The organism is Zobellia sp. 1_MG-2023 (assembly GCF_030549125.1).
GTDB classification, from domain to species: Bacteria; Bacteroidota; Bacteroidia; order Flavobacteriales; family Flavobacteriaceae; genus Zobellia; species Zobellia russellii.
In genome coordinates, this window is the sequence record NZ_JAUOSY010000001.1 from 922,742 (window position 1) to 968,371 (window position 45,630).

General features: G+C 39.0%; 42 protein-coding genes and 1 pseudogene (1 of these 43 running past the window's edge). 28 read left to right on the forward strand and 15 right to left on the reverse strand.

Features of this window, described 5'->3' with window-relative positions; all coding sequences use genetic code 11:
• Positions 1-2,607, forward strand: the 3' portion of a protein-coding gene (locus Q4597_RS03785) for a ThuA domain-containing protein (protein ID WP_303404775.1). 204 nt of this gene lie to the left of the window's left edge; only the last 2,607 of its 2,811 coding nucleotides appear in the window; its start codon lies beyond the left edge, outside the window; it ends in the stop codon at positions 2,605-2,607.
• 189 nt (positions 2,608-2,796) lie between these two features.
• On the opposite strand, the gene Q4597_RS03790 is transcribed toward Q4597_RS03785, so the two are convergent.
• From Q4597_RS03790 to Q4597_RS03800, 3 genes are all read right to left on the reverse strand, one after another.
• Positions 2,797-3,642, reverse strand: a complete 846-nt coding sequence (locus Q4597_RS03790) for an N-acetylmuramoyl-L-alanine amidase-like domain-containing protein (protein WP_215436438.1) — start codon at positions 3,640-3,642, stop codon at positions 2,797-2,799.
• Between the two features lie 28 nt (positions 3,643-3,670).
• Positions 3,671-7,195: a TraB/GumN family protein gene (locus Q4597_RS03795; RefSeq protein WP_303404776.1), complete on the reverse strand. Its 3,525-nt coding sequence runs from the start codon at positions 7,193-7,195 to the stop codon at positions 3,671-3,673.
• 126 nt (positions 7,196-7,321) lie between these two features.
• Positions 7,322-8,398: a mechanosensitive ion channel family protein gene (locus Q4597_RS03800; protein WP_303404777.1), complete on the reverse strand. Its 1,077-nt coding sequence runs from the start codon at positions 8,396-8,398 to the stop codon at positions 7,322-7,324.
• Positions 8,399-8,660: 262 nt separating this feature from the next.
• Between Q4597_RS03800 and hemH the strand changes: the two genes are divergently transcribed.
• A complete protein-coding gene (gene hemH, locus Q4597_RS03805) occupies positions 8,661-9,692 on the forward strand; it encodes a ferrochelatase (RefSeq protein ID WP_303404778.1) in 1,032 nt (343 codons plus the stop codon).
• A gap of 42 nt (positions 9,693-9,734) precedes the next feature.
• Positions 9,735-11,123 carry an MATE family efflux transporter gene (locus tag Q4597_RS03810; protein WP_289038008.1) on the forward strand — a complete coding sequence of 463 codons (1,389 nt, stop codon included), beginning with the start codon at positions 9,735-9,737 and terminating at the stop codon, positions 11,121-11,123.
• 36 nt (positions 11,124-11,159) lie between these two features.
• Here Q4597_RS03810 and Q4597_RS03815 read toward each other — a convergent pair whose 3' ends face one another.
• Together Q4597_RS03815 and Q4597_RS03820 are read right to left on the reverse strand one after the other, a co-directional pair.
• On the reverse strand, positions 11,160-12,488 hold the full coding sequence (locus tag Q4597_RS03815) for a dienelactone hydrolase family protein (protein ID WP_303404779.1): 1,329 nt from the start codon (positions 12,486-12,488) through the stop codon (positions 11,160-11,162).
• Between the two features lie 59 nt (positions 12,489-12,547).
• Positions 12,548-13,351 (reverse strand): EcsC family protein, encoded by an 804-nt coding sequence (locus tag Q4597_RS03820; RefSeq protein WP_303404816.1) that lies wholly within the window; start codon positions 13,349-13,351, stop codon positions 12,548-12,550.
• Between the two features lie 171 nt (positions 13,352-13,522).
• Between Q4597_RS03820 and Q4597_RS03825 the strand changes: the two genes are divergently transcribed.
• From Q4597_RS03825 to Q4597_RS03855, 7 genes are all read left to right on the forward strand, one after another.
• On the forward strand, positions 13,523-14,065 hold the full coding sequence (locus Q4597_RS03825) for a CopD family protein (RefSeq protein WP_303404780.1): 543 nt from the start codon (positions 13,523-13,525) through the stop codon (positions 14,063-14,065).
• 115 nt (positions 14,066-14,180) lie between these two features.
• Positions 14,181-15,590 (forward strand): PAS domain-containing sensor histidine kinase, encoded by a 1,410-nt coding sequence (locus tag Q4597_RS03830; protein ID WP_303404781.1) that lies wholly within the window; start codon positions 14,181-14,183, stop codon positions 15,588-15,590.
• 41 nt (positions 15,591-15,631) lie between these two features.
• A complete protein-coding gene (locus Q4597_RS03835; RefSeq protein WP_303404782.1) occupies positions 15,632-16,411 on the forward strand; it encodes an enoyl-CoA hydratase/isomerase family protein in 780 nt (259 codons plus the stop codon).
• Positions 16,412-16,433: 22 nt separating this feature from the next.
• Positions 16,434-17,984: a hypothetical protein gene (locus tag Q4597_RS03840; RefSeq protein WP_303404783.1), complete on the forward strand. Its 1,551-nt coding sequence runs from the start codon at positions 16,434-16,436 to the stop codon at positions 17,982-17,984.
• Positions 17,985-18,042: 58 nt separating this feature from the next.
• Complete coding sequence (locus tag Q4597_RS03845; protein WP_303404784.1) at positions 18,043-19,116, forward strand: PA0069 family radical SAM protein; 1,074 nt, start codon at positions 18,043-18,045, stop codon at positions 19,114-19,116.
• 228 nt (positions 19,117-19,344) lie between these two features.
• The gene (locus Q4597_RS03850; protein WP_303404785.1) at positions 19,345-20,751 is read left to right on the forward strand and encodes a glycosyltransferase family 2 protein; all 1,407 of its coding nucleotides are present in this window, start codon (positions 19,345-19,347) and stop codon (positions 20,749-20,751) included.
• A gap of 223 nt (positions 20,752-20,974) precedes the next feature.
• Entirely contained in the window at positions 20,975-21,535 is a 561-nt protein-coding gene (locus tag Q4597_RS03855; protein ID WP_215436418.1) for a porin family protein, read from the forward strand.
• 59 nt (positions 21,536-21,594) lie between these two features.
• Here Q4597_RS03855 and Q4597_RS03860 read toward each other — a convergent pair whose 3' ends face one another.
• The 4 genes from Q4597_RS03860 to Q4597_RS03875 form a co-directional block, all read right to left on the reverse strand.
• A complete protein-coding gene (locus Q4597_RS03860) occupies positions 21,595-23,019 on the reverse strand; it encodes a Gfo/Idh/MocA family protein (RefSeq protein WP_215436416.1) in 1,425 nt (474 codons plus the stop codon).
• Positions 23,020-23,097: 78 nt separating this feature from the next.
• On the reverse strand, positions 23,098-23,781 hold the full coding sequence (locus Q4597_RS03865; protein WP_303404786.1) for an HD domain-containing protein: 684 nt from the start codon (positions 23,779-23,781) through the stop codon (positions 23,098-23,100).
• Between the two features lies 1 nt (position 23,782).
• Entirely contained in the window at positions 23,783-24,523 is a 741-nt protein-coding gene (locus Q4597_RS03870) for a 1-acyl-sn-glycerol-3-phosphate acyltransferase (RefSeq protein WP_215436410.1), read from the reverse strand.
• 86 nt (positions 24,524-24,609) lie between these two features.
• The gene (locus tag Q4597_RS03875) at positions 24,610-25,020 is read right to left on the reverse strand and encodes a BrxA/BrxB family bacilliredoxin (RefSeq protein ID WP_215436407.1); all 411 of its coding nucleotides are present in this window, start codon (positions 25,018-25,020) and stop codon (positions 24,610-24,612) included.
• Positions 25,021-25,224: 204 nt separating this feature from the next.
• Here Q4597_RS03875 and Q4597_RS03880 point away from each other — a divergent pair, with 204 nt between their 5' ends.
• From Q4597_RS03880 to Q4597_RS03895, 4 genes are all read left to right on the forward strand, one after another.
• Entirely contained in the window at positions 25,225-25,962 is a 738-nt protein-coding gene (locus Q4597_RS03880; RefSeq protein WP_215436404.1) for a TerB family tellurite resistance protein, read from the forward strand.
• Between the two features lie 59 nt (positions 25,963-26,021).
• Positions 26,022-26,606, forward strand: coding sequence for a HupE/UreJ family protein (locus tag Q4597_RS03885; RefSeq protein WP_303404787.1), 585 nt, complete (start codon positions 26,022-26,024; stop codon positions 26,604-26,606).
• 125 nt (positions 26,607-26,731) lie between these two features.
• Positions 26,732-27,181 (forward strand): dCMP deaminase family protein, encoded by a 450-nt coding sequence (locus tag Q4597_RS03890; RefSeq protein ID WP_215913319.1) that lies wholly within the window; start codon positions 26,732-26,734, stop codon positions 27,179-27,181.
• A gap of 1 nt (position 27,182) precedes the next feature.
• Positions 27,183-28,808, forward strand: a complete 1,626-nt coding sequence (locus tag Q4597_RS03895) for a S41 family peptidase (RefSeq protein WP_303404788.1) — start codon at positions 27,183-27,185, stop codon at positions 28,806-28,808.
• A gap of 1 nt (position 28,809) precedes the next feature.
• Here Q4597_RS03895 and Q4597_RS03900 read toward each other — a convergent pair whose 3' ends face one another.
• Both Q4597_RS03900 and Q4597_RS03905 read right to left on the reverse strand, forming a co-directional pair.
• A complete protein-coding gene (locus Q4597_RS03900; RefSeq protein WP_215436397.1) occupies positions 28,810-29,016 on the reverse strand; it encodes a hypothetical protein in 207 nt (68 codons plus the stop codon).
• Positions 29,017-29,044: 28 nt separating this feature from the next.
• Positions 29,045-29,623, reverse strand: coding sequence for a MarC family protein (locus Q4597_RS03905; protein WP_215436395.1), 579 nt, complete (start codon positions 29,621-29,623; stop codon positions 29,045-29,047).
• Positions 29,624-29,739: 116 nt separating this feature from the next.
• On the opposite strand from Q4597_RS03905, the gene Q4597_RS03910 reads away from it, so the two are divergent.
• Positions 29,740-30,312 carry a DUF3109 family protein gene (locus Q4597_RS03910; RefSeq protein ID WP_303404789.1) on the forward strand — a complete coding sequence of 191 codons (573 nt, stop codon included), beginning with the start codon at positions 29,740-29,742 and terminating at the stop codon, positions 30,310-30,312.
• Here the strand turns inward: Q4597_RS03910 and Q4597_RS03915 are convergent.
• On the reverse strand, positions 30,302-32,284 hold the full coding sequence (locus Q4597_RS03915; RefSeq protein ID WP_303404790.1) for a tetratricopeptide repeat protein: 1,983 nt from the start codon (positions 32,282-32,284) through the stop codon (positions 30,302-30,304). The two genes, Q4597_RS03910 and Q4597_RS03915, sit on opposite strands and share 11 nt — an antisense overlap.
• A gap of 8 nt (positions 32,285-32,292) precedes the next feature.
• A complete protein-coding gene (locus Q4597_RS03920) occupies positions 32,293-33,027 on the reverse strand; it encodes a LytTR family DNA-binding domain-containing protein (protein WP_215913315.1) in 735 nt (244 codons plus the stop codon).
• A gap of 378 nt (positions 33,028-33,405) precedes the next feature.
• Here Q4597_RS03920 and Q4597_RS03925 point away from each other — a divergent pair, with 378 nt between their 5' ends.
• The 4 genes from Q4597_RS03925 (at position 33,406) to Q4597_RS03940 (ending at position 38,406) form a co-directional block, all read left to right on the forward strand.
• On the forward strand, positions 33,406-33,558 hold the full coding sequence (locus tag Q4597_RS03925) for a hypothetical protein (RefSeq protein WP_303404791.1): 153 nt from the start codon (positions 33,406-33,408) through the stop codon (positions 33,556-33,558).
• A gap of 7 nt (positions 33,559-33,565) precedes the next feature.
• Complete coding sequence (locus tag Q4597_RS03930; RefSeq protein ID WP_303404792.1) at positions 33,566-34,135, forward strand: hypothetical protein; 570 nt, start codon at positions 33,566-33,568, stop codon at positions 34,133-34,135.
• A 723-nt stretch (positions 34,136-34,858) separates the two neighbouring features.
• Entirely contained in the window at positions 34,859-35,506 is a 648-nt protein-coding gene (locus tag Q4597_RS03935; RefSeq protein WP_303404793.1) for a hypothetical protein, read from the forward strand.
• Between the two features lie 59 nt (positions 35,507-35,565).
• A complete protein-coding gene (locus Q4597_RS03940) occupies positions 35,566-38,406 on the forward strand; it encodes a CHAT domain-containing protein (RefSeq protein ID WP_303404794.1) in 2,841 nt (946 codons plus the stop codon).
• Here the strand turns inward: Q4597_RS03940 and Q4597_RS03945 are convergent.
• Both Q4597_RS03945 and Q4597_RS03950 read right to left on the reverse strand, forming a co-directional pair.
• Complete coding sequence (locus Q4597_RS03945; RefSeq protein ID WP_303404795.1) at positions 38,403-39,140, reverse strand: tol-pal system YbgF family protein; 738 nt, start codon at positions 39,138-39,140, stop codon at positions 38,403-38,405. The two genes, Q4597_RS03940 and Q4597_RS03945, sit on opposite strands and share 4 nt — an antisense overlap.
• Positions 39,124-39,678, reverse strand: coding sequence for an RNA polymerase sigma factor (locus Q4597_RS03950; protein WP_215913309.1), 555 nt, complete (start codon positions 39,676-39,678; stop codon positions 39,124-39,126). The genes Q4597_RS03945 and Q4597_RS03950 overlap by 17 nt, the downstream gene beginning before the upstream one ends.
• A gap of 117 nt (positions 39,679-39,795) precedes the next feature.
• Here Q4597_RS03950 and Q4597_RS03955 point away from each other — a divergent pair, with 117 nt between their 5' ends.
• The 9 genes and pseudogenes from Q4597_RS03955 to Q4597_RS03995 all read left to right on the forward strand — a co-directional run.
• The gene (locus Q4597_RS03955; protein WP_303404796.1) at positions 39,796-41,343 is read left to right on the forward strand and encodes a hypothetical protein; all 1,548 of its coding nucleotides are present in this window, start codon (positions 39,796-39,798) and stop codon (positions 41,341-41,343) included.
• A gap of 197 nt (positions 41,344-41,540) precedes the next feature.
• Positions 41,541-41,888, forward strand: a complete 348-nt coding sequence (locus tag Q4597_RS03960; protein ID WP_215913307.1) for a hypothetical protein — start codon at positions 41,541-41,543, stop codon at positions 41,886-41,888.
• A 7-nt stretch (positions 41,889-41,895) separates the two neighbouring features.
• Positions 41,896-42,513: a hypothetical protein gene (locus Q4597_RS03965; RefSeq protein WP_303404797.1), complete on the forward strand. Its 618-nt coding sequence runs from the start codon at positions 41,896-41,898 to the stop codon at positions 42,511-42,513.
• Positions 42,514-42,533: 20 nt separating this feature from the next.
• On the forward strand, positions 42,534-42,905 hold the full coding sequence (locus tag Q4597_RS03970) for a DUF4870 domain-containing protein (RefSeq protein WP_215436364.1): 372 nt from the start codon (positions 42,534-42,536) through the stop codon (positions 42,903-42,905).
• Positions 42,906-42,950: 45 nt separating this feature from the next.
• Positions 42,951-43,418 carry a hypothetical protein gene (locus Q4597_RS03975; RefSeq protein ID WP_303404798.1) on the forward strand — a complete coding sequence of 156 codons (468 nt, stop codon included), beginning with the start codon at positions 42,951-42,953 and terminating at the stop codon, positions 43,416-43,418.
• A gap of 261 nt (positions 43,419-43,679) precedes the next feature.
• Positions 43,680-43,865: a hypothetical protein gene (locus Q4597_RS03980; protein ID WP_303404799.1), complete on the forward strand. Its 186-nt coding sequence runs from the start codon at positions 43,680-43,682 to the stop codon at positions 43,863-43,865.
• 10 nt (positions 43,866-43,875) lie between these two features.
• Entirely contained in the window at positions 43,876-44,106 is a 231-nt protein-coding gene (locus Q4597_RS03985; RefSeq protein WP_303404800.1) for a hypothetical protein, read from the forward strand.
• 81 nt (positions 44,107-44,187) lie between these two features.
• Positions 44,188-44,670 carry a T9SS type A sorting domain-containing protein gene (locus tag Q4597_RS03990; RefSeq protein WP_303404801.1) on the forward strand — a complete coding sequence of 161 codons (483 nt, stop codon included), beginning with the start codon at positions 44,188-44,190 and terminating at the stop codon, positions 44,668-44,670.
• A gap of 4 nt (positions 44,671-44,674) precedes the next feature.
• A pseudogene (locus tag Q4597_RS03995) lies at positions 44,675-45,630 on the forward strand (hypothetical protein); the annotation flags it as partial.

A 45,630-nucleotide genomic window follows, 5' to 3' on the forward strand; every position in this document is an offset into this window, starting at 1 on the left:
GTTAAGGTATTGCATTATATGGTCTACCAAGATAGTGTAGAAGTGGCGCGGGATACACTAACTACTTATCATGCTGAAAACCTAAAACCAAATACGGAATATGTTTTTGCCGTAAAAGCTACAGATGCTGCCGGGAACAACTCTGAATTCAGTGAAAATATAAAGGTACTTACAGATGCTCTTGTAGCAGAAGATACTCTAGTTGAGAATGATAGCACAGCAGTTTTCAGTTCAATTTTAAGAGCACCACTATTGTCCGTTGGCAAGGTGTTGAAGAATTCCGTAGAGTTAAAATGGGAATTGGAAATCAATCCTTCTGCAGTTAAGGAATATCGCATATTTCAAGATACGGTCCAGATTGGTAATGTAAACAATAAGTCTTACAGCGTAACAGGCCTGGAGGCTGGAGTAGGGTACAATTTTAGTGTGACGGCCATTGATTTACTGGGCAAGACCTCAAAACATAGTAATAGGGTTGAAGTAGAAACTCCACTTGAAAATATACCTGAAAAAGATACTATTGCACCTACGGTCCCAACTGATTTAAGAGCTTTGGATATTCTTGAAAATAGTATGAGACTGGTTTGGAATAGCGCCAAGGATAGTGTTGGCGTTGCAATATATACAGTTTATAACGATAGTACCCTTTTGGCAGAGGTTACGGATACTTTGTACGTGGTTGAGGGGTTGGAGGCCAACACCAGATATAGCTTTCAAGTGAGCGCTTCCGATGAATCAAAAAACGAATCGTTGCGCAGTGAACCTATTTTGGTTAGTACTATTAAAGAGGTTAAAGAGGACAGTGTTGTTCTTGGTGCGCCAATAAATTTACAAGTAGTTGATTTAAGCGCTACCATGGCCAGTTTTTCTTGGTCACCTGAAAATGATAGTACAGCAGTTGCAGAGTATTCTGTTTATTTGGATGAAATTTTAGTAGCAAAAACCGAAAAGCCAGAACATGTGGTTGAAGGATTAACCTCTGGAACGGAATACACTTTGTCAGTGGGGGCGATAGATGAATCTGGAAACCAATCGGAAAAAAGTAGCACATTAAGCTTTACGACTTTAAGCGAAAGGGTGGTATTCAAGGATTCCATTGCGCCTACGATTCCACAAAGTCTAAAAATTGAAGACCTTACCAAATCGTCTTTAAGATTAACATGGAATGCTTCTACAGATAGCATAGGTGTAGCTAATTATAGGGTTTTTCAAAATGAAGATTTTCTGGCTACCACAACGGAAACGAGCTTTTTGGTTGAAAAACTTTCACCAGAGACCCAATATACTTTTTCTGTTTCAGCTTTAGATGAAGCCCAAAACGAATCGGAGCAAAGCGAGCTGGTTTCTATTACTACGGAAAAAGAGGTAGAAGAGCAAAAAATCAGTGATACTACGGCTCCTACCGTTCCGGAAGGTTTGGTCGCTAGTGAAATTACACAGTCTACGGTAGATTTGTCATGGAAAGCGTCACAGGATAGTGTTGGTGTGTCTGGGTATAGCGTGTTTCTGAATGGAAAATTTTTGGCTTCGGCCACAAAAACGGCATATCGTGTAGAAAGCTTGTCACCCAATACCCAATATACATTTTCTGTAGCGGCTTATGATGCGGCGGAAAATGAATCTCAGCAAAGTGCCGCTTTGCAGTTAACTACCGAACCGGAAGTATATGTAGATGATGTTGCGCCTTCTGCACCAACTGGATTAAGGACGGAAGAAATTACGGATACCCAAATAGATTTACGCTGGAATACGGCAACGGATAATCTTGGCGTGACCCAATATATCATTTACCAGAATGGAGAAAGGGTTAAGACCGCTACTGGCACAGGCTCTACTATGACCGGGTTAACCTCTAATGCATCATACAGTTTTAATGTTTCGGCAGTAGATGCAGCTCAAAATGAATCGGAACAAAGCGAGACATTTTCTGCTTCTACTATTGAAGAAGTACAAACAGTAGATAAAATCTTGGTTTTTACAAAAACGGCCGCTTTCCGGCATGGATCTATTGAAAAGGGAGTGGCTACGATAAGGGCTTTGGGCCAAGCCAACAATTTTGAAGTGGAGCAGACGGAGAACGCAAGCAATTTCACCTTTACTAATTTGAGCCGATATAAAACGGTGGTTTTCTTAAACACAACGGGAGATGTTTTGGATACTGATCAGCAAAGGGCTTTTGAGAGTTACATTCAATCTGGGGGTAGTTATATGGGTGTGCATGCCGCAACGGATACGGAATATGATTGGCCTTGGTATGGAAAATTAGTAGGTGCTTATTTTAATGGTCACCCAAGCATACAAGAAGCTACACTCAATGTAGTAGATCGTAACCATAGTGCAACTTCTCACTTATCCAGTAATTGGGTGCGAACGGAAGAGTGGTATAATTTTAAAGAAATCTATAGCGGCATAAATCCATTAATACTTTTAGATGAGTCTACGTACAACGGAGGTACGAACGGAGCCAACCATCCATTTTCTTGGTATCATAGTTATGATGGTGGAAGAGCTTTCTATACTGCGGGAGGACATTCCAATGCATCTTATGATGAAGCGGATTTTAGGGCTCATTTGTTAGGCGGATTGCTCTATTGTTTGGGGCGATAATTTGATGAAAGGCATTTATAGGAAAACCAACTCATTGGTCGGTTGTATGGGTTTAAGCCGGCAGCTCCCTTGTTCAGGAGGCGGATTTACGATGCAAAACTTTCGGTGAAAGGGTAAAAGTGCTTATTTCGTTAGGTACAATTTTTTAAAACAAACTAAGGAGTCGGTTCTGAAGGAGGTATTCCAGACTTAATTAACGGGTCTTGCAACCATAATTCCCGTATTTTTCTTGATGCCTTTTAGATATTCTGCAAGTGGCTTTTTTGATACTTCAACTTTCATAGAACCTGTTGAAGCATGTAGCAAATGAATACGCCCATCCTTCTCTCTTGTGGCAATTCCCGTATGTGTAATGTCCAGTCCGTTTATAGATGTTGTTAAAGCAATGATATCTCCGGTTTGTATGAGGTGTTCATTGGCTGCGATTTCATCCTGTGCCAAAATACAAATAGGTTGGTTGTTGAGGTAATTTTCTGAAGCCTTTACTTTTTCAAAATTTTCATCATCGCTTAGAAATGGATAAAGGTCACGATGTGTACTCATAAAATTAATAGGCTTGGTTATTTCTTTTCCTCCAATTTCAGAAGTAATGTCTTTGATCAATCCTTTCTTTTCGTTGTTGGCGATCCATTCTGAAAAGTAATGTAGACGAGAAGCGTAACCGTCTAATTGGCCATCTTTATAACGAATGATTTCTAGAGCCTTTGTGAAATCATCAAAACTAGATGTTCCGTTTTTTAGCGTTAGGGCAAAAGCCAATACGTTTTCAACATAGGTAGTACAGTCTAAACCTTGAAGATTAACAACCAGGGTTTCCGTTTTTCCAATTTCCAAGGTTTTGGCCACGTAAGGTGTACCCATAAACGTTTTTCCAATGGCTACAATGGTTTTTCCAAAATCTTTCTCCAGAAACCCATCAATGGCAATAAACTTGTTCTCTATGGCTTGTTTGTCTATAGGTGAGCAAGTAATTTGCTGAGAAAACGATAGGGTAATTGTTAGAAAAAGCAACAAAAAAGCGGCAAATTTGGACATAGTGGGAGTTTAAAGTAAAAATACAAATTTATAGCCCATGATGGCCAAACATACCATACCCATGAGGTCTGTAAATATCTGCGCGCCTTCTGTCCTTAAGTTCAAAGGCTTCGGAGAGGTATTCTATTACATCTTTGTCCCTGTCCGTATCTTCAATACGCATGGCATCACTTTCGTAGAAAGGCTTGGTTTGGAGTCCGTTTTCGTTTTCAAACATCAGTAGGTACATAGAGAAATTCTTATCGTAATCCTCATTGTCGCGCTTTTTGAAAAAATACCCGGTATATTGTTTTTCTTGGAACGAGAAGGTTTTTTGGGCGACAAAAGCAACAGAATCTTTAATGCGGTTATAGGTTGAACCCTCAAAGAGAAGTGCTTCTGCCAAATGTTGTTGTGATTTATAAGTAGATGGAAAATGGCCTAACATATTTACCTCTTTTAGTTTATTGAATAGGGGCAACCTTCCGTTAAGGTCAGCGGCTAAATCCGTTAACTGTTTTTGCGATACTTGTACTCCGTTTTGTAATAATTGAGCAAAGTAAGTAGCCTGAACGCCAGGGTCTTCAACTTGCGAAATTTGGGTAAAAAAGTGCGATACCTGTTTGTCCGAACGAAAAGGGTAGAGCAGTGTAACGTAGTTTTCTAACAACGTTGTGTTGGTCTTGCTAGTTCTTGGGTTGTAAAAGTCATTATGTGAGTTGGCCAAATCTTTGCCAAGTTGTCTTTTAATGAGGGTCTTGGCATCATTTAAAATCTGGGTTCTATACTTTTTGTATAGTTTGGGTTTTATGGTGTTGCTCGTTAGTAATTTAGATAGTAACGAAAAAATAGGTTCTTTATATTCTGGGATGGAACTATAATTTAATAGTTCTGGGTATAGCTTTTTGGCCAATTGCAAATTTTCCCGATACGGTTTAAAAATAAGGCTAATGTTGAACGTGTTTGATAACAGGGGTAAATCAGTTTCCATTAATTCTAACAACAGCTTTGTTGAGGCCTCATTGGATTTTTTTGCAATTTCTTGGAGCAAAACTGCCTGTGCCGTAGAATTGTTATATGATTTGGTGTAAAAACTTCTATAGAATTCGGTGAGGTCTACGTCTTTTAAATCTGCTAATTTTCGAATTAGATGCAGTTGGATCTGTCTTTCCCCATTGACTAGGTCAAATTCCGAAATGTGCTTTTTTAGTGCGTTGGCGTGCTTGGTTTCAAACTTTATAAAACGGTATCCGTCAAGTGCGATACTATCGTTGGCGCTCAATGCCTTAAAAAATTCAGGTGCTTTGTCCTCAAAGAGGTCACGACCTATTGTAGTATCATTGGGCACAAAATTATTGAAGAATTCATTTATGAATACACTGGGTTTTTCAATTGTGTCCACTACGGCCTTTAGTTCGTACAGAAGTCCATCTTTCAAAATATTTTTTACTAGAATACCTCTTGTACTGGCCGTATCGGCAAGTATCATCTGTAGTTCATGGTATCCCTTGGAAGAGGTTTTTTTCTCCTCTTTTATTATATTATATTTTTTATGTGCGTATAGTTTTTTACGTAGGCCCCAAGCCGAATCTAAATTTCTGAACATTAAAAAATCATGTGATTTGTTCAGTTCTACGGATACCGCTTCGCCATTTTCATTCCTATAGATGGTTTTCTTGTGAAAGGCGTCGTACGGTTTTGTTTTGGGAGCGCCATGATAATAGTTGGTGCTGCTTTCTACGAATTTGGGAGGTTTAACAGTACTCTTTGTGGTAAAGAACAGGGCGGTGTCTACCACGGTTTCGTAGGGTTTCTGGGCTTCACTATTTTTTAGTTTGAAGGAATCAAAGAATTGTGCAGCCTCTTTTTCATTTTTCCCTACCATACCCAAAAGGTAATATTCCCCTTTTCGCAAAGTGGTCATTAGGTATAGTCGCTTTTGGGTCTTGGCATCCATTTGTGCCGATGAGGTGAGTCTTCTTCCCTCAAAAGAACCGTATTCAGGTTTTAGTTTTAAATCCTGATAAAAACGTTTTTGTATCTGCTTGAGTTCAAAAGTATCGACCTCAATAAAATTAAAATCATTTAAAACCGATTTACGGAGAAAGTAATAATTATCAGTAATGGAGTCATAACCTTCTATCCAACGATTGCCGTTTCTACTGCGGTTGGTAAAGCTGTATAGGGATGGCATTTGGACCTCAAAATCCTTGTATACTGAGGAAACCGTTGTTGGTCTACGGAGAGAATCGTTCCTGAACTTTAGGCTATTAAAAATAGAATCTGAAAATGAGGTAACGTAATCTCCTTCTCCACCCATTTTTATGATAACCAATTCTAAAGGGGTTTCAAAAATTTGGTACCGTTGGTGGTCACCGTTCTTAAGCTTATTTCTAATGTCCAACCCTGAAAATTGGCCATTGGTAATGGGCTTTTTATACACTATTTTTCCTGGGATGTTCTCAAAAAGCAATTTGTCTATTTCTTCTAAGGTAAATACGTTGTCTTTCTTAAGATGCGAATAAGTAGGTATGCGATTAATGACCACAAAACTGCCGTTGGCAAGGTCCGGGGAAACATATGTGGTTTTCCCTATATCAGAAACTGGATATAATTTGTTGGGAAGGTCAATAGTGAAAAAATTGTCTTCCGGGCCATAGCTATGATATTCGTTTTCGCGTTTCTTTTGCTCGAACTTCAATTTTAGTTTTCTTCCCTTTGATGTGGCTTTGGAAAGCAATGGTCTTACGGTATATCCCTTTTTTCTTAAGAGCGAAATAACACCTTGCTCTCCTGGCAAATGCGCTGCGCCAATACCCGAAAAGACCTTTCCTTTTCGCATGATGGAATCCATCCGATCCACCATATTGGCATTGCGTATGTACAGCATGTTTTTCATGTAAAAGGGCGTGTACATAGCTCGGTCAATAGAGTCCAACAAGGCTATGTTCCTTTCTCTATAGGCATCTTGAAGTAAGAACATTGGGTCTGACTGTTGCATCTTTTTTTGCAGCCACTCGTCCGGTTTTTGTTTAATGGGGTTTAGACTGGCCCTCCCCACAAGAGCGGCGGACTCCTCCATATCTTCTAAGGCAATGATAGGTTTGTTGAATTTTTTTCCTGCCTGATATATGAACATATCAAGATAGGTTTCTTCCTCAAAATTTTGGGAGTATTCATTGGTGCGGTACAGAATGTTGTTTACAATGCGATCCTCATAGGCTAGATATGCCCCCAGAACTTCTTTACGCGGATTATCTACCTTAAAAGACCTAGCGTAAAAACCTTTGGTAACAAAACCGGCTTCTGCACCATAGGGACTAGAGCCCATGAGATTTTCTTTTTCCAGCCAAAGTCCGGGATCTGATTCTAGGGCAACCATGTCACTTTGATCCAACGCATCAAAAAAAACATCATCTAACCTAAAAGCAATTTTTTTGCTCACGTGCATAGTGCCATACAGGTAAGATGTTTTCTCTAAGCCATTTCCCGAAATTTCCCAGAGAAGACTATTTTTTTCTTGGGCCGTTACCGAAAGAGAAATAAGCAAAAGAAAAACTGATACAAGTCGCATAAATGCTTTTTTGGTATAGGGGTTCATGTGCCGGAAACGAGCGCTTTTCACAAAATTAGAAAAGAGCTTGCTGCAGTATATCCCTATAAACCGTTAAAATAAACAATTGGTTTTATGGTATAACGGCTATTCCCTAGTTGTATTTTCTGGAGCTTCCATATTTTCTAAACGTAGTCGGGTGCGGGGTAGACTTTCAGGATAATTCTCCTGTAAAAATGTAATTAATTTTTCACGTACATGCACGCGTAAATCCCATGCGGTAGACGAATCTACGGCGCTCATCAATGCCCGGATTTCTATGTGGTTGGCTTTGGAATCCGTTACTTGAATATTATTTACTTCTCCGTCCCACAAGTCCGTGTTTTTTAGAATACGGGTGAGTTCTTTTCGCAAGGCCTCAAACGGTACGGAATAATCTGTATACAAAAAGACGGTACCTAAAATATCAGCAGAGGATTTTGTCCAGTTTTGAAATGGTTTTTCAATAAAGTAGGTGGTGGGCAATATCAACCGTCTTTTATCCCAAATCTTCACCACCACATAGGTAAGCATAATTTCTTCAATGCGCCCCCATTCACCTTCAACTACCACAACATCGTCTAATTTTATAGGTTGCGCCAAGGCAATTTGTATTCCCGCCAAAATGGTTCCTATCATTTTCTGGGCAGAAAACCCAATGATAATTCCCGCGACTCCTGCAGAGGCAAAAATACTGACCCCTATTTCCCTTATGCCGTCAAAACTCATAAGGGCAATACCCACCGCCAGGATGATTATGATAAAAATTACAATGCGTTCCAGAATATTGAATTGCGTAGCTACCTTACGGGCCCTAAGATTATCGGAAGTGTTCATGTCATAGGTGTGCATGACATGCTGTTTAACAATTTTAATAGCTTTTATAATCAACCAGGTAAAGGCAAAAATAAAGAGTAGAGTGCTCGTTTTTCTAAAGTAGAATTCTAGATGAGATAGTCCTAGTATCTGCCTTAAGGAGGCCATTCGTAACAAAATGGAAACCAGTATGAGAAAAATAGGTGTGCTAACCGTTTTTACGGTAGAAGACGGAATAAGATACTTAGGGTTTTTGCCTAATTTTCTAAGGACTTGTAGCAACATAAAATAGGCAATCAGCAAAACTATAAATGTTCCTAAGAGCCATAAAAGAGATTGATAGTTGGTGTTGAAAAAGTTATTCAGCATAGCAAATCATTAAAGAGGATAATTATACTCTGTTTTTTCCCGTCAACATATCTTAATCGGTCATATAATTGATGTAATCTATAGTAGCATCAAAAAGTATTTTAATAACATTCGCTCTAGATACGTTTCAAGGTGTATTTTTGTCAAAATTATTGGTTTGACCTGTTCAAAACGGGCACTTGAAGATAGTTATATTACCTTAAAGATTCACTGTGCTTTAAGATGAATAAACATTTTTAAACCAAGAAAATATTGCTACGCTATGAAAGGAGTTTTATTGGTCAATTTGGGTTCTCCGGACAGTCCAACATCAAAGGATGTGAAACCGTACCTAGATGAGTTTTTAATGGATGAACGCGTGATAGACGTGCCCAACTGGCTACGGAACATCATAGTTCGCGGTATTATTCTTCAGACCCGACCTAAAAAATCTGCTGAAGCATATTCTAAAATTTGGTGGGAAGAAGGTTCTCCACTGATTGTAATTTCGGAAAGGTTTACGGAAAAGTTAAAAGAGCAGTCGGACATGCCTATAGCATTGGGTATGCGGTATGGTAGTATGACCATAAAGAACGCTTTGCAAGAATTGAACAGTAAATGTGTGGATGAGGTACTTTTGGTGCCCATGTACCCCCATTATGCCATGTCTTCTTATGAGACCGTTGTGGTAAAAGTAATGGAAGAGCAAGAGCAGTTGTTTCCTAAAATGAAAATCACCACCCTTCCTCCTTTTTATAAAAATCCAGAGTATATACGTGTTCTTTCGGAGCGAATTTCGGAAAGTTTGGAAGGCTTTGATTATGACCATATTTTGTTTTCGTACCATGGCATTCCCGAAAGGCACATACGAAAATCCGACCCGACCAATTTTCACTGTAAAATAGATGGTATATGTTGTCAGACCAATTCTGTGGCCCATCATACTTGCTATCGCCACCAGTGTTTTGACACTACAGAATCCGTAAAGGCGTATTTAAACCTGCCGGCGGAGAAGGTCAGTAACTCGTTTCAATCACGGCTACCTAACGATCCTTGGTTAAAGCCTTATACCGATTTTGAATTTGAACGTTTTCCTAAAGAGGGAATAAAAAATCTTGCTGTTATTACACCGGCCTTTGTTGCTGATTGTTTGGAGACTCTAGAAGAGATAGCCATGGAAGGGCAACACCAATTTCAGGAAGCAGGTGGTAAGGGGTATAAGCACATACCCTGTTTAAATGAAAGTGATTCTTGGGTAAGTGTAGTAGCAAAATGGGTAAAGGATTGGCAAGAAACGGGTGCATTACCGGCATAGATTTCTACCAGCCTCTTGTATGAAGTAGATAACTGATATAAAATGGCTAAAGTATCATCGGAACAGTTAGGGTCGGAACCAATTGGTAAGCTTTTGGTAAAACAGGCCTTGCCTGCCTCTATTGGTATTTTGGTGATGTCACTTAACGTACTGGTAGATTCCATTTTTGTTGGTAATTGGATAGGCTCTATTGCCATAGCCGCAATCAATGTAGTACTTCCGGTATCCTTTTTTATTGGAGCTTTAGGAATGGCTATAGGTATTGGAGGGTCCAGTATTATTTCAAGGGCTCTTGGGGCGGATAATTACGAAAAGGCTATAAAGACTTTTGGTAATCAAATTACCTTAACCCTTTTGATTACCACCGTAATGGTTGCTTTGGGGCTTTATTACATAGATGTACTTATACCTGCTTTTGGTGGCAAGGGAACCATTTTTGAACCTGCAAAGATTTACTACACCATTGTACTGTACGGAGTGCCGTTTTTGGCCCTTTGTATGATGGGTAATACCGTAATTAGGGCTGAGGGAAAGCCTAAATTTGCGATGATAGCCATGATTATACCCTCCGTAGGGAACCTTCTTATGGACTATATATTCATTTATGTTTTTGATTGGGGCATGGAAGGTGCAGCCTGGGCAACTACTGTTGGATACGTGCTATGTGCGGCATATGTTTTTTACTTTTTTCTGTCTAAAAAATCGGAACTAAAACTTAGTCCGGCATGTTTTAGGCTTGATTTACCCATTATTAAAGAAATTGGTTCCTTGGGTTTTGTAACCTTGTCAAGACAAGCTACTACAAGTGTAGTCTACTTACTAATGAACAACATTCTTTTTGGTCTTGGTGGAGAGGCTATGGTAGCGGTTTATGCTATTATTGGCCGTATGTTAATGTTTGCGCTGTTTCCTGTATTTGGGGTAACCCAAGGTTTCTTGCCTATTGCGGGATTTAATTATGGTGCAAAAAAATACCAAAGGGTACGAGAGTCCATTAATACCGCCATAAAATATGCGTCCTTATTAGCAGCAGTTGTTTTTATTGGGCTTATGAGTTTTCCGCAAGAAATAGCCTCTTTGTTTTTAAGTGATAGGGCAGGGCAATCTGCTCATGATTTGGCCGCTAATGCGTATGTTCTAGATCATATATCCCTAGCTATGCGGTTGGTGTTTGCTGCAACCCCTATTATTGCTTTACAACTGATAGGTGCCGCTTATTTTCAAGCTATTGGTAAGGCGGTGCCAGCATTACTTTTAACCTTGTCCAGACAAGGCTTCTTTTTTATTCCGCTTATATTGATCTTGCCCAATTACCTAGGCGAACTGGGTGTGTGGCTTTCCTTTCCCATAGCAGATGTGCTGGCCACTATTGTAACGGGTTTCTACTTGAGAAAGGAAATCAAGAACACTTTAGTCGCAAAAGAAGCGTAAACTAAATCTCTTCTTTGACCTTGAATTTCAATTTTCTTACTGCTTCATATTCGTTAATGCCGCTTTTGAGTGCAATAGTTCCATACCTGTTGAAGATCTAGGTTTAAAACCGTGCCAATCCTGTTCGTTGGATTCTTTAGGGATGTTCAAGTATGCGTCAAAATTCGCACCTTTTAAGTGGGTTCCCAGAAATGCGGTTAGAAAATGTTGGTTGATGTTGTTGATCTTTCTTTGGTCCCATGAAGGTTCGGCATATCTGTAATATTCGTCAATATGTAAACCGGGTTGAAGCGCTTCTGCTGGTGGAGGGTTCGGAGCTACGTTATGTCTCGCATTTTTATAGGTGAGTAAGTATCGGTCCGCATTAACAGCGCCCTCATAAATGGCCTTTATTCCTTTGTCGTAACCGGATATGTCATCTTGGTCACCTGCAATAAAGAGTGTTGGTTTTTTCAACCCTGCCAACCCGTTGGCATCCCAAACCCCACGTTCCATTCCCCATGGGGCAAAGGCAACTACTGCTTTAATTCTGGGGTCAATCTGTTTTTGGTATTCAGCATTACTGGCCGCTAAAGTTGAGATTGCTGTGCTACCTCCTGTTATTTGCCCAAAGAAAGCTGTAAGACCATCGCTATAACCGGCACCTCCAACATTTAAAACACCATAGCCACCCATAGAATAGCCAACGATACCAATGTTCTCTGAATCTACCATTCCAGCGAGAGGGCCTTTTGATGAGGAGTTTCCTTTTTCGGCAATCGTATCGACAACAAATTGGATGTCTTTAGCTCTGTTCAACAAAGTGCTTTGAAAAGCATTGGCATCTTTAAAAGTAGAATCCGTATGGTCTATTGAAACCACAACATACCCTTTAGAAGCAAGGTTTTCAGTTAAATAGGTCATTAAATATCTAGAACCTACATACCCATGCGATACTACTATTAAGGGGTATCCGCCAGAAGTTGTTTTGGGTGCGGCATCGCGATAAGCCCTGCCTTTAAAGGTAAATGGGACCAAGGGACGTAAAGAATCGCCACGGGTGCCCATTACTTCTTCATAAACTACGGTAGTATTTTTTTCCATAGGAGCTTCGGACGGGTACCAAACCTCTATGGTAAGCGGCCTGTCATACGTAGGGTCCGAGCCCCCTTTTGAATTTAAAATATCTACTTGGTTCTTATGGGTTAGCTGAAGCGTGCGCACGCCAACGGTATAATCGCCTCTGGCGGCAAGTTGAGGTGCATCGGGCAATTCATCTCCATAAAGAAATTCCTGTGCTTGAAGAGTAAGTGAAGTGGATAGAAAGAGTAGCAGTGCTGCTACTAAAGAGCGTTTTTTTGAGGGGGATTTTAATCTTGTTTTCATAATGTTTGAGTTGAGTTATTGCTAAATGTAATGAAATTAAGCAAGATGAGGATTTTACACTAGGCTTTTGTAATGGAAAGTTGCTCGTATTCCTGCTTTATAAGGGCCGCACCATATTTACGTTCTAATCGTCTAATACTAAAATGGGCATGTGCCATATTCTGAAAGTGGTCTATAAACGCCAGATTGATTGTAGCCCCTCCCGCAGCACCAACAATTGGTATGGCCTGCGCAACGAATTTCTCGGAGACTTGAACACTAAATTTTGAAGCTACTTGGGCAATTAATTGTAAAATGGGGTTTCCGGTGGTGTTCAATATGGTGGTGAGGGTCTTTCCCGAAATACCGCTTGCCCCTTTCACTGCTGAACTTATAGCAAGTCTGGTAGCGTAGTATCCAGTGTCCAGATTATCATCATGCTTACTTTTTCCTCCAAGGGCGAAAACCTGCAAACATGCCAGTTGCGAATCAAGGGTGTCTAAATCTTCACCTTCGCTACGCGCAATATCCATAATGGAACGCATCATTAGTTTAGTTGTCAAAGTAAGGTCTACCGCAAATGCCGTAGCTCCCAAAGCACCTCCAATGGCACCGGATGAGGTTACTAGGGCCTTATAAAGATTGTTGGACGGTATAGCGGTTTTTTTTCGCATTGAGATTAAATTACTTTTCACCACAGTGTGCAATACTTTGTAGGTTATTTGCTGTAACCAATTGCGTTGTTTCTGAGGTAAAAGTTGAATGCGACTTTCTATAATATTGCCCATTTTGTTAAGACCTTGCATGGCCCAACCTATCTGCTCCATCTTTTGTTTGGCGTTGCTAAGTGTCTGGAAATCTTCCGGTGTCATTTCTTTTTTCACAATTTTCAAAAGATGATTGTTTAAAATATGGGTTGCCCTAAATTAAACATTCTTCTAAATATATAAGGGCTTAATGGCGTAAAGGATTGTATCATAAAATTCATTTTGGGTTATGTAAAAGGAGTTTGTGGTTTTTCCTAACTTTGAGCAGCAATTCTAAAGCCTGTTCCATTGTACGAATACATAAAAGCGTTACACCTTATTTTTGTGATTACATGGTTTGCAGGGCTGTTCTATATACCGCGCCTATTTATTTATCATATTGAGGCTTCTGAAAAAGCATCGCCTGAAAGGGAGATCCTTACCAAACAATTGCAGTTAATGGCAAAGCGCCTCTGGTATATCATTACTTGGCCGTCTGCGGTTCTGGCCATTGGTTTTGCCGTTTGGTTATTGGTTTTAGTTCCTGCATGGCTACAACAACCGTGGATGCACGTAAAACTTGTTTTTGTTTTGTTGTTGGTTCTGTATCATTTAAAAACACATCAAATTTTTAAGCAATTACAGCGGGATGAAGTCAATTACAGTTCCAAATTTATGCGCATTTTTAATGAGGGTGCCACGCTTATTTTGTTCGCTGTAGTGTTTTTGGTGATTCTTAAAAGTGCCTTTAATTGGGTGTTTGGTGTGGTTGGAATTATCGTTCTTGGAATTCTATTAATGCTCGGCATTAAATTGTACAAGCGCATAAGGTCCAAAAACCCCGAGGCATAAACCATTTTAATGCACTGTAGGCCGTATTAAAAATGGCGTGATATTTGCTACCTTTGGTGTAAACTCCAGTCCTTTGTTTACAAAACTTTCCTTAAGGTCGCGCATCTTCCTATCTATGATTCTGCTGGTAGTCATAGCCTCTATTCTCATTGCGGGAGTTACCGTGTACCAGTATAAAGAGCAATCAGAAGATTACCACTCCGAACGTTTAGAACGAAAAGAAGAGCAGGTAAAGCAAAGCGTAGAGTATGTTTTAAAAAAGACAACCTACCCTGTTACGACAGAGAATTTGGGACTTATTTTTAATGAGGAAATATACCAGATTGCCAATGTGCAAAATCAGAGGCTTAATATCTATGACCTAGAAGGGCAGCTTATAAAAAGTTCCAGGGCCAAATTTGAGGTAGATTCTATCGCAAATTGTTTGAGTCCGTCTATTCTGCGATTGTTGGAAACAAGCCCCACTAAGCGCTTTGTGGACCAAAAAGCATTGGCTGGGGATAATTATAAGGCGTCTTATACGTATATCAACGATAAGCGATTTAAACCAATTGGTATTTTAAATTTGCCCTATTACGAAGATGATTCGTTCAACAATATGGAGCTTAAGGAGTTTCTTATGCGCTTGGGCGGGGTTTATTTTCTAATGTTGTTGATAGCTATTGGTTTGGCTTATTTTATTTCTACTTATATCACCCGGTCGCTTCAGACCATTTCCGACATGTTGGGCAAGACCGATTTAAGGAAAAGCAATCAAAAAATATTGATAGACAACCCAAGTGAGGAAATTGAAAAGCTGGTGACATCGTACAATGCCATGATTGACGAACTTGAAGACAGTGCCGTAAAATTAGCCCGTAGTGAAAGGGAACAGGCTTGGCGGGAGATGGCAAAGCAGGTTGCGCATGAAATCAAGAATCCCCTAACCCCAATGCGGCTCACCGTTCAAAGTTTTGAGCGTAAATTTGACCCGCAGGATCCCAACATCGATATAAAAATAGGCGAGTTTTCAAAAACACTCATCCAGCAAATTGATACCATGAGCAGCATTGCTTCTGCGTTTTCCAATTTTGCCGAAATGCCCGCCCAGCAGAACGAAACCCTGAACATCGTGGAAATCGTAAGGTTGGCACTGGATATCTTTAATGAAGATTACATTCACTTTATTTCTGAAGAAAAAGAAATTATTACGAAATTAGATCGTACACAACTCATACGTGTGGTTACTAACTTGGTAAAGAATGCCATTCAGGCCGTTCCGGAAGTAGATGCTCCAAGAATTGTAGTATCGGTAGGAACAGAAGGTGATTTTGCTAAAATCTGCGTAGCGGATAATGGTATTGGTATTGGGGAAGGCTTCAAAGAAAAAATATTTGAGCCCAAGTTTACCACAAAATCAAGCGGAATGGGGTTGGGTCTAGGCATGGTAAAGAACATAGTGGAGACCTATAAAGGAGCTATTACGTTTACGTCAAAACCGGATAAAGGAACGGTGTTCTCCGTTAAGTTCCCACTTGTAAAGTAGATGAACGCCAACAAAAAATAGAATACTAAAAAAATAGCTATATGAAATTCAATAATGTTCTTGTGGATGATAATCAGCCTACGGCAATCGTTACTATTAACCGTCCCACAAAGTTGAACGCCCTAAACCGTGAAACCATTCAAGAACTACATGAAGCGCTTAAGGCATTGGAAGCGGATAAAAAAATTAAGGTCATTATCTTAACCGGTAGTGGGGAAAAAGCTTTTGTTGCCGGTGCCGATATTTCCGAGTTCGCAGATTTTTCCGAAAAGCAAGGTGGAAAATTATCAGCCAAAGGGCATAAAATTCTTTTTGATTTTGTTGAGCACCTTTCCAAACCCGTAATTGCCGCTGTTAACGGATTTGCACTTGGCGGTGGGCTAGAGCTTGCCATGGCATGTCATTTTAGAGTAGCGAGCCATAATGCTAGAATGGGTCTTCCTGAGGTATCGCTTGGGGTTATTCCCGGTTACGGTGGTACCCAACGTTTGCCACAATTAGTAGGCAAGGGCAGAGCTATGGAATTGATTATGACTGCAGGTATGATAGATGTTGATCGCGCATTGAATTATGGATTGGTAAATCATGTGGTTTCCCAAGAGCAATTGATTGAGTTTTGCCAGAAGTTGGCAAGCAAGATATCGAATAACTCTCCGGTCGCGCTCAGTTATGCAATAAAAGCAGTAAATGCGGGTTTTAAGAATAGTAATGGATATGACGAAGAAATAAAGGCTTTTGGAGCTTGTTTTGGCACCGAAGACTTTAAGGAAGGTACCTCTGCTTTTTTGGAAAAGCGAAAGGCCAACTTTCCTGGTGAGTAGCATGTCCGCTTAAAACCTACTTATGCGAACCCGAAAGAGCCTAACAGCGTTACTGTTTTTAGCTGCCCTAACGTTTACGAATGCCCAAGAAATCCCCGTGGATTATAAGCTTGGAGAGAATTATTCCGATAGGTATAAATATTCTACCATGTTGACCATAGATCGCTCTGTCCAAGAACAGACGGTTCTTGTTCGTACCTATTACGGAGGAATGCCTCTACGGCCCAAAGGTCATTTTATTGAGGTATACGATGCCGAACTTAACTTGGTAGCTGACCATAATTATAAATATGCTGGCAGGCATATGGTTGATGGTTTTGTAAAGAACGGTCAACTTTATTTATTGGAACTGGTTTATGACCATAAAGACGAGGCGTACAATTATGTGGTACACCAGAGTCCGCTGGACGAGTTCAATTTTACGGAAAGAAAGTTGCTATCCATTCCTTCCAAAGAGGTTTTGAATCCATTGGCGGTTAACAAGTACAACCGCAATTTTGGCAATGGCTTTTCAACGGCTACCCATTTTAATGATGATAGAACGGCTTTTGCCGTAACTGTACACCATAGGGAAGGAAAGAAAGAGAAGTATCACATCTATCTTTATGGCACGGATTTAAAGCTTCAATTGGACTATGATTTTAGCGCCAATATTGAGGAAAAGAACTATGCCTTTGAAAACATTGAGGTCTCAAAAGATTTAAAGGAGTTGTATTTAATGGGAAAGGCCTTTTTCAAAAAAAGAAGGTTTGATGTAAAGGAAAGACGCTTTCAATATGAGTTGGTCAGGATTACCCAAAACGGATTTAAAACCCAAGAATTTGCGGATGCGGGAAGGTTTCCAGAATCTTTAAAACCAGTATTATTGGGTAATGATCTAAAAGCAGTTGGTTTTTACGCAGATCGAAAAGATAATAGGTACAATGGCTTGGTGTATTTTAATCTAGACGCCAATTCCTTGGCTATTAAAGCAAAGAAATACAATCCGTTTTCGGATCAGTTCATGTTGGATAAATTTGGGCGTGAGGTAGATGCAGAAATCAAGAATCTTATTTTTAAGAGTGTGCACATAACCCCAAATAAGGATATTCTTTTTAGTGCCGAAGAGTATTTTGTAACCGCAGGACAAGATATAGGAACAGGGGCTACCAAAAAAGTAGACCGTTTTCATTACAATGATATAGTATTGGCAAAGCTGAACGCTTCCGGTACTATGGAATGGGCCCGTAACATCAATAAGGCCGAAGTTACCCAAGGCGATGCTTCGTATGCTTCCTATACGGCATATGGTGAGGGAGAAAACATGTACTTCTTCATCAATTCTGGAGAAAATCCACAGAAAATGAGCAAAGAAAGAATTTTGTTCAAACAAGGGTTTAGCAGAAACCCAAATATGTTCGTTATTAAAGTAGACGGGTCAGGTGATCTATCGTATAAAAAACTTGTAGACGACAAGGAGGTAAGGTTGCCTATTATGGTTTCAAGGCCGTTTATTGATGAGGCATCCGATCATCTTTTGTTTTACGCTAAGCGGGGTACTAAAAAGCAATTAGTTGAGGTAACTGTTAAATAGTTATTGAAACTATCTGTAATTGGATTTATTCCATAAATTTGGAATAAATCCAATAGTGTTGAAAAATGAATCTTACATTAAGGGCCGTGGAGCCCAGCAGAACGTTCACAACAAATTTCTACAGAACGTTTATGAAACCCGCGATGATTTTTTGGAATTTTGCCGAATAGAAGGTGAAGAAGCCGACAGAAACAAGACGCAGTACATCCCCATCTTTCCAAAAACCATTGTAAACAAAGTTACTAGCCCAGATGTGGGTATGCAGTACTCCATGAATCCTTACCAAGGTTGTGAGCATGGTTGTATTTACTGCTATGCGCGCAATACACATGAGTTTTGGGGCTATAGTGCCGGACTGGATTTTGAACGGAAAATTTTAATAAAGAAGGATGCGCCAAAACTGCTCGAGGAAAAAATAAAGAGTAAACGGTGGGAAGCCAGAACCATTGTGCTTTCTGGGAATACAGATTGCTACCAACCTGCCGAGCAGAAGTTTAAAATTACCCGTGCCTGTTTGGAAATATTCTTAAAGTACAAGCACCCCGTGGGTATCATTACTAAAAATGCTTTGGTACTCCGTGATCTGGATATTTTAAAGGAGTTGGCAAAAGATAGATTGATAGGAGTGAATGTTTCGGTTACCTCATTATCCGAAGACACAAGGCGCGTTTTGGAACCAAGAACTACAACCATTAAAAAACGCCTGGAAACCATTCGTGTTCTGTCCCAAAATAATATCCCGGTCAACGCCATGCTCGCTCCCATTATTCCCGGTATCAATAGTCACGAAATCATGAATTTGGCGAAAGCGGTATCTGAAAACGGTGCCAAATCTTTTGCTTTTACCGTAGTCAGACTTAATGGGGCGATAGGACAAGTTTTTACGGATTGGATTCATAAAACCCTACCCGATAAGGCGGATAAAGTTTTGCATCAGATTGAAGAATGTCATGGCGGTACTTTAAATGACAGTCGTTTTGGTGTTCGGAGCAGAGGAGAGGGGAAAATAGCCACCCAAATTCATGATTTGGTACGTCTTTCGCGTCACACTTATTTTAAAGACAAATCCTTTCCTCCACTCAATCATGATTTGCATGAGCAATTCAAGGACGGTCAGCTAAAATTATTCTAATAAAACGGTAAAATTTGTTTTTAGTACAATCACACTAAAAACCGTTCAATTGCTTAGCATTCATAAATTGTATAGGCAGCTTTTATCAATTATAGTTTAGAAGGGTCAAATTGTTAGTATACCTATAATATTCTGTATCTCTTGGGGTGTTAAAATAGTGTAAAGGAAAAATCCGAACCGCAATCCGGTATCGTATAAGCTACTCAGAACATCATTGAGATACATTTTATGAAAATGGAAAATACAGTAGAAAAGACAACTTCAAAAGCTAGCTTGTTACAAAAGATCAAGATTTTTATTGAGACAGCTAATGCTTGGGGCATTTTTGTAATGGGAAGCACCTTTGTTTTAATGATAGGGGCAGCCTATATGTCCTATATTTTACGAAGCGACTTAAATCAGTTCAACATAGAGCGTGCAAGCTCTAGTTTTGGTCAAGGTTTTATGTATTTGGCACTTGGGCTGTTGGTTTTTAAAGCGTTATTCTTTCTTTTTGTTATCTACAAGTACTTTAAATACAAGGCAATAAGTTCCGTATCTAATGAAAAACTGCCTACGGTTACGGTTATAGTGCCCGCTTACAACGAGGGAAAACAAGTATATGATACTTTAATGAGCTTGGCGGAAAGTGATTTTCCGCATGAAAAATTACAGCTGTTGTCTATAGATGATGGTAGTAAAGATGATACATGGCACTGGATGAAAGAAGCCAAAAAGGTTTTAGGTGATCGTGTAACTATTTTTCAGCAACCTAAGAACATGGGTAAACGTCATGGTCTTTACAGAGGTTTTAACGAGGGTACTGGCGAAATTTTTGTTACGGTAGATAGTGATTCTATAGTTGATAAGGATACCCTTCGTAATTTGGTTAGTCCATTTGTGGTAAATGAAAACTGTGGCGCCGTTGCAGGAAACATACGTGTATTGAACAATAAAAGAGCATTACTTCCAAAAATGCTTGATGTTAGCTTTGTAATGAGTTTTGAATTTGTTCGTTCTGCAGAGAGTGCGTTAAACTCAGTGCTTTGTACTCCCGGTGCTTTAGCGGCATACCGTAGAACGGCTGTTTTTAACTGTTTGGATGCATGGATCAACCAAACTTTTATGGGGCAACCTTCAGATATTGGTGAAGATCGCGCAATGACCAACATGATTTTAAAGCAGGGTTACCACGTGTTGTTCCAAAGAAACGCTTATGCTTATACCAATGTACCTGAAAAATACAAAGGTCTTTATAAGATGTTCATTAGATGGGGTAGAAGTAATGTTCGTGAAAATATTGAAATGTCTAAATACGTTTTTACCAACTTTAGAGAAGGTTCCAAATTTGGTTCGCGCTTGTTGTTCATTAGCCAATCCATAAAGATATTGATGAGCTACCCATTCTTATTTTTCATGTTCTTCTTTATTTTAACCCACCCACTTTTATTTTTGAGCTCTACGCTTGTGAGTATTTTGGTGTTGTCTACGTTCCCAGTTCTTTTTTATGCGAAGCGATATGATTTAAAAGAGTCGGTTTGGGCATATTCGTACAGCATCCTATTTACATTTGGATTGTTCTGGATAACCCCATATGCCATTGCTACAGCAAACAAAAGAGGATGGTTAACCCGTGAATTGCCAACTAAGAAATAAGTAATTACCAAATATAATCTTACTACAAATGCCCAAGCGATAATCTTCGTTTGGGCATTTGCTTTTCTTAATGATGTAAGATGTAAAAAGTATGTATAAAAACCGATAGGTTCTTTCAAAGTGGGCTTTCTGCATTAAGTCATGTATGGTTTTATATTTTTATGTTAACCTTTTTATGTGTTTGACACTAACTGATGAAACAGTTAAACAAAACATGTAGATTATGAAAAAACTAGTATTCTTTTTAACCACGCTTTTATCGATTACTGCTATTCAGGCCCAAGATTTTGGTTTTGGGGTAAAAGGAGGCATAAATGTAGCCTCAATTGGCGGCAGTGCCTATTCGGGCTTAGGAAGTTTAGGGACAAAGGTGGGCTTTCATTTAGGTGGAGTGGCGGAATTTTCCATTTCGGATAAAATAGCGGTACAACCAGAGTTGTTATACTCATCGCAAGGCACAAATTGGGATTATGGTACTAATGACAATAACCTGAAGTTGGACTATGTAAATCTGCCATTACTTGGAAAATATTATTTTTTGGAAGGACTTAGTGCCGAAGCAGGTCCATTGGTAGGCTTTTTAATATCCACAAATGAAGATGATGATGACCGTTTTAAGAAGTTAGACGTTGCTTTTGCTATTGGAGCCTCGTACAAATTGAACGATAACATCTTTTTTAGCCTTAGGTATAATAAGGGTATTGCCAATATAAACGGAGATTCTTATTCAGGAGGAAACAGTCAAAATAACGTATTTCAACTATCCGCGGGATACGCTTTCTAAATCAAAATAAAAAAAGCGCAATAGGAACGTTTTTCCCTATTGCGCTTTACTATTGCTTACTATTTTAATTCCCAGCCTTTGCGGTATTTTCCTTTTACCCATTCGTTGGCAAGGTCCCAATTGGTGACTTTCATGTTGGCACCGTCCCAAAGGATTTTTCTTCTTCCAGGATACTCAAATGGATCCCAATCCCCTAGTTTTTTGCCTTCTTTCAGTTTTTTATATTGAAATGCTTTAATGGCCAAGTTGCCCATAAGAACGGCTTCCGTTAGCGGTCCTGATTTTTTGAAGTCCGATGAGGTTTCTGTACCGTTTAAGCAACCTTCCACAAAGTTTCTTTGGTGTCCTTCTACATCACCTTCCACTCGCTTTAAATAAGGAGCGGGAGCGTTAAACAGGCTCATGTTTTTGCTTGGGAGCAACCGGGCATTACGTGAGTAGGTATCCGTAACAAGAATACCTTTGGTACCGTAGAAAACGGAACCTCCACCTCCATCACCAATGGTTTCTCCATCTGCCAATTCATCGGGCAGGTCTGGCATTAATCCACCGTCGTACCAGTTCAGAGCAATGTCGCCATGTTCTTCCGTATTGAATTTCAAACGTACAATGGAAGAAGCAGGGCAAGATTCACTATAATCCGCTTCAACAAAATCGCCTACCCAGTTGGTGGTACAACTAGCTTCGGCTTCCGTGGGATATCCAAGGTCCAAAACACCAAACGGAGTTTCCATAATGTGGCATCCCATATCCCCTAGGGCACCTGTTCCAAAATCCCAAAAACCTCGCCATTTAAAAGGTAGGTATGCCGCATTGTAATCACGTTTTGCAGCTACGCCAAGCCAAAGGTCCCAATCAAGGCCTTTTGGTACGGGTTGTTTTTCGGTAGGTACAGGAACGCCTTGTGGCCATACCGGACGATTGGTCCAACAATCTACTTTGTAGACTTTTCCTATGATTCCGCTCTGAATCCATTCTTTTGCCTCACGGCTACCATCACTAGAAGCTCCTTGGTTTCCCATTTGGGTAACAATGCCATGCTCTTTGGCTACTTGGGTCATTAACCTGGCTTCGTTAATATTGTGGGTTAAAGGTTTCTCTACGTAGGCATGTTTTTTTTCACGCATAAAAGGCAAAGCAATAGAGGCGTGCATATGATCGGGAGTAGCTACCATTATAGCGTCTATGTCTTTTAGATGCTTGTCGTACACCTTACGGTAGTCTTTGTATTTTTTTGCTTTTGGGTATTTTTCGTAGGTTTCTGCCGCTCTTCGGTCATCTACATCACAGAGGGTTACAAACTTAACCTTACCGGTTTGGTCAAGGCCGTTTATAACGCCGGCACCACGTCCTCCAACACCAAAAGCACCCACATAAAGAGTGTCGCTAGGAGCCACATGGTTCTTGCCCAGAACGTAGCTGGGTACAATGGAAAATGCGGTAGAGGCCGCTGCTGCATTTTTGATAAACTTTCTTCTTTGCATCTTCAAATTTTTGATTTTTGGTTCTGCATTTGAAGGTACAAAAAATGTAAAAAAGCAAGGCCGATTTTTTGGTTTGAATTATATGATAAAACCTGTGTGTGGTTCAAGCGGGTTCCATTCTTGATAAAATTGTTTAAGGAAGCCCAGCATGTATTCATGGCGTTCTTCCGCAAGTTTTTCACCCGTTTGGGTATTCATTTTATCTTTAAGGAAGAGCAATTTTTCGTAAAAGTGATTTAGGGTAGGGGCTTTTGATTTTTTGTATTCCTCTTTGCTCATCTTTAAATTTGGAGCTATCTCGGGGTTGTACAGCTCCCGGTTCTTGAACCCACCATAATTGAATGCTCTGGCAATGCCAATGGCACCCATAGCATCTAGACGGTCTGCATCTTGGACCACGGCCAGTTCTAGAGAGGAGAACCTCTCTTCCTTGTTTTTTTCAAGGGAATTTTTGAACGATATATTTTCAATGATCTGTATAACGTGATCAATAGTTTTGTGGTCTACTTTTAAATCGGTTAAAAATTGATGGGCCAGTTTAGGACCAACGGTCTCATCTCCATTGTTGAATTTTGCATCGGCAATATCATGCAAGAGCGCTCCAAGACTAACCACCAAAATATCTACATTTTCTTCTTTGGCAATGAGTAGGGTGTTATTAAAGACACGTTGTATATGAAACCAATCATGTCCGCCTTCGGCACCTTGCAAGGTCTCTTTTACGAAAGCAATGGTTTGCTCTACAATTTCTGAGTTTGTCATTCTATGATTTAAAGGAGGTTACTCCGGAAATAACTTGTTTTTCGGCCTCTGCCAGAACTGCATCAAAATTGGAATTTACTTCAATGGGCTTATGCACTTGAAAAGTAATATGATTGCCAATTCCGTTTGGAAATTTACCGTATTTGAGCATTTTCCAGGAATTATTGATACTTATAGGAACTACCAATGCGGAAGGTGCATTTTTCATTAGGAGTTTTAATCCGGTAGCTTTAAACGGTTTTGGATGTCCGGTGCGGCTACGGGTTCCTTCGGGAAATATTACGGCGCTTCGGTTATGTTCTTCTATATAGCGGCCCAGTTTTGCAATTTCCGATAGGGCTTGCCTGCTATCGTTCCGGTCTATTAGAACGGAACCGCCGTGGCGCAGGTTGTACGAAACACTGGGAATACCCCTTCCCAACTCTTTTTTGCTAACGAATTTAGGGTGGTGCTTTCGCATGAACCAGATAATAGGGGGTATGTCATGCATACTTTGGTGATTTGGAACAATGATCAAAGGCCTGTCCGTAGGAATATCATGCGGGTTGTTAAAGTCATAAGTGGTTCCCAATACATGAGTGCAACGCATAAGCGAGAGGTTGAGTAGGGCAACGCTCATTCTATGGGGATTGTACCCAAAAACATTAAAACAGACCCATTGAATGGGGTGAAACACCAATAGACACAACCCAAAGAAGATCATGTATAGAAAGGTGAGCGGGTATGCCAATAGTTTTTGCATAGTGCAAAAATAAAAAACCGCTTCTTTGTGAAGCGGTTTTTTGTATTCTTTTATCATCTCTCTATACGAGAGACGTTTAAACAGTTCTAGCAGAACTCGTCATAGGCACTAACAAGGTTTTCGGCAATCAATTCCGCAGGTCTACCTTCAATGTGGTGACGCTCAATCATATGAACCAATTCGCCATCTTTAAAAAGGGCCATACTTGGCGAAGACGGAGGAAAAGGAATCATAAGGTTTCTTGCTGCATTTACAGCTTCAATATCTACACCGGCAAAAACCGTTACCGTATGGTCAGGTTTTTTAGCGTTGTGCAAACTTAATTTTGCCGCAGGCCTTGCGTTGGCCGCTGCACAACCACAAACAGAGTTTACTACAACTAAAGTAGTACCTGGTTTATTGATCGCGTTCTCGACTGCTGCTGCTGTATGTAATTCTTCAAACCCGGCTGATGCCAAGTCTTGTCTCATGGGTTTTACCAATTCTGCGGGATACATATTTTTAAATTTTATTTTGGTTAACAAAGATACTTAATTTGTCGCATTTAGTTGACTTACTTAACTTTTCGTTGGCGAAAAGGGCTATAATTGGGGTATGTGCGCACATACTCTTGCTTTCTATGGTTTTATAAAGGTCTACAAAGCCATTTTGATGTTTAATTCTGACCGCTTTTAATATCTTTGCCCAAATTAAGAAAAGGCATGATTAAATGGTTCGCGGCCATCATAGGATATTATTTTTTCCGGTTTCCTGGGGCAATTTTGGGATATCTGGTAGGAAGCTTGATAGATGGATTAAAAATTACCGGTGGAGGTGGGGCACAGTCGGTTTTTGGTGATATGACCCGCCAAAAGGTTTCCCCGGCAGATTTTGAACTCAACTTACTTTCATTATGCTCAATTGTTATAAAGGCAGATGGTAAGGTAAGCCAGCGTGAAATGGACTATGTACGGCAGTATTTTGTTAGTACGTACGGCAAGGATAAGGCCAACGCCATTTTTAGGACCTTTAACGAAATCAATAAAAAGCACGAAATTTCTGCCCAACGTATCTGTGCGTTTTTAAATCAACGTACACGCTATGAGGTAAGATTGCAGTTACTTCATTTTCTGTTTGGAATAGCCCAAGCAGATGGTTCCGTTAGCGATCCGGAAGTTCGTAAGATTAGGGAAATTGCGGGTTATTTACGCGTACACCTACGGGATTTTGAGAGTATTAAGGCCATGTTCATAAAATCTGTGAACAATGCGTATAAAATTCTGGATATTGAAAAGTCGGCCAGTAATGACGAAGTGAAAAAAGCGTATCGTACAATGGCCAAAAAGTACCATCCCGATCGTGTAAATACACAGAACGAAGCCATAAAGAAAGGTGCGGAGGAAAAGTTTAAGGAAGTACAGAAGGCTTATGAAGAAATACAGGCAGAAAGAGGGTTGTAAATCTTTGTTTACAGGTAATTTGTCTTTTTAGCGGCGTTCAACATTTAATAAAATCCAAAATGGAAGAGTTTCTATTTTATATAAAGATGGGTTTGGAGCATGTGCTGGATATAAACGCATATGACCATATTCTTTTTTTGGCCGCACTAGCGGTACCGTTCTCTTTTAAAACATGGAAAAAAGTAGTACTCCTGGCCACGGTATTTACCATTGCTCATTGCGTTTCCCTTGCTTTAAGTGCTTACGGATGGGTGAATATAGATGTGAGCCTCATAGAGTTCCTGATTCCTGTAACCATTATGATGACAGCCGTTTTTAATCTGTTGTACATGCGTAAAGCGGCCACGGTAAAAAGCATGCAAGGGCATGTTTTGGCCACCTTGGTTTTTGGGTTGATACACGGTTTTGGCTTTAGCAATTATTTTAGAATGCTCATGGCCGAAGAAGACAATAAGTTAGTTCCACTTCTGGGCTTTGCTACCGGTATTGAGATTTCTCAGGTTACCATTGTGGCTTCGGTTTTGGTTTTAGGTTGGGCCCTAACTACAGTAACTAAATTGAGTAAAGTGCTGTTCGTCGTAATTACTTCAATTTTAATTATACTTCTAACAATACCAATGCTCATTCGTACGTTTCCGCTATAGCAACTCAAATATTTTCACTTTAAATTAACCCCTTAATATTGTTGGGCTTTCTAAAAGCGGGTATCTTAGTTGTATTGCAAGTAAGATAATTAGCGCAAGTGTCTATTGTTGTATCTTTGCAGTCCATGAAAAAAATAAAACAAGCAAAATACGATAAAGCGTACCTGCGCATGGCCCAGGAATGGGGCAAGCTATCCTATTGCCAGCGTAAACAGGTGGGGGCTATTATCGTAAAGGATAGGATGATAATTTCGGACGGTTATAATGGTACACCAACCGGTTTTGAAAATATATGTGAGGACGATGAAGGTTATACCAAATGGTATGTTTTGCACGCCGAAGCCAATGCCATTAGCAAGGTAGCCTCCTCAACACAGTCATGCGAGGGTGCTACGCTTTATATTACCTTGTCCCCTTGTAGGGAGTGCAGTAAATTAATACACCAATCTGGCATAAAACGTGTAGTATACAAAATGGCCTACAAGGACGATTCCGGACTGCAATTTTTAGAACGGGCAGGTATTGAGTTGGTGCATTTACCGGAAATAGAAGAAACCGAGGCCAAGTCCTCATAGTATGAAAAAACAGCAAAATTACATATGGCCCACCGTTATAGCCGCAGCACTTGCTTTAGGTATTTTTGTAGGTGGTAAGCTCCATTTTGCTGATTCTCCAGAGAAACTTTTTACTACCAATTCTAAAAAGGATAAACTCAACAGGCTTATAGATTATATAGATTATGAGTATGTTGATGAGATTGATACGGATAGTATTGTAGATGTTACTGTTAATCAGATACTTGAAAAATTAGACCCACATTCCGTGTATATTCCAAAGAACGAAATGGACCGGGTCTCCGAGAACATGAAAGGCGATTTTGTGGGGATAGGTATAAATTTCTATCCGTACAAAGACACTATTTCAGTAATTAGAACCGTGCCTAAAGGACCTAGCTATTTAAAAGGCATAAAAGCTGGAGACCGTATCTTAATGGCCAATAATGATACGCTTTACGGTAAAAATCTGGCAAGCGAGGATATTGTTGGCAAGTTAAAGGGAGAAAAGGGCAGTTCTGTAAAACTTAAAATCTACCGAAAAGCAGAAGACAAAGTGTTTACTGTTAATGTAAAAAGGGACATTGTTCCTATAAAAAGTGTAGAAGCGTATTATATGCTAACAAATGATATGGCATATATAAAGGTCAATCGTTTTGCGGAGTCTACTTATAAGGAATTTAAGGCAGCACTTTCCGAACTTATCAAGCAAGGCGCACGCAAGTTAACTTTAGACTTAAGGGATAATCCCGGAGGGTATTTGGGCGTTGCTGAGCAAATGGCAGATGAGTTTCTAAAAGACGGTAAACTCATACTTTTTACTAAGAACAAAAAGGGAAAAATCAATAAAATTCACGCAACTTCAAAAGGTAGATTTGAAGATAAACCGGTATATGTATTGATTAATGAGCGCTCTGCTTCTGCCAGCGAAATTATAGCCGGGGCTTTACAGGATAACGATATTGGCACTATAGTAGGCCGTCGTTCCTTTGGTAAGGGCTTGGTGCAAAGAGAAATGGAGTTGGGTGATGGTTCTGCGGTGCGTCTTACCGTTTCCAGATACTATACACCTACGGGTAGAAGTATTCAAAAATCATACGAAAACGGAAACGAGGATTATTATAAAAGATTTACGGATAGGTACCATAGTGGCGAACTGGTAACCGTAGACAGTATAAAGGTAGCGGACTCTTTAAAGTTTACGACACCCAAAGGTAAAGTTGTATACGGTGGTGGTGGAATTATTCCGGATGTGTTTGTTCCTATAGGTTCCAATGAAGAAGAGGCGGTTGAAAGTATGGATAGCTTTGGGTGGCTTTCCTATTTTATATTTGAACACCTAGACTCTGATAGAAAGCGTTACAACTCGTATTCGCAAAAAGAGTTCATCAATGATTTTACAGTAGATGATATTCTCTTTGAAAAATTTGTGGACTATTCCGTGAGTAGAAATTTAAGAATGAATTTTTACGACTACGAAGACAGTATTAAACTTTATTTAAAAGCGGCGTTGGCAGAGCAATTGTTCGGGGCCAATGTACACGCTAAAATTAAAAGCACTGAAGATAAAATGCTGCAAGAGGTAATAAAGCTAGATAAGCCTGTAGTGCAACAGCAAGAGGTGGACGCTATTGAAAGTGCCAACTAATCTAATCCCTCTGATTTACTTTCTGTTCTATTTTCTTACTTGTCCTGAATATCAACAGCAGCAGTACGGCACATAGAGAACCTACTATACCAATTAAGGCAATAGTACTATCTCCATTAAAAGGATCCTGAAAATTGATCATAGTAACATTGTATGCAATAAGTGCAATGGCTGCTACAATTAAGATTATAGTTAGGGTCTTGTTCATTTCTATTTTTTTAAGTTCAATTTCTATGCTAGAAAAGCTCGTTAATGTTTGCTGCGAACAGCTTTACGGCAATTGCCAATAAAATAACACCAAAGACCTTTCGTATTACGTTAAGTCCGTTTTTACCCAGTACGTTTTCTATCTTTTTTGACGATTTCAAGACCAGGTACACAAAAATAGTGTTTAGTGTAATGGCAACGATAATATTTTCCACTCTGTACTCTGCCCGTAAGGAAAGTAAGGCCGTTAACGTACCTGCCCCGGCAATTAATGGAAAAGCAATGGGTACGATAGATGCACTTTCGGGTTCGTCTTCCTTATAAAGGGTAATGCCCAAAATCATTTCAAGGGCAAGGAAAAATAAGATAAATGAACCTGCTACGGCAAAAGAATAGACATCAATGCCAATCAGTTTCAGTATTTTTTGACCCACGAAAAGAAAGGCGATCATAATGATTAAAGAAACAAAAGAGGCCTTTTCGGATTCTATGTGCCCTACTTTTTTACGTAGACTGATTATAATTGGAATACTTCCTAAAATATCAATAACCGCAAAAAGTACCATTGTAGCGGTCGCAATTTCTCGAATATCGAATTGTATGTCCATACCTTAGAATTTTTCGCAAAATTACATTTAATTAAACCGATAGAAAGCATAGTTGCCCTATTTATTTACCTATAAAATCCCGTTTAAAAAGTATCTTTGCATCTCAAACCCGCAGTATGTTTCAATTAGGTAACACCATAGTATCGGAAGAAATTATCGAAAACGATTTTGTCTGTAACATTACGGCCTGCAAAGGGCAATGTTGTATAGATGGTAATGCGGGGGCTCCCCTAGAGGATAAGGAAACAGAGATTCTTGTAGATATTTACGATAAAGTAAGGCCCTTCTTGAGGAAAGAGGGTATTGAGGCCATTGAGGAACAAGGGGCGTTTATTAAAGGCGATGACGGTGAATGGGAAACACCATTGGTTAATGATAGTGAATGTGCCTATGTTATCTTTTCCGAGAACGGTACAGCTAAATGCGGTATAGAGGAGGCCTATAACCAAGGGGCCGTTGACTGGAAAAAGCCGGTTTCATGTCACTTATACCCTATTCGAATACGAGAATATACAGAACTAACAGCCGTTAATTATCATAAATGGAACATTTGTGACCCGGCCTGTTCGTTAGGTGATGAGCTTCAAGTACCAATCTATAAGTTCGTAAAAGAGGCTTTGATCAGAAAATTTGGCGAAGCTTGGTATAAAGAACTGGAACAAGTGGCCCTAGAGCATACTAAGCCGTAGGAATGTGGAGTATTACTTTGGTGCCAAGTGGTTTTTTGTTTTCATCGTATAGGTCAACGATTTCTACTTCAAAGGAATTCTGAAGGTCTTTCGAGAAATTAGCGAGCCGCTCTTTTGTAATTTCAATACCAACAGATTTACGTTTTAAGACCTTGTTCTGCTTTATTTTTTCGGCGGCAGCTCTTCCTACACCATTGTCGGATATGGCAATATGAATAAAATCTAGTTTGTCTTTTGATATGTGAATGTCAATAATCTTTTCGCCTGTTTTTGGTGAAAGCCCATGCCAAATAGCATTTTCTAGGAACGGTTGTAAAATTAGTGAGGGTATTTTAACCGTATGGGTGTCAATATCTTCATCTACACGAACTTTAAAATCTATTTCATTTGAAAAACGAATATTTTCTATGTTCATATAGAGCTCTACGGTTTCCAGTTCTTCCGCTAAGGGAATTTCCCGCATAGATGAGGCTTCCAATATTTTCCGTACCAACTTGGAGAACTTGTTAAGGTAATGGACCGCATTTTTCTGTTCGTTGTTGATAATATACAACTTTATGGAATTGAGCGAATTAAAAAGAAAGTGTGGGTTCATTTGACTGCGTAACATACTCTGTTCCAACGTCAAAACCTTTTTTTCATTTTTAAGTTGGTACTGTCTATAGAGGATGTAAAATATACCGGCCAATAAGGCAAGAGCAATGCTGCCAATGAGTAAAGTGGTACGGCTAGCGCGCAGTTCCATTTGAATCATTTCGTTCTCTTGCGCCAATATTTGTATCTCGTTGGTCTTCTTCTCGGAATCATATCTAAAGATGATATCGTTTACGTAACGAACGGTGCTTTCGTTCACAATTTCTTCATCAAGCTCTTCGGCTTTCATATTATATGAAAGAGCCTTTTTATAGTTTTTAGTTTGTTGATAAAGCTGGGTGAGTAAATGATTGGCCCGGGCGGCTTCGTGTCTTAAGTTAAATTTTTCTGCTATCCTTAGGCCCTCAAGCATGTACTTTTCCGCACTTGCATAATCTCCTGTTATCATTTCTGCCCAGCCTAGATTAATATAGATAGGCGAAATTAAGAACCCATCTCCTAGCTTCTTTGCTAGACTTAGAGTAGGTGTGAGTAGTTTTTTGGCGTCGTTTATACGTTCTTTTTTTAAATATACCTTTGCAATGCTGGTTTTGCAGATTATTTGCCCCATATCACTGTCTATTTCTTCGTTATAGGCCAAAGATGTGCGGTAGTTTTTGAGGGCTTCGTCTAGTTCCCCCAATTCTTCAAGGCTGTTACCTATATTTCCATAATTGATGGCCATACCCAAAGTATTGCCCAATTCTGTCTCTAGGACCAATGATTTTTTAAAGTATTCTATAGCTTGGCCGTATTGGTTAAGCATACTATACAGGTTGCCAATAGAGTTTAGTGAAACATTAATGCTCTTCTTAAGGCTGTTAGAACGATTTTCTTTTTTAACGGATTCGGCCAGTTCCAACGCTTGCTGGTTGTAGTCCATTGCCCTCCGAATAGAAGATGTTCTGCGGTAAACTACTCCTAAGTCATTTAAACTGGATACCTTAAACTCAATATTATTAATGTCATTCGCAAGTTTCAAAGCCTTATTGTGGAACTTAACGGATTTCCCGTATTGTGAAGTATTGCGGTAAACCCTTCCCAACTCGTTAAAAGCATAAATTTGACCCGGGATATATTTCTTGTCAAGTGAAACATCGGAAAAATAACGCATCAAGAGGGTATCTTTCTTGTAATCTTGCAGTACCGGATGAATTTCGGAATAAGTAGTAGGGCCTGCGGTTATAAGGCTGTCTACTGTTTTTTTGAATACTGGTGGTATAGATTGGGTATAACCTATGGTAAAAAAGAGAAAACCGAATAAAAGCGTAAATATTTTGTCCAAATGAACAGGGCATTTGGAGAGGGAATTTTTGTTATTTCTCAGTTGCGAACGCATTAATAGTTTTAGAGCATATCCAGAAAATCTGATTTCTTTTGTCTGGAAACGGGAATCTTATGGTTGGATTCCAAAATAACATATCCATCGGTTTTCAAAAACTCTTTTATTTTGGTAAGGTTGATAATGTATGAATTATGGATTCTGAAAAAAGAATCGGTTGGTAAAAGTTCGTTTACTTCTTTCAATTTTTTGGTAAGGACAATTTTGTGGCCATCGGCTAAGTAAATGGTGCTATAATTTCCATCGGACTCGGCGTATAGAATTTCATCGCTATCCAAAAAGACTAACTTTCCGTCTGTGTTGAAAGTAATTTTTTTATGCTTTGCGTTAGAGTTGAAATTCAACAATAATTTTTCCAATCGCTCTGCGGTAAAGTTTTTGGCATTATGTTTTCTGATTTTTACAATAGTCTCCTTTAAATCGTCTGTGTCAATAGGCTTAAGCAAGTAATCTATGGCTTCGTTTTTTAGGGCTTTAATGGCGTATTGATTGTAAGCCGTGGTAATGACTACCGGAAAATTTTTGTTCGTTAATTTTTGGATGAACTGAAAACCGTCCATTGTTGGCATTTCAATGTCCAAAAAAAGACAATCAGGGGTGTTTTTTTCTAAATAGGTCAACGCCTCAAAGGGGTCTGTAAAAGATGCTTCCACCTTAATTTCATCACTAAAATTGGTCAATTCCCACGAAAGACTTTGTAGTGCTTTTATTTCATCATCAACGATTACGGCTTCGATCATAGAATTATACTTTAAGGTAAAGTAAACAAATTTAATCGTATGGCATGTTTTATGATAGTAAAGATGTACCGATGGAGACAATTAAAGTGTGATTGGTATAAAAAGTGACAAAATTGGTCGGGGCTGGGTCTTATAGAGTGTATTTAATACTAGTTAGAGGAAAAAAATACACGTGTGAGGCCTCATTAACCCTGATAAAATAAGGCACTTACCATTTATACAGGAAAATGTACCATTTATACATTAGCACTGCGGGTAAGGGGCGTTCAACCCTACTTTAGCTTTTGAGTAGATGACGGTTATTAATGTTTCCCCAGGAGTTTTAATATATCCAACTAGGTTAAACTAATAATAATAGCAATGAAAAAATGTCTGTTCATGTTCGCATTACTTGTCCTTACTTTAGTAGCGGCAGCTTTGACGGATACAAGTGAGGTTAAGGAATTGGATAACAGCTTAATTGTTGGGGAGCAGTTTGTAGAAAACACGTTAACGGGTCTAGAGGAACCGGAGCAAGAAACCAAAAATTAGCAACATTATGTATAGTTTTGTATTCCAGTTTTTTGTTAATACCACTAAAGTAGGGTTCTGGTTTGTTCTCTCTTTTTTCTTCTTTTCGAGCCCTGGAGTGGATGATAAACTTACTTCACCTTCTACTTTAGAGGATGTTCATTTTTTAAATCGCGAAGCTATTAGTGATAGTGTTGGTAAGATTATAGAAAGCTCCCTTGTTTTTAGTGTAAAGGAGGTAAAGTCTAGAGACGGCGATACATTCACGAATGTTGAGCTAAAAGCAAGTGGTACTAAGACTAAAGGAGAGCAGCTTTTTGGAATGATAATTTCAAAACCAACAAAAAATACAAATGCTATACTGGGCAAACATGAGGTTAAAGGAGATTTCAATAGCCTTTTAAGCAATTTTAGCGGAGTTTTTGGTTTTGTTAATCTAACGGACTTAGATGAGAAACCTTATTTTGGGCATAAGGGGTTTGTGCATATTGCAGAAATAGACCAATATGCTATGCGCGGGAAGATGAATTTGTCTTTTAGAAACTCAGAAGGCAAAACAATACATGTTAGCAGGTCGTTCATGGCTTACAAAAATTAGAGACTAAGTTTACATCACGGGTGTTGTTCTGTGATGATTTTATGGTCTAGCCATGTTATTTGTAATATTCTACGAATGATGTAGTTAGATTGAACAATAATAGGAACTAATGGTGCTACATGTTAAGAAAATGCTTATTTTTACCATCCCCCGATTGGTAATTACTGAGATTACGTACAACACAGCATTAGAAAATAGAGACATCAAAATACCAAACCAATAACTAGACAATATCTACATATGGGGAACCATCTTACAATTTTATGAAACTGCCAATCCAAAAAGGTACGGTTCTAGGCTACATGTTATGAAATAGAGCATGTTTGTCCGTCTAATGAAGCCATTGGGGGTCATCTTATTCAATTTATTGGAAAGGTGATTGCCGATTATAGGTTTCGGGGGAACTACCTGAATCAGCACCCTTTCTGGTACTAATCGATTTTGATACATTAGAAGGACCGTACGGTTTGGCGGTATCATAGTAACATTATAAAAAGACCGAAAAATACTTTTCGGTCTTTTTTTGTGCCCTAAGGTTTTCTTCTGTTATTTTTTTTAAGCAACCATCCGTACAGCCAACATTGCTAGGCATACAAGAAATTAGACCAATAAAACATAAGCTATTGATGTACTTATAAATTATGGGCACCTTTAGCCAAATTGATTGATTATCATGTTTACCTTTTTAGGTTTAGGGTACTCATCTGTAGAAAACCATAAATTATGAAAGCAATGAATTATTTAGTCTGTCTTATGTTTATTATGTTGGGTGTAGTCTCATGTTCTCAGAAAGAACTGCCCGAAGAAGAATTAACCTCTAACAATTTTAGTTACCGTTTGGTTCAAGAACCCAAATACCTGAATGGTCTTGAACTGTACAAACTTGGAACAATACACAGTCTTTCCGTTATGAAACAGGAAATTGCGGAATTAAAGGAGGCCATAGATGTTAATAAAGGAGGTAAAAGATTGATTCCGCGATTAGAGCAGGCTCAAAAAGAAGAGGCTGGTTTAAATATGTTTAAATCAGGGTTAGTTAGTATTGTTATGCCAAGGGGAGGAAAATTCCCTCCCAGGCCGCCAAGAGGATGTTTTGATAACCCAAGAGCTGGTTGTGTGCCTAAAATCAATATTTCGGATTTTTCGGGAATAGAGTTGCCAGCGGAGGTAGATGATGCCGAAATAACTATAGTTAACGAAAAGAATAAAGTGGTGGCCAAAGGCGGTTCGGCAACTCTTACGAAAACCGGAAACAGGGTGGTTGCTATTGAGGGTGATTTTAAAGGTAACGCTACAATGGTCATAAAAATGCTAAGGACCAAAGAGTTTGGAGATGCCATTACCCTAGAACTACCGGTCTATAAAAATTAGTTGAACAATTTTTAATTAATTTAAAGTCCTTTACGCAGATACGTAAGGGACTTTAACATATGAAATACTTTCATTACATAGTTTGTTTTTTGTTTACATGCCATAGCGGCTGGTCCCAAGGAGAAGCATCAAACTTGGACGATGCTTTTAACAGAGCTTTGGAATATCACTACGTAAATAAGGATAGTGCCTATGTTTACTATGAAAAAACCATATCACTTGCCAATGAACAAGACAATATGGACTATCTTCTTGGAAGTCTAAGTTATTTGATCAATGCGAACAGTAATTTTTACGATTTACAGGAATACAGGCGTAACCTGCAAAGAATGGAGGACTGGTTGGGCAACGACTCTAGAACTAATGGTCTTGAGGTAAGTGAAGTTTATAAAAACCGACTCCTTTTTGACAAAGGAAATTTTCACTACAAATTAAAGGAATACGGTACGGCCAAAGCCTATTTTTTAGAGTTGTATTCCATTCTTAAAGCTATTCCTGAAGAGCAGCGTACCGCGCTTGATATAGATACACTTTCCGCAATTTATAGTTTCCTAGGGCTCATTTATAGGCATACCGGCAAATATGAACAGGCTGAGTTCTACTATACGCAAGATTTAAACCTAATAGCAACATTTAGAGATAGTATTGAAGACTGGCAATCGGCTAGTTTCAACACTAAAAAACTGCTTTCACAGGTGTTAGAGGTACAGGGCAATACCGTAGGGGCCAATGATTTGCTGAAGGAAACATTGGAGTTTTATAAGGCGAAAGTGAATAACCCCAGATTTAAGAACAACTTCTTGTCCGCATATATATTGCTGGCCAAAAATTATTTAAAACAGGGGGAATATGATAATGCACTAGCAGTATTAAATGAAAACCATCTTTTAAATACTTTGGATAACCCTTTTTCCAAAGAAATAAATGTGCTTTATGCCGATGCCTTCTTGGGAAAAAAGGATTACGAACAGGCAGATGAGTATTATGGTCAGGCGTTGGATGCTTATACAACCTATCGGCAGTATAAACCTCACCAAGATGTAGCCCATGTCTATGGTAAAATGGCAAGACTTTATTTAGCACAAGACAATTTTAAAGAAGGGCTTAATTTCATCCAAAAAGCATTTTATAATGCCAGCAACATTAAATTAGGGTCTGATGACAACCCCAGGCCTAAAGATGCATTTTCCAAACTTCAATTGCTGAATTTATTGGATATAAAACTTCAGCTTTTGCAATCGGCGTATGCCAAAACAAATCATCTTACTTATGAGAAAGAGGCAATAATAACCAGTAAAGATATATTGGCCACTTTTGATGAATTGAAACTGGAGTTTGACAGTAAATTGGACAAGCAATATTTGGCCGAGGAAGTGTATCCTATCTTTCACCGGATGCTAGATGTGGTATATGACAACTATAAAAGGACCGGATCTGCAAACACGGTAGAATTGGCGTTGAACATTGCAGAAAAGAATAAAGATTTTGTTCTGCTCGAAGCCCTCAGGGATGCCCAGGCTACTAGATATGGAAATGTGTCTCATCAAGTATTGGAAAAAGAAGCACGCCTAAGAGCGGAAATAACTCATTTTGAGAAAGAAATTTTTGACGGTCCTGAAGACGCGAGCAAATTGAAGCCCCAACTTTTGAGTCTAAAGCAAGCGTATTACGGATTATTGGATACATTAAAACAGAAGTACCCAAGGTATCACGGTTTAAAGTATGGTAGTAAAACCTTAGATTTTGCCACTATACGTAATACGCTGTTTAAAGATGGAGGTGCAATAGTTTCTTTTACCCTTACGAACCATCACCTGTATGCCATTGTGTTGAACGATGAAAAGCAACATTTTTTAAAATTGCCATTTTCCGAAGACGATAAAAAGGATATTAGTGATTTTTATAGGGCACTCTCAAAACCATCTTTAAAAAATGGGATAGAAGAAGTAAATGTTTTAGGTAACCGTCTCTTTGAAAGAGTCTTGAAGCAGCCGCTCAAAGACATTGATTCCGAAAATCTTGTTGTCGTTCCAGACGGAGAATTGCATTATGTGCCTTTTGACCTCTTACGTGAGAACGGTTCCTACCTTTTGGAAACAAAAAGTATCAGTTACGGCAATTCAATTACCTCTCTTTTGGAACTCATAAAGAAGGCGAAATCTAAAGAGAACCACATTTTGGCCTATGCGCCAAATTTTGATGATGAAGAAACGGTCCAGGATAGCAGGCAGTTTGGAAAGTTGCTCTATAACGATGATGAGGTTAACGGAATAAGCTCTTACTTTAATACCCGAAAGGTATTGGGCCAAAATGCTACCCTTGCAAGTTTTAAGGCTAACTCTTCTAATTCTAATATGATCTATTTGGCTACACATGCTTCTGCCAATGATGCGTATCCGGATTATTCTTATCTCGCTTTTAGTCAACAACAGGATAGTGGTGAGAACAGTGTGCTCTATATAAAAGACCTTTATAATATTTCCTTGGATGCTGATTTAGTGACTTTGAGTGCGTGCCAAACAGGTATAGGAAAACTTCAAAAAGGGCAGGGTATGTTGAGTTTGTCAAAAGGCTTTTACTATGCCGGGGCCAAATCTTTAGTGAACACATTGTGGAAGATTAACGATAAAAGCAGCGTGAAATTAATGGAGTTCTTTTACGAAGGGCTTAGTAAGGGTAAGTCAAAAGCAAAAGCATTGCGTGATGCAAAACTGAAATATCTGGAAACCACGGATGATAGCCTGTTGCAGCACCCCTATTACTGGTCTGCTTTTGTGGTTTCTGGAGATGTTTCCCCAATTACGACTACCAATTACTGGTGGTATTTGGGGAGTTTGTTTTTAGTATTGAGTGTTTTCTACGTTGTTTTTAGATATAAAAGGAAAAGAAGTTTTAATTAGTTCAGCTCGGCCAATAGATTTTTTGCAGCCTTGGTTTTGAATCCATCTTTATAGGTCAAAAGACTTAACTGTTCTTTACATTCTTCAATTTCATCTAGTTTTAAGTAGGCTAGTGCTAGGTACCAAATGGCCCTTTCTTTAAGCTCTCCGTTGGTCTCAATGTAATCTTCAAATAAAGGAACCGCTTCATCATGTTTATTCAATTGCATAAGGGCAATAGCTTCGTAAAAAATAATATACTTATCATTATTTTTCTTGTTCAAAGTTTGGAACAGCTCTATAGCCTTTGTGTATTCCGCATTTTCATATGCAATAAAAGCCCGCGTTTTAAGGTCTTCCAATTGTTCACCGCGTTCAATAGGGTGTACTACATTTTCATAGGGGGCAAAATTGCTGGCATACAATTGTTGAGAATCAATGTCCGGTCGGTTAAAGAAAATCAACCAAGAGCTGATGCCGGCAAGTAGAGCCACGGAGGCGGCAATAAACCAAGGGCGTAAGCGTATTACTTGAGATTTTTCCTTTTCATGTGGCGTGTTGGTATTCGATAAAATTTCCTTAAGTTGTTTTCTTTCGGATTTTACCAGGGCGCGTTTTAGCTCTTCCTGAAACTCAAAATCGGTTTTAAAATCAGTATTTGTTTCAAATAAATGGTCAAATTCTCTCTTTTGCTCTTCTGAAAGAGAACCTTCAAAATAACCATTGATCAATTCTTCATTATCCATTCTTTGCATGAGTAAGCTCTTTTAATGATTTGAGGCATCTAGATTTTTGGCTTTTTACTACATTTTTGTTTTCATAGCCTTGCACGCTCATTATTTCGTCTAGTTTTAATCCTTTTAGGTAGAAAAGCTCAAGTATTTCGCGGCATTTATCTCCAAGCTTCTTAAAATTTTCTACTAATTTTTGTTGGTATTCATTGGGGCCTTGGTCTTCGTATACGTCATTGATGACAGCTATTTCGTTTTGGTCAAAAATATAGGTTTCATCAGTGGCTATTTCTTTGATGTCTCTGAACTTTTTAAAAATCATAAACTTTCCTGTGCTGAAAAGGTAGGTTTTTAAGCTACTTTTTAATTCGTCTAATTTTCCTGCCAGAGCATTTTCATAGAGTACGATAATAGCATCTTGGAAAATGTCCTCTAGTACATTAGTGTCGGAAGTATATCGGGAAGCAAACTTGAAAAATTCAATTTTATACCCTTTATAAACTTCTTTAAGTGCATTTCTATCCCGCTGTTTCATTTGGGAAATAATATGCTGGTCTTTCATTGGTGCTCAATTGGTTAAAAGGTAAACATCATCTAAATATAGAATTTTTTTAATGGGTATGTTGACCTTTTGATATTTAGGGTACAAACACCCGTGGAATCAATAAAATATAAGATTATGAAAACTAAAAATGTATGGTATATGGCGCTTATTGCCCTGATGATTGTGTCATGTACCAAAGAGGGGGTAAATGACAGTATCAACGATCCTGAATCAGTTGATGAACAGCAAGAACAAGAAGAACAGTCCGAAGAACAACTTACACTAGATAATTTAGCAGGTTCTTGGATTAGGATTTCCAGTAATAACATCCCTAATGACGGAATGATTGTGAAAGTGGAAAATGCCCAAGGAACAATTACCGATAAAGCGAGTTCATCTTTTAGTAAGGGGGATGTAAAATGGAGTGATATTGGAGCTGTAGATGTGGAAAATTATAAATACGGGGAGTTGGGAAGTGACTATAACTACTATGATGCTTTTATGGAGCTTAAGGAAGATGATACTCTTAGGATTTCTGTTGGGTCTAGTGGAGCCGGAAATATTCAAAAATGGGTTCGCGAAGGCCAATATATTCCAATATCGGAGCAAGAGAGCAAAGAAACACAAATTTTGGATTGTAATATAAGTGAGGAAACCGTTTTAAAGAACGGTCCTGCAGAAGTAGATTATTTGGTAGAATGTGTTGTGGACATTATAGCACCGCTGGTTATTGAGGCAGGTGTGGTAATTAAATTCAAGGAAAATGCTGGTATTGGTGTTTACGATAATGGGTCCATTACAGTAAATGGTACCGCTACAGAACCTGTAGTAATGAAAGGAGAAGAAGCCACCAAAGGATATTGGAGGGGCATCCACATAGAATCAAACAAACAAGCTAATTCCTTAAATTTTTTAGAATTATCGGATGCAGGAGGGAGCTATGTATATTGCTGTAATGATGCTGCTTCTATATATCTTAAAGACGGAAAATCTGCAATTACCAATACCACAATCAGTAATGGAAAATCATACGGTATCGTGGTAAGAGATGATTTTGAGTTTAGCGGATATGCTAGCAATACTATAACCACTCATGAACTGGCACCATTAAAGCTACCCATGGGAGAGCTGGACGCAATAGACGGTACTTTATCATCTTACCAAGGTAATGAAGAGGATTATATTTTGATTACAGATTCAACACTGGAAGAAGAAGTAACTATAAAAGCAACCGATGTACCGTATAGAATAGGCAATAATGATGTTTTGGATATTAAAGATCGCTTAAATATTGAAGCAGGTGTAGAGATTGTATTTGAAGAAAATGCTGGTTTGGGTGTGTATGACAATGGTGTGTTCAATGCTATTGGAACAGAAACGAAACCAATAATCTTTCGAGGTTCTGAAGATATAAGTGGCTTCTGGCGCGGAATTCATGTAGAGACCAATAGTAAGTCCAATGTAGTTCGTTATGCCGAGGTCAAAAATGCTGGTTCAACTTATGTATACTGCTGTAATGCTAAGGCGGCTATATATGTTAAAGCAGGCCAGTTAACAGTTGAAAACTCTCATATAACCAAGAGTGGTGGATGCGGAATAAACGTTAAGGCCAATGCGAACTTTATGGAATCTGAAAACGAATACGCCGATAATGGAGCCGAGGGTGATGTCTGTAATCAATAAGTCTTAAGCTTTAAGATATAAACATAATTGGAATACGTCTAAAGGTCCGATACCTGTAAGGTTGTCGGACTTTTTTTGATTTTGATGTTTACCTTTTAAAGATTAGGACACTAATGGATGTAGGAGGTTCGGTATAAGGATGTTTTTCCACTAGAACACTACAAAAAATAGTTAATGAACCAGTGAAAACAATGATTATGAAAAATTTAAAAAAACAAGTTCTTTTAGCCGTTTGTGGTGCGGCAATTATTTTAACGTACGGTTGTGACAAGGACAACCCTTTAAACCCTGTAGGAAACTGCTTTGGAGGAAATTGGGCCCAGGGTTATGCAGATGAACTACAAGCATGGTCAGATGCGACTTCTGCTTATTCGGAAAACCCCACCGCAGAGAATTGTGCAGACTATAAAAGCGCGGCTAAGGCCTATCTAGATGCTCTAGATGACATTTATGATTGTATACCTACGGCCAGCAGAGCTGAAATTGACCAAGAAATCAAGGAGGCAAAAGCAGAAATAGATAGGGAAAGTTGTGATAACCTATAAAGTGAAGATGATGAAACTAAAAAATATAGGATTGGTTATACTCTTGCTGCTTTTGGGCTCTTGTGTTGGCGAGGTCAAGGAAAAGTTATCCAAGGCTAAGGAAGGGGTATCTAATGCCTCCACCTTTGTAAAGGAAGCCAGAGAAGTAGAAGGAAGAATCGAAAAATTGAAAGATGCCGCTCCCTTAACCAATGAACAACTAAAGGGGTGGTTGCCCAAGAGTTTAGGGGTCTTGGACAGAACAGGTTTTAAAGTGGGCCAAGCGGGAATGTATAAGGTTAACTCTGTGGAAGGCACCTACAAGAAAATAGATGGCAAGAAAAAGTTTAATGTTATGATAATAGATGGGGCGGGCCCTACCGGAAGTATGATGGCAACGAGTTACGGACTACTGGGTAATTTTGAAATGGAAACGGAAGATGAATATAAACACCAACAAACGGTTGAAGTTAATGGGGTAAAGGCACAACAGACCTACAAGAAGAAGTCTAATGATACCCAACTAATGTTTGCCTATGCAGAGCGCTTTTTGGTAACGATAAATGCATATGATATACCACCTGAAGAAACTTGGGATATAGTAAACGAACTCAAACTAGAACAATTGACCAAAATGGCGGAATAAAACCAATTAAATATATTATTATGGAAAATACGGATACTGAATTAAATAAGGCACAAACTGCTACGGCTACAAGTGAAAATGATAAGACAATGGCAATTCTGGCTTACGTAACCTTAATAGGCCTAATAGTTGCATTTGTAATGAACAATGAGAAAAAACAAGAATTTGCAAGCTATCATATTAGGCAATCGTTGGGTTTGTGTGTTACCGGTTTGGCCTTGGGAGTGATTGGCATGATACCCATTTTAGGTTGGGTCATAAACTTTTTGGGTATTTTTGTCTTATTGTACATGTGGGTGATGGCATTTATGAATGCCCTAAACGGAAAAGAGGCTCCGGCCCCTATCTTGGGGAAGAAGTATGAGGTTTGGTTCGCAGGAATTCAACAATAGTTAGGTTTGCTGTTCTAGCAAATAACAAGTTTAAAATAGAAACTTATGAGAGTGTTTCTTACGTTGGTATGTTGTCTTTTTTTCTGTCTAGAAAGTCTTAGTCAGGAAAAGCAGTTGGCCATTGTCAATTCGGTTTCTGGCAAAGAAATAACCACTGAGGAAAGCAGAAGGATCAAAGTAATTACCAAAACAGGTGAAAAATTTGCAGGGAGGTTTACTGTGCTCAATCAAAATAGTATTATTGTAGATGATATAATTGTTAGCTTACAAGAAATAGATATCATTAGACGTCATGCCTTGTTTCATACAATTATGATTCATGTTAATTTTCTGCATATTGGCAGTATCATGTTTTTAGTTGGATTGGCCGTTGGTACTGTGCCTTCCGTATTTATTGGGGCCGCAGCGTTAACAGCAGGTATTTATGGGGTAGTAAAGTCTCCTAATACCTCCAAAGGATATAAAAGAGCGGGGAAATGGTCCTATAAGATCAGGACCGTTCAAAGTCCCTGATTCCACTGAATGACCAAGGTGTTTGGCAACACTCTTCACAAAGAATTACAATATTCTTGCAGATTACACATTAGAACCATCAAATTGTACATTTTTAATCTTTGAAAATTAAAGTTGCCAGTATCTTGTCAGTGGTTTCAAGAGGCAGGCAATTTATTTGAGTTTTTAAATCGAATGAAAGCTTCTTCCTAACCTTCCCAAATCAGTTTCCCCCTATTCATCTTTAATGGTGTAGACCATTTAAGCAAATAGAGAAAGAAAATGAAACTGATTCATCACCAATACATAACGGTATTGCTCATTCAACGGAACAGTTGTACCAGTTTCTTCTGGTTGTTGTTAGCAGAATATGCCATGGCAACCATCAGAAACCATTCCTCCCAAAACCTAGGTACTCAAAAGAACTTTTTTATAAAGCGGGTAGTATCCAATTCTGGAACATTTTAAATCTGTACTTATGAAAACCACCATCATTTTAATCGCAGCCCTGTTATTTAATACCTCACTATTGTTTGCAGAGTCTTTACTTGTTTTAGTCAAAAAGATAGACCCAGTGGTGCTTATTTCCATAGAAGCACTCTTGATTGTCTTATTTGCCGCCCATAAATTTTTGAGCGGTTTCTCAAAGAGTATGAAAATAGACTTTGATTGCTTGGAAGTGTTCGTCTATAAAAAGAAAAGAAGCTAACTCTTTAGGGTAATTATTAAAATGTTGAAGCTGCCGTTAACCTTCAACATTAAAAAAACATTAATCTTAAAATGAACACATATGAAAGCAAAACTACTCCTCTTTTTTCTATCAGCAAGTACTACATTTTCATTTGCCCAATCAATAGAACGCAGTGTTGTTAGTAACGTTGGTGGTACTATGGCAAGTGCAGAGGTCTCGGTAAGCTTCACCATTGGAGAACCAATAGTGGGTTTGGTAGGAGAAAATAATTCTGTAGATCAAGGTTTTTGGGCAGGAAAAGGAATTTTGGTCATACCACTAAACCCAGGGGAAGACCCTTCCAACATTTTGGTTTATCCCAACCCGGTTATAGAAGAAGTGACCGTTTTTACCAGTCAAAACAAAGTGTATGGCATAGAGTTGTTCAGTGTAAACGGGCAGCGCGTTTTAAACCAAAAAGTAGAAACGTCTCAGTCTGAATATAAAATAGACATGGCCTATATGGCCAAGGGAGTATATGTTTTAAAACTCTACATAGAAGGAAATACGGATAGTAAAGCATTTAAACTGATCAAAGAATAGAACTATGAAAAAAAATTACACATCAATACTTATAATCTTGGCCTTTATGTTCTCCGGAACTTTTGTGGCGCAGGCACAGCAGAAAAACTACATCAATTACCAGGGTGTTGCCCGTAATTTGGATAATGAATTAATGGAGCAAGAGACCATAGATATAGGTATTGCCCTAAAATTCGGTAGCGCGGATGCGGCTACGCAATATGAAGAAAGTCACTCTATAACAACAGATGCCAATGGTGTTTTTAACTTGCAAATAGGCAGTGGAAACAGTAATAGTGGCAGTTATTCCAATTTACCTTGGGGCCAAGCTACTTTTGTGGTGGTTTCCTTTAATGGCACAGAGGTGGGCACAACTGAACTCATGGCGGTTCCTTACGCCATGGCTTCCGGCAGCCAACAATGGGAAACAAATGGAAATGATATTGAGAACAAAAACGTTGGTGAGGTTAAAATAAAAAGCGACTTAAGAATTTTAGGAGGCTTTAATTTAAGCTCAGGCAATCAAGTCAACAAAATATCGGACGATGGCGGCCTGGCCGAAAACAGTAACGGTATTCTGCCCACGCAAAGAGCGGTAAAGACCTATGTAGATAATAGATTGTTTAGTGGAGGCGGAGGCGGAGACGCTCAAATTGCTTCAGAAGTGCCTTATGACAATGCAGGCTCAGGACTTACTGCAGGTAATGTTCAGGAGGCTTTGGATGAATTGGTCGCTTCTGGCACAGGAGGTGCGGATGCAGATGCGGACCCGACCAATGAAATTCAAGATATTAGCCTTTCCGGCACTAACTTAAGTATAACGGATGGGTCAACTATCGATCTATCGGCTATTATCCCACCGGGAGGAACGGATGACCAAAATGCCTCCGAAGTTCCTTTTGATAATGCGGGAACGGGACTTGCAGCTGCCGATACCCAAGCGGCAATAGAAGAATTGGCAGCTGGTGGGTTGGTAGATAC

Coding starts and splice junctions, on each gene's coding strand:
- Q4597_RS03790 (WP_215436438.1), bottom strand. CDS start 3,642: ATGTCCAAATTTGCCGCTTTTTTGTTGCTTTTTCTAACAATTACCCTA.
- Q4597_RS03860 (WP_215436416.1), bottom strand. CDS start 23,019: ATGCAAAGAAGAAAGTTTATCAAAAATGCAGCAGCGGCCTCTACCGCA.
- Q4597_RS03980 (WP_303404799.1), top strand. CDS start 43,680: ATGAAACTGATTCATCACCAATACATAACGGTATTGCTCATTCAACGG.
- Q4597_RS03955 (WP_303404796.1), top strand. CDS start 39,796: ATGAAAACTAAAAATGTATGGTATATGGCGCTTATTGCCCTGATGATT.
- Q4597_RS03810 (WP_289038008.1), top strand. CDS start 9,735: ATGGCTAAAGTATCATCGGAACAGTTAGGGTCGGAACCAATTGGTAAG.
- Q4597_RS03830 (WP_303404781.1), top strand. CDS start 14,181: ATGATTCTGCTGGTAGTCATAGCCTCTATTCTCATTGCGGGAGTTACC.
- Q4597_RS03890 (WP_215913319.1), top strand. CDS start 26,732: ATGAAAAAAATAAAACAAGCAAAATACGATAAAGCGTACCTGCGCATG.
- Q4597_RS03940 (WP_303404794.1), top strand. CDS start 35,566: ATGAAATACTTTCATTACATAGTTTGTTTTTTGTTTACATGCCATAGC.
- Q4597_RS03970 (WP_215436364.1), top strand. CDS start 42,534: ATGGAAAATACGGATACTGAATTAAATAAGGCACAAACTGCTACGGCT.
- Q4597_RS03985 (WP_303404800.1), top strand. CDS start 43,876: ATGAAAACCACCATCATTTTAATCGCAGCCCTGTTATTTAATACCTCA.
- Q4597_RS03815 (WP_303404779.1), bottom strand. CDS start 12,488: ATGAAAACAAGATTAAAATCCCCCTCAAAAAAACGCTCTTTAGTAGCA.
- Q4597_RS03915 (WP_303404790.1), bottom strand. CDS start 32,284: ATGCGTTCGCAACTGAGAAATAACAAAAATTCCCTCTCCAAATGCCCT.
- Q4597_RS03990 (WP_303404801.1), top strand. CDS start 44,188: ATGAAAGCAAAACTACTCCTCTTTTTTCTATCAGCAAGTACTACATTT.
- Q4597_RS03865 (WP_303404786.1), bottom strand. CDS start 23,781: ATGACAAACTCAGAAATTGTAGAGCAAACCATTGCTTTCGTAAAAGAG.
- Q4597_RS03945 (WP_303404795.1), bottom strand. CDS start 39,140: ATGCAAAGAATGGATAATGAAGAATTGATCAATGGTTATTTTGAAGGT.
- Q4597_RS03835 (WP_303404782.1), top strand. CDS start 15,632: ATGAAATTCAATAATGTTCTTGTGGATGATAATCAGCCTACGGCAATC.
- Q4597_RS03905 (WP_215436395.1), bottom strand. CDS start 29,623: ATGGACATACAATTCGATATTCGAGAAATTGCGACCGCTACAATGGTA.
- Q4597_RS03875 (WP_215436407.1), bottom strand. CDS start 25,020: ATGTATCCCGCAGAATTGGTAAAACCCATGAGACAAGACTTGGCATCA.
- Q4597_RS03895 (WP_303404788.1), top strand. CDS start 27,183: ATGAAAAAACAGCAAAATTACATATGGCCCACCGTTATAGCCGCAGCA.
- hemH (WP_303404778.1), top strand. CDS start 8,661: ATGAAAGGAGTTTTATTGGTCAATTTGGGTTCTCCGGACAGTCCAACA.
- Q4597_RS03795 (WP_303404776.1), bottom strand. CDS start 7,195: ATGCGACTTGTATCAGTTTTTCTTTTGCTTATTTCTCTTTCGGTAACG.
- Q4597_RS03900 (WP_215436397.1), bottom strand. CDS start 29,016: ATGAACAAGACCCTAACTATAATCTTAATTGTAGCAGCCATTGCACTT.
- Q4597_RS03855 (WP_215436418.1), top strand. CDS start 20,975: ATGAAAAAACTAGTATTCTTTTTAACCACGCTTTTATCGATTACTGCT.
- Q4597_RS03840 (WP_303404783.1), top strand. CDS start 16,434: ATGCGAACCCGAAAGAGCCTAACAGCGTTACTGTTTTTAGCTGCCCTA.
- Q4597_RS03930 (WP_303404792.1), top strand. CDS start 33,566: ATGTATAGTTTTGTATTCCAGTTTTTTGTTAATACCACTAAAGTAGGG.
- Q4597_RS03950 (WP_215913309.1), bottom strand. CDS start 39,678: ATGAAAGACCAGCATATTATTTCCCAAATGAAACAGCGGGATAGAAAT.
- Q4597_RS03960 (WP_215913307.1), top strand. CDS start 41,541: ATGAAAAATTTAAAAAAACAAGTTCTTTTAGCCGTTTGTGGTGCGGCA.
- Q4597_RS03885 (WP_303404787.1), top strand. CDS start 26,022: ATGGAAGAGTTTCTATTTTATATAAAGATGGGTTTGGAGCATGTGCTG.
- Q4597_RS03880 (WP_215436404.1), top strand. CDS start 25,225: ATGATTAAATGGTTCGCGGCCATCATAGGATATTATTTTTTCCGGTTT.
- Q4597_RS03910 (WP_303404789.1), top strand. CDS start 29,740: ATGTTTCAATTAGGTAACACCATAGTATCGGAAGAAATTATCGAAAAC.
- Q4597_RS03800 (WP_303404777.1), bottom strand. CDS start 8,398: ATGCTGAATAACTTTTTCAACACCAACTATCAATCTCTTTTATGGCTC.
- Q4597_RS03870 (WP_215436410.1), bottom strand. CDS start 24,523: ATGCAAAAACTATTGGCATACCCGCTCACCTTTCTATACATGATCTTC.
- Q4597_RS03925 (WP_303404791.1), top strand. CDS start 33,406: ATGTTCGCATTACTTGTCCTTACTTTAGTAGCGGCAGCTTTGACGGAT.
- Q4597_RS03935 (WP_303404793.1), top strand. CDS start 34,859: ATGAAAGCAATGAATTATTTAGTCTGTCTTATGTTTATTATGTTGGGT.
- Q4597_RS03975 (WP_303404798.1), top strand. CDS start 42,951: ATGAGAGTGTTTCTTACGTTGGTATGTTGTCTTTTTTTCTGTCTAGAA.
- Q4597_RS03850 (WP_303404785.1), top strand. CDS start 19,345: ATGAAAATGGAAAATACAGTAGAAAAGACAACTTCAAAAGCTAGCTTG.
- Q4597_RS03965 (WP_303404797.1), top strand. CDS start 41,896: ATGATGAAACTAAAAAATATAGGATTGGTTATACTCTTGCTGCTTTTG.
- Q4597_RS03920 (WP_215913315.1), bottom strand. CDS start 33,027: ATGATCGAAGCCGTAATCGTTGATGATGAAATAAAAGCACTACAAAGT.